This window comes from Blastococcus sp. TF02-8 (genome assembly GCF_003319175.1).
GTDB lineage: Bacteria > Actinomycetota > Actinomycetes > Mycobacteriales > Geodermatophilaceae > Blastococcus.
This window is the reverse complement of record NZ_QOHK01000001.1, coordinates 511,460-569,130: the sequence shown is the minus strand read 5'-3', so window position 1 is coordinate 569,130 and position 57,671 is coordinate 511,460. Positions and strand designations below refer to the sequence as shown.

At 73.1% G+C, this 57,671-nt stretch carries 49 protein-coding genes (1 of these 49 cut by a window edge); 35 read left to right on the top strand and 14 right to left on the bottom strand.

Annotated features, from left to right (window positions below):
• Positions 1 to 1,041, top strand: partial view of a TerC family protein gene (locus tag DQ237_RS02670; RefSeq protein WP_113796808.1) — the 3' portion only. 63 nt of this gene lie to the left of the window's left edge; only the last 1,041 of its 1,104 coding nucleotides appear in the window; the start codon falls outside the window, past its left edge; it ends in the stop codon at positions 1,039 to 1,041.
• Between the two features lie 72 nt (positions 1,042 to 1,113).
• Complete coding sequence (locus tag DQ237_RS02665) at positions 1,114 to 3,081, top strand: S9 family peptidase (RefSeq protein ID WP_113796806.1); 1,968 nt, start codon at positions 1,114 to 1,116, stop codon at positions 3,079 to 3,081.
• Positions 3,082 to 3,130: 49 nt separating this feature from the next.
• Here DQ237_RS02665 and DQ237_RS02660 read toward each other — a convergent pair whose 3' ends face one another.
• Positions 3,131 to 4,675 carry a M28 family metallopeptidase gene (locus DQ237_RS02660; protein WP_205730039.1) on the bottom strand — a complete coding sequence of 515 codons (1,545 nt, stop codon included), beginning with the start codon at positions 4,673 to 4,675 and terminating at the stop codon, positions 3,131 to 3,133.
• Between the two features lie 202 nt (positions 4,676 to 4,877).
• The gene (locus DQ237_RS02655; protein WP_113796804.1) at positions 4,878 to 5,546 is read right to left on the bottom strand and encodes an MBL fold metallo-hydrolase; all 669 of its coding nucleotides are present in this window, start codon (positions 5,544 to 5,546) and stop codon (positions 4,878 to 4,880) included.
• Between the two features lie 64 nt (positions 5,547 to 5,610).
• Between DQ237_RS02655 and DQ237_RS20055 the strand changes: the two genes are divergently transcribed.
• The 14 genes from DQ237_RS20055 to DQ237_RS02590 all read left to right on the top strand — a co-directional run bounded on the left by DQ237_RS20055 (position 5,611) and on the right by DQ237_RS02590 (position 21,795).
• The gene (locus tag DQ237_RS20055; RefSeq protein ID WP_240619348.1) at positions 5,611 to 5,769 is read left to right on the top strand and encodes a hypothetical protein; all 159 of its coding nucleotides are present in this window, start codon (positions 5,611 to 5,613) and stop codon (positions 5,767 to 5,769) included.
• A 23-nt stretch (positions 5,770 to 5,792) separates the two neighbouring features.
• Positions 5,793 to 7,127, top strand: a complete 1,335-nt coding sequence (locus tag DQ237_RS02650) for an amidase (RefSeq protein WP_240619347.1) — start codon at positions 5,793 to 5,795, stop codon at positions 7,125 to 7,127.
• Positions 7,128 to 7,278: 151 nt separating this feature from the next.
• Positions 7,279 to 10,176: an excinuclease ABC subunit UvrA gene (gene uvrA, locus DQ237_RS02645; protein WP_113796800.1), complete on the top strand. Its 2,898-nt coding sequence runs from the start codon at positions 7,279 to 7,281 to the stop codon at positions 10,174 to 10,176.
• Between the two features lie 180 nt (positions 10,177 to 10,356).
• A complete protein-coding gene (locus tag DQ237_RS02640; protein WP_113796799.1) occupies positions 10,357 to 10,662 on the top strand; it encodes a hypothetical protein in 306 nt (101 codons plus the stop codon).
• Positions 10,663 to 10,807: 145 nt separating this feature from the next.
• Positions 10,808 to 12,841 carry an excinuclease ABC subunit UvrC gene (gene uvrC, locus DQ237_RS02635; protein WP_113796797.1) on the top strand — a complete coding sequence of 678 codons (2,034 nt, stop codon included), beginning with the start codon at positions 10,808 to 10,810 and terminating at the stop codon, positions 12,839 to 12,841.
• Positions 12,838 to 13,809: an RNase adapter RapZ gene (gene rapZ / locus DQ237_RS02630; protein WP_240619346.1), complete on the top strand. Its 972-nt coding sequence runs from the start codon at positions 12,838 to 12,840 to the stop codon at positions 13,807 to 13,809. Before uvrC ends, rapZ begins: the two co-directional genes overlap by 4 nt.
• 14 nt (positions 13,810 to 13,823) lie before the next feature.
• Positions 13,824 to 14,777 carry a uridine diphosphate-N-acetylglucosamine-binding protein YvcK gene (yvcK, locus tag DQ237_RS02625; protein ID WP_240619345.1) on the top strand — a complete coding sequence of 318 codons (954 nt, stop codon included), beginning with the start codon at positions 13,824 to 13,826 and terminating at the stop codon, positions 14,775 to 14,777.
• 133 nt (positions 14,778 to 14,910) lie between these two features.
• Complete coding sequence (whiA, locus tag DQ237_RS02620; RefSeq protein ID WP_091930636.1) at positions 14,911 to 15,891, top strand: DNA-binding protein WhiA; 981 nt, start codon at positions 14,911 to 14,913, stop codon at positions 15,889 to 15,891.
• A 256-nt stretch (positions 15,892 to 16,147) separates the two neighbouring features.
• Positions 16,148 to 17,152, top strand: coding sequence for a type I glyceraldehyde-3-phosphate dehydrogenase (gap, locus tag DQ237_RS02615; RefSeq protein WP_113796793.1), 1,005 nt, complete (start codon positions 16,148 to 16,150; stop codon positions 17,150 to 17,152).
• Complete coding sequence (pgk, locus tag DQ237_RS02610) at positions 17,152 to 18,345, top strand: phosphoglycerate kinase (RefSeq protein ID WP_113796791.1); 1,194 nt, start codon at positions 17,152 to 17,154, stop codon at positions 18,343 to 18,345. The genes gap and pgk overlap by 1 nt, the downstream gene beginning before the upstream one ends.
• Positions 18,346 to 18,356: 11 nt before the next feature.
• On the top strand, positions 18,357 to 19,151 hold the full coding sequence (gene tpiA, locus DQ237_RS02605) for a triose-phosphate isomerase (RefSeq protein WP_113796789.1): 795 nt from the start codon (positions 18,357 to 18,359) through the stop codon (positions 19,149 to 19,151).
• Positions 19,152 to 19,201: 50 nt separating this feature from the next.
• Positions 19,202 to 20,977, top strand: coding sequence for an ABC transporter substrate-binding protein (locus tag DQ237_RS02600; RefSeq protein WP_240619344.1), 1,776 nt, complete (start codon positions 19,202 to 19,204; stop codon positions 20,975 to 20,977).
• A 118-nt stretch (positions 20,978 to 21,095) separates the two neighbouring features.
• Positions 21,096 to 21,329, top strand: coding sequence for a preprotein translocase subunit SecG (gene secG / locus DQ237_RS02595; RefSeq protein ID WP_113796785.1), 234 nt, complete (start codon positions 21,096 to 21,098; stop codon positions 21,327 to 21,329).
• Between the two features lie 124 nt (positions 21,330 to 21,453).
• On the top strand, positions 21,454 to 21,795 hold the full coding sequence (locus DQ237_RS02590; protein WP_113796783.1) for an RNA polymerase-binding protein RbpA: 342 nt from the start codon (positions 21,454 to 21,456) through the stop codon (positions 21,793 to 21,795).
• Position 21,796: 1 nt separating this feature from the next.
• Here the strand turns inward: DQ237_RS02590 and pgl are convergent, their stop codons facing one another.
• The 6 genes from pgl to tkt all read right to left on the bottom strand — a co-directional run bounded on the left by pgl (position 21,797) and on the right by tkt (position 30,271).
• Positions 21,797 to 22,612 carry a 6-phosphogluconolactonase gene (pgl, locus tag DQ237_RS02585; RefSeq protein ID WP_113796781.1) on the bottom strand — a complete coding sequence of 272 codons (816 nt, stop codon included), beginning with the start codon at positions 22,610 to 22,612 and terminating at the stop codon, positions 21,797 to 21,799.
• A complete protein-coding gene (locus tag DQ237_RS02580; protein ID WP_113796779.1) occupies positions 22,609 to 23,667 on the bottom strand; it encodes a glucose-6-phosphate dehydrogenase assembly protein OpcA in 1,059 nt (352 codons plus the stop codon). The genes pgl and DQ237_RS02580 overlap by 4 nt, the downstream gene beginning before the upstream one ends.
• Before the next feature lie 25 nt (positions 23,668 to 23,692).
• Positions 23,693 to 25,210, bottom strand: coding sequence for a glucose-6-phosphate dehydrogenase (zwf, locus tag DQ237_RS02575; RefSeq protein WP_113796777.1), 1,518 nt, complete (start codon positions 25,208 to 25,210; stop codon positions 23,693 to 23,695).
• Between the two features lie 109 nt (positions 25,211 to 25,319).
• Positions 25,320 to 26,921: a glucose-6-phosphate isomerase gene (locus DQ237_RS02570; protein WP_113796775.1), complete on the bottom strand. Its 1,602-nt coding sequence runs from the start codon at positions 26,919 to 26,921 to the stop codon at positions 25,320 to 25,322.
• Entirely contained in the window at positions 26,918 to 28,024 is a 1,107-nt protein-coding gene (tal, locus tag DQ237_RS02565; protein ID WP_113796773.1) for a transaldolase, read from the bottom strand. The genes DQ237_RS02570 and tal overlap by 4 nt, the downstream gene beginning before the upstream one ends.
• 33 nt (positions 28,025 to 28,057) lie before the next feature.
• Positions 28,058 to 30,271 (bottom strand): transketolase, encoded by a 2,214-nt coding sequence (gene tkt / locus DQ237_RS02560; protein WP_113797447.1) that lies wholly within the window; start codon positions 30,269 to 30,271, stop codon positions 28,058 to 28,060.
• A 276-nt stretch (positions 30,272 to 30,547) separates the two neighbouring features.
• On the opposite strand from tkt, the gene DQ237_RS02555 reads away from it, so the two are divergent.
• Positions 30,548 to 31,480, top strand: a complete 933-nt coding sequence (locus tag DQ237_RS02555; protein WP_113796771.1) for a heme o synthase — start codon at positions 30,548 to 30,550, stop codon at positions 31,478 to 31,480.
• Positions 31,477 to 31,758, top strand: a complete 282-nt coding sequence (locus tag DQ237_RS02550; protein ID WP_113796769.1) for a hypothetical protein — start codon at positions 31,477 to 31,479, stop codon at positions 31,756 to 31,758. The genes DQ237_RS02555 and DQ237_RS02550 overlap by 4 nt, the downstream gene beginning before the upstream one ends.
• A gap of 7 nt (positions 31,759 to 31,765) precedes the next feature.
• On the opposite strand, the gene DQ237_RS02545 is transcribed toward DQ237_RS02550, so the two are convergent.
• Positions 31,766 to 32,710: a heme A synthase gene (locus tag DQ237_RS02545; RefSeq protein WP_113796767.1), complete on the bottom strand. Its 945-nt coding sequence runs from the start codon at positions 32,708 to 32,710 to the stop codon at positions 31,766 to 31,768.
• A 227-nt stretch (positions 32,711 to 32,937) separates the two neighbouring features.
• On the opposite strand from DQ237_RS02545, the gene DQ237_RS02540 reads away from it, so the two are divergent.
• Genes DQ237_RS02540 through DQ237_RS02505 form a run of 8 tightly spaced genes read left to right on the top strand, consistent with a single transcriptional unit; the run spans position 32,938 to position 39,711 of the window.
• On the top strand, positions 32,938 to 33,675 hold the full coding sequence (locus DQ237_RS02540) for a helix-turn-helix domain-containing protein (protein WP_240619342.1): 738 nt from the start codon (positions 32,938 to 32,940) through the stop codon (positions 33,673 to 33,675).
• Positions 33,672 to 35,114 (top strand): Fe-S cluster assembly protein SufB, encoded by a 1,443-nt coding sequence (sufB, locus tag DQ237_RS02535; RefSeq protein WP_113796763.1) that lies wholly within the window; start codon positions 33,672 to 33,674, stop codon positions 35,112 to 35,114. Before DQ237_RS02540 ends, sufB begins: the two co-directional genes overlap by 4 nt.
• Positions 35,114 to 36,424, top strand: coding sequence for a Fe-S cluster assembly protein SufD (gene sufD / locus DQ237_RS02530; protein WP_113796761.1), 1,311 nt, complete (start codon positions 35,114 to 35,116; stop codon positions 36,422 to 36,424). The genes sufB and sufD overlap by 1 nt, the downstream gene beginning before the upstream one ends.
• A gap of 1 nt (position 36,425) precedes the next feature.
• On the top strand, positions 36,426 to 36,779 hold the full coding sequence (locus DQ237_RS02525) for a non-heme iron oxygenase ferredoxin subunit (protein WP_113796759.1): 354 nt from the start codon (positions 36,426 to 36,428) through the stop codon (positions 36,777 to 36,779).
• Between the two features lie 11 nt (positions 36,780 to 36,790).
• Positions 36,791 to 37,564, top strand: a complete 774-nt coding sequence (gene sufC, locus DQ237_RS02520) for a Fe-S cluster assembly ATPase SufC (protein WP_113796757.1) — start codon at positions 36,791 to 36,793, stop codon at positions 37,562 to 37,564.
• The gene (locus DQ237_RS02515; protein ID WP_113796755.1) at positions 37,561 to 38,871 is read left to right on the top strand and encodes a cysteine desulfurase; all 1,311 of its coding nucleotides are present in this window, start codon (positions 37,561 to 37,563) and stop codon (positions 38,869 to 38,871) included. Before sufC ends, DQ237_RS02515 begins: the two co-directional genes overlap by 4 nt.
• Before the next feature lie 10 nt (positions 38,872 to 38,881).
• Entirely contained in the window at positions 38,882 to 39,334 is a 453-nt protein-coding gene (gene sufU / locus DQ237_RS02510) for a Fe-S cluster assembly sulfur transfer protein SufU (protein WP_113796753.1), read from the top strand.
• A complete protein-coding gene (locus DQ237_RS02505; protein WP_113796751.1) occupies positions 39,331 to 39,711 on the top strand; it encodes a metal-sulfur cluster assembly factor in 381 nt (126 codons plus the stop codon). The genes sufU and DQ237_RS02505 overlap by 4 nt, the downstream gene beginning before the upstream one ends.
• Positions 39,712 to 39,799: 88 nt before the next feature.
• Here the strand turns inward: DQ237_RS02505 and DQ237_RS02500 are convergent, their stop codons facing one another.
• Positions 39,800 to 41,467: an SCO7613 C-terminal domain-containing membrane protein gene (locus DQ237_RS02500; RefSeq protein ID WP_113796749.1), complete on the bottom strand. Its 1,668-nt coding sequence runs from the start codon at positions 41,465 to 41,467 to the stop codon at positions 39,800 to 39,802.
• Between the two features lie 232 nt (positions 41,468 to 41,699).
• Between DQ237_RS02500 and DQ237_RS02495 the strand changes: the two genes are divergently transcribed.
• The 5 genes from DQ237_RS02495 (at position 41,700) to DQ237_RS02475 (ending at position 47,262) form a co-directional block, all read left to right on the top strand.
• The gene (locus DQ237_RS02495; protein WP_113796747.1) at positions 41,700 to 43,301 is read left to right on the top strand and encodes an ABC-F family ATP-binding cassette domain-containing protein; all 1,602 of its coding nucleotides are present in this window, start codon (positions 41,700 to 41,702) and stop codon (positions 43,299 to 43,301) included.
• Positions 43,302 to 43,518: 217 nt separating this feature from the next.
• The gene (locus DQ237_RS02490; RefSeq protein WP_113796745.1) at positions 43,519 to 43,749 is read left to right on the top strand and encodes a helix-turn-helix domain-containing protein; all 231 of its coding nucleotides are present in this window, start codon (positions 43,519 to 43,521) and stop codon (positions 43,747 to 43,749) included.
• Positions 43,742 to 44,575, top strand: a complete 834-nt coding sequence (locus DQ237_RS02485) for an enoyl-CoA hydratase/isomerase family protein (protein WP_240619341.1) — start codon at positions 43,742 to 43,744, stop codon at positions 44,573 to 44,575. Before DQ237_RS02490 ends, DQ237_RS02485 begins: the two co-directional genes overlap by 8 nt.
• 79 nt (positions 44,576 to 44,654) lie before the next feature.
• Complete coding sequence (locus tag DQ237_RS02480) at positions 44,655 to 46,553, top strand: ABC transporter ATP-binding protein (protein ID WP_113796743.1); 1,899 nt, start codon at positions 44,655 to 44,657, stop codon at positions 46,551 to 46,553.
• A gap of 244 nt (positions 46,554 to 46,797) precedes the next feature.
• Positions 46,798 to 47,262, top strand: coding sequence for an SgcJ/EcaC family oxidoreductase (locus DQ237_RS02475; protein ID WP_113796741.1), 465 nt, complete (start codon positions 46,798 to 46,800; stop codon positions 47,260 to 47,262).
• Positions 47,263 to 47,268: 6 nt separating this feature from the next.
• Here the strand turns inward: DQ237_RS02475 and DQ237_RS02470 are convergent, their stop codons facing one another.
• The 4 genes from DQ237_RS02470 to DQ237_RS02455 form a co-directional block, all read right to left on the bottom strand.
• The gene (locus DQ237_RS02470) at positions 47,269 to 48,063 is read right to left on the bottom strand and encodes a DUF881 domain-containing protein (RefSeq protein ID WP_113796739.1); all 795 of its coding nucleotides are present in this window, start codon (positions 48,061 to 48,063) and stop codon (positions 47,269 to 47,271) included.
• A 62-nt stretch (positions 48,064 to 48,125) separates the two neighbouring features.
• Entirely contained in the window at positions 48,126 to 48,833 is a 708-nt protein-coding gene (locus DQ237_RS02465) for a sirohydrochlorin chelatase (RefSeq protein WP_113796737.1), read from the bottom strand.
• The gene (locus tag DQ237_RS02460; protein WP_113796735.1) at positions 48,830 to 49,585 is read right to left on the bottom strand and encodes an SDR family oxidoreductase; all 756 of its coding nucleotides are present in this window, start codon (positions 49,583 to 49,585) and stop codon (positions 48,830 to 48,832) included. The genes DQ237_RS02465 and DQ237_RS02460 overlap by 4 nt, the downstream gene beginning before the upstream one ends.
• Positions 49,586 to 49,597: 12 nt before the next feature.
• Positions 49,598 to 52,438: an aconitate hydratase gene (locus tag DQ237_RS02455; protein WP_113796733.1), complete on the bottom strand. Its 2,841-nt coding sequence runs from the start codon at positions 52,436 to 52,438 to the stop codon at positions 49,598 to 49,600.
• Positions 52,439 to 52,710: 272 nt separating this feature from the next.
• Between DQ237_RS02455 and DQ237_RS02450 the strand changes: the two genes are divergently transcribed.
• From DQ237_RS02450 to DQ237_RS02435, 4 genes are all read left to right on the top strand, one after another.
• Positions 52,711 to 53,706 carry a phosphatase PAP2 family protein gene (locus DQ237_RS02450; RefSeq protein ID WP_113796731.1) on the top strand — a complete coding sequence of 332 codons (996 nt, stop codon included), beginning with the start codon at positions 52,711 to 52,713 and terminating at the stop codon, positions 53,704 to 53,706.
• Entirely contained in the window at positions 53,703 to 54,461 is a 759-nt protein-coding gene (locus DQ237_RS02445; protein ID WP_113796730.1) for an NAD-dependent deacylase, read from the top strand. The genes DQ237_RS02450 and DQ237_RS02445 overlap by 4 nt, the downstream gene beginning before the upstream one ends.
• Positions 54,462 to 54,499: 38 nt before the next feature.
• Positions 54,500 to 56,035 carry an AMP-binding protein gene (locus tag DQ237_RS02440; RefSeq protein ID WP_113796728.1) on the top strand — a complete coding sequence of 512 codons (1,536 nt, stop codon included), beginning with the start codon at positions 54,500 to 54,502 and terminating at the stop codon, positions 56,033 to 56,035.
• Positions 56,036 to 56,162: 127 nt separating this feature from the next.
• Positions 56,163 to 57,500, top strand: a complete 1,338-nt coding sequence (locus tag DQ237_RS02435) for a C40 family peptidase (protein ID WP_113796726.1) — start codon at positions 56,163 to 56,165, stop codon at positions 57,498 to 57,500.
• The last annotated feature ends 171 nt before the right edge of the window (positions 57,501 to 57,671 follow it).

Sequence of the window (57,671 nt, the reverse complement as noted above, 5' to 3'; positions counted from 1 at the left end):
GACCTCGCCATCGTCGCCCGTCGCCCGCACGAGCCCTCCGTCAAGGAGGCCAGCATCTGGGTGAGCTTCTACGTGGCGCTGGCGCTCGTGTTCGGCCTGCTGATGCTGGCCTTCACGAACGGGACGTTCGCGACCGAGTTCTACGCGGGCTGGCTGACCGAGTACTCGCTGTCGGTCGACAACCTCTTCGTCTTCGTGATCATCATGGCCCGCTTCAAGGTGCCCAGGCACCTGCAGCAGGAGGCTCTGATGGTCGGCATCATCATCGCCCTGGTCCTGCGCGGGATCTTCATCCTGGCGGGCGCGGCGATCATCGAGAGCTTCGTCTGGGTCTTCTACCTCTTCGGCGCCTTCCTCGTCTACACCGCGATCAACCTCGTGCGGCACCGCGGCGAGGACGAGGACTACGAGGAGAACGGCTTCATCCGGCGGATGCGCAAGGTCCTGCCCATGAGCCAGGACTTCCACGAGGCGAAGGTCCGGGTCACGGAGAACGGCAAGAAGCTCTGGACGCCGATGGTCATCGTCTTCCTGGCGCTCGGGACGACGGACCTGCTGTTCGCCCTCGACAGCATCCCGGCGATCTTCGGCCTGACCCGCGAGCCCTTCATCGTGTTCACCGCGAACGTCTTCGCGCTGATGGGGCTGCGCCAGCTCTACTTCCTGCTCGGCGGTCTGCTCAAGCGGCTGGTCTACCTGTCGCTGGGGCTCGCCGTGATCCTCGCCTTCATCGGCGTCAAGCTGATCCTCGAGGCGATCCACGAGAACCAGTACCCGTTCATGGGTCACCGGGAGCCGCTGGAGAGCGTTCCGGCGGTGCCGACCTGGCTGTCGCTGACGGTGATCCTCGTGGTCCTCGTCGTGGCGACGGTCGCCAGCCTCCTGAAGACGCGGGGCGAGCTGGCCACCGCGGAGGAGCCGGCCGTCGACCCGACGACGGCGGGCTTGGTCCCCACCGGTGGCCCCGAGGCGGCCGCCGCGGCGGAGTCGCGGATCGCCGGCGACGGTCGGGGCACCGAGCAGGACGGCACGCCCCGCTGACCCGCCGGAGCGGCGTCCGCCGCGCCTCCTGACGGACGGTGCGCGGGCGCCGCTGGGTTAGCGTCGCCGATCATGCGGCCGCACGATCTCGCGCTCCTGCGCGTCCCGGGAACGCCGACCGTCTCGCCGGACGGGCGGATCGCCGTGCTCGCCGTGACCCGGCCCGACCTCGAGGCCGACGACTACCGCAGCCAGTTGTGGGCGGTGCCGACCGACGGGTCCGCGCCGGCGCGACCGATCACCGCAGGGCAGCGCGACACCGACCCCGCGTTCTCCCCGGACGGGCGGTGGATCGCCTACCTGGGGGCCGAGGCGGGGGAGAAGCCGCAGATCATGCTGCTGCCCGCAGCCGGCGGGACGGCGCGGCGACTGACCGACCACCACCTGGGAGCCGGGGCGCCGGTCTGGTCACCGGACTCCCGCCGGCTGGCGTACGTCGCCCGCGTGCCCGAGCACGGCCGGTACGGCACCGTCGAGGGCGTCGACCCGTCCGCGGAGCCACCGCGGCTGATCACCACGCTGCAGTACCGGCTCGACGGCGTCGGGTTCACCCGCGACCGACCGAGCCAGGTGTTCGTCGTCGATCTCCCGCGCGACTTCTCCGACGACACGACCCCGCTGCCCCCGCCGGTCCAGGTGACCGATGGCGCCGGCGACTGCTCCGACGTCGCCTGGCGCCCCGACGGCAGCGAGCTCGCCTTCGTCTCGGCGCTGCACGACCGGGCCGATCGCGACCTGGTGCGCGACGTCCACGCGGTCGCCCCGGACGGCACGGGTCTGCGCCGGCTGACCGACTCCCGCGGGGAGTGCTCGCGTCCGGCCTGGACCCCGGACGGCACGGCCGTCGTCGTCACCGCGGTGCCGGATCTGGGGCCGGACGGCCTGGACTTCGTCGCCCGGCAGGCGGTGCCCTGCCTGGTGCCCGCGGACGGCGGCGCGCTGCAGCCGCTGCTGGACGCCGAGGTGCACCACCGGGGTGACGACACCCCGACGACCGTGCTCGCGGGTGGTGCGGTCCTGGTCGGCGTGCAGCGGCGCGGATCGGTCGAGCTCCTCCGCGTGCCGCTGGACGCGGGCGAGCCGGAGATCCTCGTCGAGGGACCCTTCACCGTGCGGGGCATCGCGGCTGCGGCCGATGTCGTCGTCGCGACCGTGGCACACGACCGGTCGGCCGGGGAACTGGTCGCCCTCACGCAGGCGGGGCGGCGGCTGCTCACGGGGTTCGGCCGCGAACTGGGGAGCACCGGCCGGCTGCACCGGATGGTCGAGCTCACCGCGACAGCGTCCGACGGCCACCCCGTGCACGGGTGGGTCACCACGCCGCCCGGACCCGGGCCGCACCCCGTGCTGCTCACCGTGCACGGCGGGCCCTTCGCCCAGTACGGCTGGAGCCTGTTCGACGAGACGCAGGTGTACGTCTCGGCCGGCTACGCGGTGCTGCAGTGCAACCCGCGCGGGTCGTCGGGCTACGGCGCTGGGCACGGACGGGCGATCCGCGAGGGCTGGGGCGGCCTCGACGCCGACGACGTGCTCGCCTTCCTCGACGCCGCGCTCACCGGCGAGGCCCTGGACGCCGACCGGGTCGGGATCATGGGCGGCTCGTACGGGGGCTACCTGACGGCGCTGCTCATCTCCCGCACCGACCGCTTCGCTGCCGCGGTCGTGGAGCGGGCGCTCACCGACCCGGTCGGGTTCGTCGGCTCGGCCGACATCGGGTGGTACTTCCCGGACCAGTACCTCGGCACGGACCCGGAGCGGCTGGCCGCCCAGAGCCCGATGGCGCACGCTGGTTCGATCACCACACCCACCCTGGTGATCCACTCCGAGCAGGACTGGCGGACGCCGCTGGAGCAGGGGCAGCGCCTGTTCGTCGAGCTGCAGCGCCGCGGCGTCCCCTCCGAGCTGCTGCTGTTCCCGGGGGAGGGGCACGAGCTCTCCCGCTCGGGACGGCCCCGGCACCGGCTGGCGCGGTTCGAGCACCTGCTCCGCTGGTGGTCGCGCTGGCTGCCCACGACGGTGGGCCCGGCCGAGCGGAGCTGAGCATCCCGGGGGTGGGGCGTGCGCCCCACCCCCGGGATGCCCCGGGTCGTCAGGCGCTCTCGCGCCCGCCGCCGTCGGAACCGGCGAACGTGCCCTGCGGGCCGGCCGGGGCCGGCAATGGCGTGGAACCCGGCACCTTCTTGCCCGGCACCCCGTTCACCGACTGGGTGGAGTTCGCGAAGGTGAGCATCGCGTAGGCGATCAGGTCGCTGTTCACGTCGAGCGCGCGCAGGTCGAGGTTGCCGATGTCGTCCCCGGCCTGGTGGTAGTTCGGATCGAAGGACTCCCCGGCGGTGCCACCCCAGATGGCCTGTTGCTCGGCGGTCTTGACCTCCTCGGCTCCGGTGAAGAGCCCACTGGAGGGGATCCCGTTCTCGATGAACGCCTGGTAGTCGCTGCGTCCCGAGAACTCGGTGTCGTCGTAGGGCCGGCCGATCGATGTGTAGTACGACTCGTAGAGGTCCTCGATCGCCGCGGAGCCGGGCGGGACGACCACCGGCGCCTCGAAGGTGGACTGATCGGCGTCGTAGACCATGAAGATGCCGTTCGGCGAACCCACCATGTCGTAGTTCATGTAGAGCGCGATGCGGTCGCGTTCGGCCGGCGTCAACCCGTTGACGTAGTCGGTCGACCCGACGAGACCCTGCTCCTCCCCGGCCCACCAGCCGAAGCGGACGGTGTTCTCCGGCTTGGACTTCGCCATCTGCAGGGCGGTCTCCAGGATCGCCGCCGATCCGGAGCCGTTGTCGTTGATGCCGGGCCCCTCGATGACGCTGTCGAGGTGGGCGCCGGCCATGACCACGTTGTCCCGGTTCTTCCCGGGCAGCTCGGCGATGACGTTGTAGTCGGTGCGCGTCTCGACGACCGTGCGCACGACCGCGGTGGAGCCCGGCCGGGCCAGGGCGGCGCCGTCCGCGAAGCTGGCGCCGACCACGGGGATGCCGTGGGTGACCGGCGTGCCGTCGCTGCGGGTGGACCCGTCGCCGACGAACAGCGGCTCGCGGTCGGGGGTGTTGCCCTGGTTGAAGATGACGACGGCCTCGGCACCCGCTTCCTCGGCGAAGAAGGCCTTGTCGCCGAAGTTGCACCCGCCGCGCTGGATCAGCGCGATGTCGTTCGCGCCGGTGAAGAGCGCCGGGTCGAAGTCGGACGCCTCGCATCCGCTGGTGGAGGCGCGGGTGCCGGTGAGGTTGACGTCGACCGGGACGACCGGTCCGGTGACGGTGCCGGAGCCGCTGCCGCTGAAGACCCCGGTCTCGTACGTGGCCGCCGTGGGCGTGAGCTGGCGGAGCTCCGCGGGGAAGCTGAAGGAGACCGGCACCGGGTCGAGGGTCACGGTGTAGCCGGCCTTCCGCAGCAGCCCGGCGACGTACTCGACGCTGTCGGCGTAGCCGTCCGTGCCGGCGGCGCGGCTGCCCGGGTAGACCGGGTCGTCGCTGTCGTCCGCGATCTGCTGGAAGGCCTGCAGGTGCTTCTGCACGCCCTCGGGCGTCACGCAGCTGAGCAGCTTGTCGTAGGTGTTGTTCGCCTGGTGGGCGCAGGCGTTCCCCGGTGCCGCGATGGCGGCGGTGGGCAGTGCGAGGGCGACCAGCACCCCACCCGTCCCGGCTGCGAGCGCCCGTCGTCCCGAACTCGTCCAGCGATCCCTCATCCGCACCCCTTCGTCGTGCCCGGCGGCCCGTGCCGCCGGTGCCGGGCGGCCCCGGGGACCCGAGCCGCGGTCCCGGAGCACGGGGCGGCGGAGCAGCATTACGAGTACGCGGGGTGCCGCTCACCTTTGCAGGCCCGGCGCGTCCTCACCACCCGCGTTCGCGCCACGCCGGGAGGGCCGGGCGCTCGGCGCCGAGAGTGGTGTCCTTGCCGTGGCCCGGGTAGACCCACGTCTCGTCCGGGAGCACGCCGAACAGCCGCTGCTCGACGTCGTCGATCAGGCTGGCGAACCGCCCCGGGTCCTGCTGGGTGTTGCCGACGCCGCCCGGGAAGAGGCTGTCGCCGGTGAACACGTGGACGCCGGCGCCGTCCGGCCCGCGCCAGACGAGGGCGATGCTCCCCGGCGTGTGGCCGCGCAGGTGGACGACCTCGAGGACCTGCTCACCGACCGCGACGGTGTCCCCGTGCTCGACCGTCCGCTGCACCGGGACGGGCAGGTCGGCGGCGTCGGCGGGGTGGGCGACCGTCGTCGCGCCGGTCGCCTCGACGATGTCGGGCAGCGCACGGTGGTGGTCCCAGTGGCCGTGCGTGGTGACGACCGTGCGCAGGTCCGCGTCGCCGACCAGGGCCCGCAGCGTCCCGGGCTCGGCGGCCGCGTCGACGAGCAGCGCCTGCCCGGTGGCGGTGCAGCGCAGCAGGTAGGCGTTGTTCGCCATCTCGCTGACCGCGACCTTGCTGATGGTCAGGCCGGGCAGCTCGCGGACGTCGGCGGGGCCGCCGACCTCGACGTCGCCCGTGTAGGTCGGGGTGCTCATCCGGACTCCGTTCGGAAAGTGTCGGCGGTCGCCGTTACGGTCCTTCGTATGGACGCTAGCGGAGGTGTCGGTACAGCTCAGGACGGCGCTGCGGCAGGGCACGGCGCTGCGGCAGGGCACGGCGCTGCGGCAGGGCACGGCGCTGCGGCAGGGCACGGCGCTGCGGCAGGGCACGGCGCTGCGGCAGGGCACGGCGCTGCGGGGGCGGGGATCGTCGGGCTGACGGCCACGGAGATCGCCGCGCGGGTGCACGCCGGTGAGCTGACCGCCGTGGAGGTGGTCCGCGCCCATCTCGACCACATCGAGGCGGTGGACGCCCGCATCGGTGCCTTCCGGGTGATCCGGCGCGAGGCGGCGCTGGCCGAGGCGGCGGCGGTCGATGCCAGCCCGGCCCGGTTCGCCCTCCCGCTCGCCGGCGTCCCGATCGCGATCAAGGACAACGTGGCGGTGGCGGGGGAGACCTGCACCGACGGTTCGCCCGCCCGCGACGCCGGCCCCGAGCCGAAGGACCACCCGGTGGTGAAGCGGCTGCGCAAGGCCGGCGCCGTCGTCGTCGGGATCACGCGGGCGCCCGAGCTCTGCCTCTACGCGGCGACCGACGGGCCGGGCACGGTGACCCGCAACCCCTGGGACACCGCCTTGTCGTCCGCCGGCAGCTCGGGCGGGAGCGCGGCCGCCGTCGCGTCCGGGTCGGTGCCCGTCGCGCACGGGAACGACGGCATGGGCTCGCTGCGGCTGCCCGCCGCCGCGTGCGGGCTCGTGACCCTGAAGCCGGGCCGCGGCGTCGTCCCGGGGGGCATCGGCGCCGACGACTGGTCGGGCATGGCGGTCAACGGCGCGCTGGCCACCACCGTGGCCGACCTCGCCGTCACCCACGCGGTGCTGGCGGGGGAGCAGCCCGTCGACCTGCCCGACCCGGGCCGGCCGCTGCGGATCGCGGTCAGCACGCGCTCGCCGATCCCCGGCGTCGGGGCCGACGCCGCCACCCGAGCGACCGTCGACGCCGTCGTCGCCGAGCTGCGCGCCGCCGGTCACACGGTGGTCCGTCGGAACCCGCCGATCACCCCGGGCGCCGCCGCCGGCGCCCTGGTGCGCTGGATGGCCGGGGCCGAGGACGACGCGGAGTTCCTCGGGATCGACCGGGCGGCGCTGCAGCCGCGCAGCCGCACGCACGCCCGCATCGGCCGGGTGGTGCGGCGGCTCGGCCTGGTCCGGCCCCGCGGTCAGGAGCGGTTCCGGGAGCGGATGACCGCCTTCTTCGACGACGTCGACCTGCTGCTCACGCCTGTGACGACCGGCCCGCCGCTGCCCGCGCGGCCCTGGCACGAGCGCGGCTTCCTGGCCAACGTCACGGCCAACGCCCGCTGGGCGCCGTGGACCGCGGCCTGGAACTTCGCCGGCCTTCCGGCGACGGTGCTGCCGGCGGGAACACGGCCGGGCGGACCTCCGGTGCCGGTCCAGTTCGTCGGTCCGCCGGGAGCCGAGGGCCGTCTACTCTGGATGGCCGGAGAGCTGGAGCGGCGGCTGCCGTGGCGCCGGTACGCGCCGGTCTTCGACCCCACCGCCACGACCGCCGGCTGAGCGTGCCCGCCCGGCTCGTCAACCGGGCGAACCTCACACCCCCGGGCGGACGAGCGCCGGCCGCTCCGCCGTTGCACCCGGCGGACCGCGCGCCGGCCGCCCCGGCCGTCCCGCACCACCGCGACATCGACCCACGACCGACAGGGATCACATGGACCGGCTCGTCGTCCGCGGCGCCCGAGAGCACAACCTCAAGGACGTCCACATCGACCTGCCCCGGGACGCGCTCATCGTGTTCACGGGGCTCTCCGGCTCGGGCAAGTCCAGCCTCGCCTTCGACACGATCTTCGCCGAGGGGCAGCGCCGCTACGTCGAGTCGCTGTCGGCCTACGCCCGCCAGTTCCTCGGCCAGATGGACAAGCCCGACGTCGACTTCATCGAGGGTCTCTCGCCCGCGGTGTCGATCGACCAGAAGTCGACCAACCGCAACCCGCGGTCGACCGTCGGCACCATCACCGAGGTCTACGACTACCTGCGCCTGCTCTACGCCCGGGCCGGTCAGCCGCACTGCCCGAACTGCGGCAAGCCGATCTCCCGGCAGACCCCGCAGCAGATCGTCGACCAGGTGCTCGCCATGGAGGAGGGCACCCGCTTCCAGGTGCTCGCCCCGGTCGTGCGCGCGCGCAAGGGCGAGTACGTCGACCTGTTCAGCTCGCTGCAGACCCAGGGCTTCTCGCGGGTCCGCGTCGACGGCACGATCCACTCGCTGACCGAGCCGCCGAAGCTCAAGAAGCAGGAGAAGCACACCATCGAGGTGATCGTCGACCGCCTCACCGTCAAGGAGAGCGCCAAGCGGCGGCTCACCGACTCGGTGGAGACCGCCCTCGGGCTGGCCGGTGGTCTCGTCGTCCTCGACTTCGTCGACCTGCCGGAGGACGACCCGTACCGGGAGCGCACGTACTCCGAGCACCTCGCGTGCGTGGACGACGGGCTGTCCTTCGAGGCGCTCGAACCGCGCTCGTTCTCCTTCAACTCGCCGTTCGGCGCCTGCCCCGAGTGCACCGGCATCGGCACCCGCAAGGAGGTCGACCCCGAGCTCGTCGTCCCCGACCCGACGAAGAGCCTGGCGCAGGGTGCGATCGCCCCCTGGTCCAGCTCGATGAGCAACGAGTACTTCACCCGGCTGCTCACCGGTCTGTCCCAGCAGATCGGGTTCTCGATGAACGACCCGTGGGAGCGGCTGCCCGCCAAGGTGCAGAAGGCGATCCTGCACGGCTCGCCCGACCAGGTGCACGTCCGCTACAAGAACCGCTACGGGCGAGAGCGCAGCTACTACGCGGCCTTCGAGGGTGTCCTGCCGTTCCTCGAGCGGCGGCACGAGGACACCGACAGCGACTACATGAAGGACAAGTACGAGGGCTACATGCGGGACGTCCCGTGCCCCGTCTGCCACGGCACCCGGCTCAAGCCGGAGATCCTCGCGGTCAAGCTCGCCGGGCGGTCCATCGCCGAGGTGACCGGGCTGTCCATCGGCGAGGCGTCGCAGTGGCTGGGCGCGCTGGAGCTGGGCGAGCGCGAGGCGGCGATCGCCGACCGCGTGCTGCGGGAGATCCAGGCGCGGCTGTCCTTCCTCGTCGACGTCGGCCTCGACTACCTCTCGATGGACCGGCCGGCGGCCACGCTCGCCGGTGGCGAGGCCCAGCGCATCCGGCTCGCCACCCAGATCGGCTCAGGCCTTGTCGGCGTCCTCTACGTGCTGGACGAACCATCGATCGGTCTGCACCAGCGCGACAACACCAGGCTGATCGAGACGCTGGTCCGGCTCCGGGACATGGGAAACACCCTCATCGTCGTCGAGCACGACGAGGACACGATCAAGGTCGCCGACTGGGTGGTCGACATCGGCCCCGGCGCCGGCGAGCACGGGGGAGAGGTGGTCGTCAGCGGCACCGTCGACGAGCTCCTGGCCTCCGAGCGCTCGCTGACCGGCGCCTACCTGTCCGGGCGCAAGCAGATCGTCGTCCCGGAGAAGCGCCGCGAGCCCACCCCGGGCCGCGAGCTGGTGGTCAAGGGCGCCCGCGAGAACAACCTGCGGGGGGTCGACGTCACCTTCCCGCTCGGGATGCTGGTCGCCGTCACGGGCGTCTCGGGCTCGGGCAAGTCGAGCCTGGTCAACGACATCCTCTACAGCGTCCTGGCCAACGAGCTCAACCGCGCGCGCCTCGTGCCCGGCCGGCACCGCACGGTCACCGGCCTGGAGCACCTCGACAAGGTCGTGCACGTCGACCAGTCGCCGATCGGCCGCACCCCGCGCTCGAACCCGGCGACCTACACCGGCGTCTGGGACCACGTGCGCAAGCTGTTCGCCCAGACGTCGGAGGCGAAGGTCCGCGGCTACCTGCCCGGCCGGTTCTCCTTCAACGTGAAGGGCGGCCGCTGCGAGGCCTGCTCCGGCGACGGCACGCTGAAGATCGAGATGAACTTCCTGCCCGACGTGTACGTGCCCTGCGAGGTGTGCAAGGGCGCCCGGTTCAACCGGGAGACCCTCGAGGTGCACTACAAGGGCAAGACGGTCGCCGAGGTCCTCGACATGCCGATCGAGGAGGCCGCGGACTTCTTCGAGGCCATCCCGGCCATCGCCCGGTACCTGCGCACCCTCACCGAGGTGGGGTTGGGCTACGTGCGGCTCGGTCAGCCGGCCACCACCCTCTCCGGTGGCGAGGCGCAGCGGGTGAAGCTGGCCAGCGAGCTGCAGAAGCGTTCGAACGGGCGCAGCATCTACGTGCTCGACGAGCCGACCACCGGCCTGCACTTCGAGGACATCCGCAAGCTGCTCCTGGTGCTGCAGGGCCTGGTCGACAAGGGCAACTCGGTGATCGTGATCGAGCACAACCTCGACGTCATCAAGAGCGCCGACTGGCTGATCGACATGGGCCCCGAGGGCGGCTTCCGCGGTGGCACGGTCGTCGCCGAGGGGCCGCCGGAGTTCCTGGCCACCGTGGAGGCCAGCCACACCGGCCGGTACCTGCGGCCGATGCTGGACCCGGACGCCGTCGCCGCCGCTGCGGCGGGCCCGGTGAAGAAGCGGACCCGCAAGAAGGCCAGCTGAGCCTCGCGGCAGCGCCCGCCCCTGCGGTTCGGGGGCGGGCGCCGTCGCATGCTCCGAGCTGCCGATGTCTGGGACGAACCGATCGCATCGGTCCAGGGGTTGAGACCAGGGCCTTCTCGCCGTATCGTGGATGTGACCAACGTCACCGGGCCGCGTGTGCGGCCCTCGAGGGAGGCCGCGATGAGCGCACTCACTCCTGACTGCGACCCGGACATGGCCCACTGCGGCGAACCGTGGAAGGGCAAGGGCTCGCGTGGGTCGGGGATCCTCTCGACCGTCGTCCTGCTCGGCATCTTCGGCGTCTCCCTGGCGTTCGTGACCAAGGACGCCGTGATGGATGCGTTCGACTTCGTGGCCGTGCCCGTCGGCCTGCTGGCCGCCGTCGCACTCGCACGCCGGGTGGCGAGGCTGACCGCGCGGGGCGCGGCGGCCGTCGCCGCCCGCGTGCCGACCGTCACCGTGCGGCGGTCCCAGCCGGTCGGCTGAGCCGCTCGCCAGCACCCTTCCCGGAGCGAGGCCCTCGGGTCTCGCTCCGCGGCATGCCCGGGATCTCCGGCACCCGACTGTGACGCGTGGGACGGACGGGTACGTCCGCTGACGGCGTGTCGGCCCCGCGACCTAGTGTGGAGACATGGCCGATCCGTCCACGTACCGCCCGGCGGTCGGATCCATCCCGGAGAGCCCCGGCGTCTACAAGTTCCGTGACCCGAACGGGCGCGTCATCTACGTCGGCAAGGCCAAGAACCTCCGTCAGCGGCTGAACAGCTACTTCGCCGACGTCGCCGGTCTGCACCCGCGCACCCGCCAGATGGTCACGACGGCCGCCGGCGTCGAGTGGACCGTCGTCGGCACCGAGGTCGAGGCCCTCCAGCTCGAGTACAACTGGATCAAGGAGTTCGATCCCCGGTTCAACGTCCGCTACCGCGACGACAAGAGCTACCCCTCGCTCGCGGTGACGCTGAACGAGGAGTACCCGCGGCTGCAGGTCATGCGCGGGCCCAAGAAGAAGGGCGTGCGGTACTTCGGGCCCTACGCCCACGCCTGGGCCATCCGCGAGACGCTCGACACGCTGACCAGGGTCTTCCCGGCCCGCACCTGCTCCAACGGGGTCTTCAAGCGCGCCGGCCAGATCGGCCGCCCCTGCCTGCTCGGCTACATCGGCAAGTGCGCCGCCCCCTGCGTCGACCGGGTCAGCGCCGAGGAGCACCGCAAGATCGTCGACGACTTCTGCGACTTCATGGCCGGGCGCACCGACTCGATGATCAAGCGGCTCGAGCGCGACATGGGCGAGGCCGCCGAGGCGATGGAGTACGAGAAGGCGGCCCGGCTGCGCGACGACCTCGGCGCGCTCAAGCGGGCGATGGAGAAGCAGGCCGTCGTCCTCGGTGACGGGACGGATGCCGACGTCGTCGCCTTCGCCCAGGACGAGCTCGAGGCCGCGGTGCAGGTCTTCCACGTCCGCGGCGGCCGCGTGCGCGGCCAGCGCGGCTGGATCATCGACAAGGTCGAGGAGGTCACCACCGGCGAGCTCGTCGAGCAGTTCCTGCTCCAGGTGTACGGCGGGGTCGACGAGCAGACGGGGGTAGGCGAGGCGGGGGAGCAGGTGCCCCGCGAGGTGCTCGTGCCCGAGCTCCCCGAGGACGCCGACGTCTACGTCGAGCTGCTGGAGGAGCTGCGCGGCGGCCGGGTGTCGCTCCGCGTGCCGCAGCGCGGGGACAAGCGCAGCCTGCTCGAGACCGTGGAGCGCAACGCCAAGGAGGCCTTCGCCCGGCACCGGGTGAAGCGCTCCAGCGACCTCACCGCCCGCTCCCTGGCGCTGTCGGAGCTGCAGGAGGCCCTCGAGCTGCCCGACGCCCCGCTGCGGATCGAGTGCATCGACATCAGCCACGTGCAGGGCACCAACGTCGTGGCCTCGATGGTGGTGTTCGAGGACGGTCTGGCGAAGAAGTCCGACTACCGCCGGTTCTCCGTCACCAACGGCACCGACGACACCGCGGCGATGGCCGAGGTCGTCCGGCGCCGGTTCGCCCGCCACCTCAAGGAGGAGGCCGACCGGCGCGACGAGCAGGGGGTCGCGGCCGAGGAGGGCCGCCCGCGCCGGTTCGCCTACCCGCCCAACCTGCTCGTCGTCGACGGCGGTGCGCCGCAGGTCGCGGCCGCGGCGCGGTCGCTGGACGAGCTGGGCATCGTCGACGTCGCCGTCTGCGGGCTGGCCAAGCGCATGGAGGAGGTGTGGCTGCCGGGGGAGAGCGACCCGGTGATCCTCCCGCGCACCTCCGAGGCGCTCTACCTGCTCCAGCGGGTGCGCGACGAGGCCCACCGCTTCGCGATCACCTACCACCGGCAGAAGCGGTCGACCAGCATGCTGGTCTCCCTGCTGGACGACGTACCGGGTCTCGGCGAGACCCGGCGGAAGGCGCTGATGAAGGAGTTCGGATCCCTCAAGCGGCTGCGCGCGGCCACGGTCGAGGAACTCATGGCGGTGCCCGGCATCGGCCGGCGGACGGCGGAGGCGGTCCAGGCGGCGATCGCCGATCCGGCCGACGCCGCTGCCGCTGAGACGGCTGCCGCCGAGTCGACCCTCGCGCCGCAGGGTCCCGCACAGCAGGCCGCGCCGCAGAACGGCGCCGGTGCGACCGCCGAGGTCGGGCGGGTGGCCTCGTGAGCGGCACGGAGACGACGGGAGACGTGGTGGAGCAGCGCGGCGACGAGCACCTGGCCGTCGGCCCGCAGAACGGTCTCTCTCCGGCGATGGACCCGGCCTCCACCGAACTCGCGCCGCTCGAGGTCGTGGTGGTCACCGGGCTCTCCGGCGCCGGCAAGAACAGCGCCGGACGGGTGCTGGAGGACCTGGGCTGGTTCGTCGTGGAGAACCTGCCGCCCGCGCTGCTGCTGCCGATGGTGGAGCTCGGCGCGCGTGGCGACGTCCGCCGGTTCGCTGCCGTCGTCGACGTGCGCAGCCGCGCCTTCTCCAGCGACCTGCAGGAGGCGATCCGGGTGATGTCCGAGGCCGGGCACCGGCCCCGGGTCGTCTACGTGCACGCCCGCGACGAGGTCCTGGTCCGGCGCTACGAGTCCAACCGGCGCGAGCACCCGCTGCAGGGCAACGGGACGCTCACCGACGGGATCACCGCGGAGCGGGCACTCCTGCGGGGCATCGCCGGCGAGGCGGACCTGTGGGTCGACACCAGCGACCTCAACGTCCACCAGCTGCGCGCCACGCTGGAGAACGCGTTCGCGCGCGAGGGCCGCACCCCGCCGCTGACGGCCACGGTGATGAGCTTCGGCTTCAAGTACGGGCTCCCGCTGGACGCCGACCTCGTCGTCGACGCGCGGTTCCTGCCCAACCCCCACTGGATCCCCGAGCTGCGGGCGCACACCGGCCGCGACGCCGACGTGCGCGACTACGTCCTGGGTCAGCAGGATGCGCAGCCCTTCCTCGACCGGTACACCGAGGTGCTGCGGCTGCTGCTCCCGGGCTACCGGCGCGAGGGGAAGCGCTACCTCACGCTCGCGGTCGGGTGCACCGGCGGCAAGCACCGCAGCGTCGCCATCGCCGAGGAGTTCGCCCGCCGGCTCAGCGCCGAGGGCATCGCCGCCGTCGCCCGCCACCGCGACCTGGGCCGCGAGTAGTGGGCGGGGAAGCGGTGCCCGGGCGTCCGCCGCGGGTCGTGGCGTTCGGCGGTGGGCACGGTCTCGCGGCGGCGCTGGGAGCCTGGCGGCGGATCACCCCGGAGCTGACGGCGGTCGTCACCGTCGCCGACGACGGTGGCTCCTCCGGCCGGATCCGGCGGGAGATGCCGGTGCTCCCGCCCGGCGACCTGCGGATGGCCCTCACCGCGCTCGCCGGTCAGGACGAGCGCACCCGCCTGGTCGCCGACCTGCTGCAGCACCGGTTGGGTGGCAGCGGCGTGCTGGCCGGCCATCCGGTCGGCAACCTGGTGCTCACCGGCCTGGTGGAGATGCACGGCGGTGACACCGTGCGGGCGCTCGACAGCCTCGCCGACCTGCTCGGCTGTCCCGGGCGCGTGCTGCCGATGGCCGACGTCCCGCTGGACCTGGTGGCCCGGGTGGAGAGCACCGACCCCGACGACCCGGCGCGGACCCGACGGATCCGTGGCCAGGTGGCCATCGCCTCGACGCCCGGCCGGGTGCGGGAGATCTCGCTCTCGCCGGCGGACCCGCCGGTGAACCTCGCCGTCCTGGAGGCGATCGCGGCGGCCGACGTCGTCTCGCTCGGTCCTGGCTCCTGGTACACCTCGGTGCTTCCCCACCTGCTCGTCCCGCAGCTGCGGGCCGCGCTGGAGGCCGCGCGGGCGAAGGTGGTCGTGGTCCTCAACCTGGAGCCGCAACCCGGTGAGACCGACGGTTTCTCGCCGGAGGAGCATCTGACAGTGTTGCGAGCACATCTGGGCGGAGTGGCGTTGCACAGCGTGATCGCGGATGCTGAATCGGTAGTTGACCGGCGTGGTCTGCTGGACGCGGTGCGCGACTGCGGTGCCGAGCTGGTGCTCGCGCCCGTGGCCGAGCCCGACGGGGCGCCCCGGCACGAGCCGGAGCGGCTGTCGGCCGCCCTGGCGTCGGTGGTCGGTCGGCGGTGAACGAGTAGATCGGTTCGACCGGGTAACGAAGGCACGGCCGCCTGGGCGGCACGAGGGGGAAGGGGACGGCGCGCATGACGCTTTCCCGAATGCCCGGGGCAGGACGTCCCGGCGCGACGTGGGGGTGGACGGCATGGCGATGACCGCCATGGTGAAGGACGAGCTCTCCCGGGTGGAGTGCACGAAGACCTCCGAGCGCAAGGCCGAGGTGACCGCGCTGCTGCGGTTCTCCGGCGGCCTGCACATCGTCGGTGGCCGCGTGGTCATCGAGGCGGAGCTGGACACCGGGTCCGTGGCCCGCCGGCTTCGCCGCGACATCAGCGAGGTCTACGGCTACACGAGCGGCGTCAGCGTGCTCGCGGGCGGCAACATCCGCCGCGGCGTGCGCTACCTGGTCCGCATCGCGAAGCACGGGGAGGGTCTGGCGCGGCAGACCGGACTGGTCGACCAGCGCGGGCGCCCCGTCCGGGGCCTGCCCCCGGCGGTCGTCTCCGGCAGCATCAACGACGCCGAGGCCGCCTGGCGCGGCGCGTTCCTGGCGCACGGCTCGCTCACCGAGCCCGGTCGGTCCTCCTCGCTCGAGGTCACCTGCCCCGGCCCCGAGGCCGCCATGGCCCTGGTCGGTGCCGCCCGGCGCCTCGGGATCGCCGCCAAGGCCCGCGAGGTGCGCGGAGCCGACCGGGTCGTCGTCCGCGACGGGGACGCGATCAGCGCGTTGCTGACCCGCATGGGCGCGCACGACGCGGTGCTGGCCTGGGAGGAGCGGCGGATGCGCCGCGAGGTCCGGGCCACGGCGAACCGGCTGGCCAACTTCGACGACGCCAACCTGCGCCGGTCGGCGCGGGCCGCCGTCGCCGCCAGCGCGCGGGTCGAGCGGGCGCTGGAGATCCTCGGCGAGGATGCGCCCGAGCACCTGCTGGTCGCCGGTCGGCTGCGGCTGGAGTTCGGTCAGGCCTCGCTGGAGGAGCTGGGCCAGCGCGCCGACCCACCGATGACCAAGGACGCCGTCGCGGGCCGGATACGGCGTCTCCTGGCGATGGCCGACAAGCGGGCGAAGGACCTCGGCATCCCGGACACGGAGTCCGTCGTCACCGACGACATGCTCGCCCAGTAGGAGGACCCCTCGCCCCGAGGGGGCCGGGCCGGCGCGGCACCGCGCCGACGTCCTCCCTCACCGTTCCGGGTCCTCCCTCGCCGTCGACCGCGGGGGAGGACCCGGAACGATCAGGTCACCTGATCATCATGTCGTCGCTCGATCGGGCGTGCGGGAGCCGTCGGATCACGCGCCCGCTAGGGTTCGGAGCCGGAGCGAGGCCGCGACTCGCGGCCCCCGAGTGCCACAGCTTTCGACGCGACAGTGGAGGTCTGCAGTGACGGTCCGGGTAGGCATCAACGGATTCGGCCGGATCGGCCGCAACTTCTGGCGGGCCGCGGCGGCCAGCGGCCAGGACATCGAGATCGTGGCGGTCAACGACCTGACCAGCAACGAGGCCCTGGCCCACCTGCTCAAGTACGACAGCATCCTCGGCCGCCTCGGTCAGGACGTCGTGGCCAACGGCGACGGCATCACCATCGGCGGCACCCAGATGAAGGTGCTGTCCGAGCGCGACCCGGCGAACCTGCCGTGGGCCGACCTGGGCGTCGACGTCGTCGTCGAGTCCACCGGCTTCTTCACCAAGGCCGCCGACGCGCGCAAGCACGTCGACGCCGGTGGCGCCAAGAAGGTCATCATCTCCGCGCCCGCGACCGACGACGACATCACCATCGTCATGGGCGTCAACGACGACCTGTACGACGGCTCGCAGACCGTCATCAGCAACGCGTCCTGCACCACCAACTGCCTGGCCCCGCTGGCCAAGGTCCTCAACGACGCGTTCGGCATCGAGCGGGGTCTCATGACCACGATCCACGCCTACACCGCCGACCAGAACCTGCAGGACGGTCCGCACAAGGACCTCCGCCGTGCCCGCGGTGCCGCGCTCAACATGGTGCCGACCTCCACCGGCGCCGCCAAGGCCATCGGCCTGGTCCTGCCCGAGCTCAAGGGCAAGCTCGACGGCTACGCGATCCGCGTCCCGGTCCCGACCGGCTCGGCCACCGACCTGACGGTGCAGCTGAAGAACGAGGCCACGGCCGACGACATCGACGCCGCCTACCGCGAGGCCGCCGCCGGGCCGCTCGGCAAGTACCTGACCTACACCAGCGACGAGATCGTCTCCTCGGACATCGTCACCGACCCGTCGTCCTGCATCTATGACGCGAAGCTGACCAAGGTGTTCGGCCCGATGGCCAAGGTCCTCGGCTGGTACGACAACGAGTGGGGCTACTCCAACCGGCTCGTGGACCTCACCGCGCTGGTGGGCTCGAAGCTCTGATGCGCTCCCTCGACGACCTGCTCGCCGAGGGCGTCTCGGGTCGGCGCGTGTTGCTGCGCGCCGACCTGAACGTCCCGCTGGACAAGAGCACCCGCGAGATCACCGACGACGGCCGCATCCGCGCCAGCCTGCCCACCCTGCAGGCGCTGCGCGAGGCCGGGGCCCGCGTGATCGTCTCCGCTCACCTCGGCCGCCCGAAGGGCACGCCGGACCCGCAGTTCTCCCTCGCGCCGGTCGCCGCGCGCCTGGGCGAGCTGCTCGGTGTCGACGTCCCGCTGGCCGCCGACACCGCCGGGGACGACGCGCGCGCGAAGGCCGCGGCGCTGCGCGACGGCGACGTCCTCCTGCTGGAGAACGTCCGCTTCGAGGCCGCCGAGACGTCGAAGGACGACGCGGAGCGCGGCGAGCTCGCCGACCGGTTCGCCGCGCTGGCCGACGTCTACGTGGACGACGCGTTCGGCGCCGTGCACCGCAAGCACGCCTCGGTGTTCGACGTCGCCCAGCGCCTGCCGCACTACGCCGGCCGGCTGGTGGCCCGTGAGCTCGAGGTCCTGACCCGGCTGACGACCGACCCGGAGCGCCCCTACGTGGTGGTGCTCGGTGGTTCCAAGGTCAGCGACAAGCTCGCGGTCATCGAGGCACTGCTGCCCAAGGTCGACCGGCTGCTCGTCGGCGGCGGCATGTGCTTCACCTTCCTCGCCGCCCAGGGGCACGGGGTCGGGACGTCGCTGCTCGAGGCAGACCAGGTCGACACCTGCCGCCGGCTGCTCGCCGAGGCCGGGGGCCGCATCGTGCTCCCGGTCGACGTGGTCTGCTCTCCGCAGTTCAGCGCCGACGCCGGCTCCACGACGGTCGACGCCGACGCGATCCCCGAGGACCAGATGGGTCTGGACGTGGGCCCGCGCACGGTCGAGCTCTTCGCCGGTGAGCTGGCCGGCGCCCGCACCGTCTTCTGGAACGGCCCGATGGGCGTGTTCGAGATGGCCCCGTTCCAGGCCGGCACCCGCGGTGTTGCGGAGGCGGTCGCCAGGGTCGGTGGGCTGTCGGTCGTCGGTGGGGGCGACTCCGCCGCGGCCGTCCGCGTGCTCGGGCTCGACGAGGACTCCTACGGCCACATCAGCACCGGCGGCGGTGCGTCGCTGGAGTACCTCGAGGGCCGGGAGCTCCCGGGCCTCGCGGTGCTCGCGGACTGAACGGGGACACCATGGCAACCACCGCCGCACGCCGGCCGCTCATCGCCGGCAACTGGAAGATGAACCTGAACCACCTGGAGGCCATCGGCCTGCTGCAGAAGGTGGTGTTCAGCCTCAAGGACAAGGAGATGGAGACGGCGGAGGTCGTCGTCCTCCCTCCGTTCACCGCGCTGCGCAGCGTCCAGACGCTGGTCGCCGGCGACAAGCTGGCGGTCGGCTACGGGGCGCAGGACCTCGCGGTCCAGGACTCCGGCGCCTACACCGGTGACGTCAGCGGCAGCATGCTCGCCGCGCTCGCCTGCACCTACGTCACCGTCGGCCACTCCGAGCGTCGCGCCCTGCACGCCGAGGACGACGCCGTCGTCGCCGCCAAGGTCCGGGCCGCCCTGCGGCACGGGCTGGTGCCGATCCTGTGCGTGGGGGAGGGGCTCGACGTCCGCAAGGCCGGGACGCACGTCCCGCACTGCACCGCGCAGCTCGACGCCGCGCTCGAGGGTCTGAGCGCCGAGCAGGTGGGGGCGAGCCTGGTGATCGCCTACGAGCCGGTCTGGGCCATCGGCACCGGTGAGGTCGCCTCCGCCGAGGATGCGCAGGAGGTGTGCGGTGCCCTGCGGGCGCGGCTCGCCGAGCGATTCGGACCGGAGACGGCCGCCGCCGTCCGTATCCTCTACGGAGGGTCGGTGAAGGCCGCGAACACGGCCGGGATCCTGGCCGGGGCGGACATCGACGGCGCGCTCGTCGGCGGTGCCAGCCTGGACGCCGACGAGTTCGCACAGATCTGTCGGATCGCCGCCGGCGGTAGCTGAACCCTGCTGCCCGCCGCCGGCCGGACACGGGTGGGGGCGGGCAGCAGGTGGTGCAGCAGACGCTGGAACGACTGGCCGACCGGTTGCCCGACTGGGCCCGGGGCTGGTCCCGCCGGCGGCTCCTCGCGTCCGCAGCCGTCGTGCTGCTCGTGCTGGTGCTCGCCGTCAGCTGCCTCGGTGGCGCGGGCGGGCGGGCCGACGTCCCCGTCCTCTCCGACGGCGCTGACGTCGGCGTGCAGGGCGTGCGGTCCCCGTCCGACAGCAGCGGTGGCACCCTCCGGATCGTCGCCCCGCAGATCGACAGCCTCGATCCCCAGCGCTCCTACCTGCCGGGCGTCTGGAACCTCATGCGGCTGTACACCCGCACCCTGGTCACGTACTCGGCCGAGCCCGGGGCGACCGACGAGCTCGTCCCCGACCTCGCGACGGACCTCGGGCAGGTCTCCCCGGACGGGCTGACCTGGACCTTCACGCTGCGCGAGGGCACCCGGTTCGAGAACGGCCGCCCGATCACCAGCCAGGACGTCAAGTACGGCATCCAGCGGTCGTTCGCCTCCGACGTCGTCGTCGGTGGCCCCACCTATGTCGTGGACCTGCTCGACGACCCGGCCAACCCCTACCCCGGCCCGTACTCGCGGGAGGAGGACGACCCGGACCTGACGTCGGTCGAGACGCCCGACGACCGGACGATCGTCTTCCACCTGCGGTCCCCCCAGCCGGACCTGCCCTACGTCCTCGCCCTTCCGTCCAGCAGCCCTGTTCCGGCCGAGCTGGACACCGCCGGTCAGTACGGCCTGGACCCGGTGTCCTCGGGCCCCTACGCCATCACCTCCGTCGACGCCGAGACCGGCATCCTGCTGGAGCGCAACCCGCAGTGGGACCGGGCCACCGACGACGTCCGCACCGCGTTGCCGGATTCGGTGGTGGTGCGCACCGGTTTGTCGGGCGTGGAGCGCGACCAGGCCCTGCTGGCCGGATCGGCCGACATCGACATCTCCGGCACCGGCGTGCAGGTGGCCACCACCGCCCGCCTGTCGGAGGACGACGACGACCCGCTGCGCGGCCGCATCGACGACGTGACCACCGGCTCGGTACGGGTCCTGGCGCTGCCCACCGACGTGGCGCCCATGGACAACCCGAACTGCCGGACGGCCGTCGCGGCGGCGATCGACCGGGCAGGGGTGCAGGGCGCGCTCGGGGGAGCGGTGGACGCGGTGCGCAGTTCCCAGCTCTGGCCACGCGGCCTCGGCGGCGGGCCGAAGCACAGCGACGCGGGCCCGGACCAGAAGGCTGCTCGTGCCGCGCTCGGGAAGTGCGGGCTGCCGGACGGTTTCAGCACCGTCCTGGCCGTCCCGGACGCGCCGAGCAGCCTCCAGGTGGCGCAGGAGATCTCCGACCAGCTGGGCGAGGTCGGCATCGACGTGGAGATCCGCCCGCTGGACCCGGTCTCCTTCTACGCGACCGAGGTCGGCAATCCCGACACCGTGGCCCGCAACGGGTACGGCATCGTGCTGGCCACGCGGAACGCGGACTTCCCGACGCCCGGCTCCTTCCTCGTGCCGCTGGTCGACGGTCGCAGCGTGCGCCTGGTCGGCAACACGAACTACGCGCGGCTGAACGATCCCGGTGTCAACCAGCTGGTCGACGAGGCGCGCGCCGGCAACGGTGGTTCCTGGGCGGCGGTGGCCGAGGCGGTCCGCAGGACGGCGGCGTACGTGCCCCTGGCCGAGGCGCGGATCCAGCTGCTCGCCGGCCAGCGGCTGCACAACGGCGTCGTCATGCGCCCCTACGCCAGCTACGACGTCGCGACCGCCGGCGTCCGCTGACCCCGCCGGGGCCGCACGCCCCACCGCCCGCACCTCGCCAGGACCCGAGGGGGCGTCGGCTAGGCTCGATGCGAGAGCTGGCGTCCGTCGCCGGTCGTCGAGCCTTCCGGAGAGGTCCATGGAGCTGCTGCTGAACGTGGTGCTGGTGATCACCAGCCTGCTCCTGATCGTGCTCATCCTGCTGCACCGCGGCAAGGGTGGCGGTCTGTCGTCGATGTTCGGCGGCGCCGCTTCGTCGTCGCTGGCCGGGTCCTCGGTCGTGGAGAAGAACCTGAACCGGATCACCGTGGGCACCGCGGTGATCTGGAGCGTCTGCATCGTCGGGATCGGGATCCTGCTGAACGTCTCCTGACGCCGCCGAGCGGTCGGCGCAGCCGGGACGAAAACGTGACCGAAACCATGCCCGGAAGGCCCTAGACTTCGGCCCGCGGCGGCCTCGTGCCGCCGCGACCCGGAGCGACGATCAGGGGGCACACGTGGCTGGTGGCAACGCGATCCGGGGTTCCCGGGTCGGTGCGGGTCCGATGGGGGAGGCCGAGCGGGGCGAGTCCGCGCCCCGGCGGCGGATCCCCTTCTGGTGCGCGAACGGGCACGAGACGCGGGTGGTGCTGGCCAGCGAGGCCGACGTCCCGGAGTTCTGGGACTGCCCGCGGTGCGGTCTCCCGGCCGGGCAGGACCGCGACGACCCGCCTCCGGCGCCGCGGATCGAGCCGTACAAGACCCACCTCGCCTACGTCCGCGAACGGCGCAGCGACGCCGACGGCGACGCCCTGCTCGAGGAGGCGCTGCAGCGCCTGCGCGTGCGCCGCGGCGGCTGAGTCAGCCCGCGGCGCGCGGCAGCTCGCCGGCCGCGGCCGCGTCGAGCAGCCACCGGGTGGCCCGGGTGCCCTGCACCCCGGCCGCCGGGATCTCCTCCGCGGGGGCGCCGGCCAGCGCACGGGCGACGGCCGGCGCCTTCTCCGCACCGGACACCACCAGCCAGACCTCCTCGGCGGCGTTGATCGCCGCGAAGCCGAGGCTGACCCGCGTCGGCGGGGGTTTGGGGCAGTCGCGCACCGCCAGCACCGGCCGGTCGTCGCGCACCGCGGGGGAGTCCGGGAAGATCGACGCGACGTGACCCTCGGGGCCCATCCCCAGCAGGAGGACGTCGAAGCGCGGCAGGTCGCGGCCCGCGGCTGCGTACTCCCGCAGCTCGGCCAGGTAGTCCTCGGCGGCCTCCTCCGGGGTTGCCAGGTCGCCGCCGGAGGCGGCCATGGCGTGCACCCGGAAACCCGGGAGGTCGAGCCGGTCCAGCAGCGCCGCCCGGGCGTGCCGCTCGTTGCGGTCGTCGGAGTCCGCGGGCACGAAGCGCTCGTCGCCCCACCAGAAGTCGACCTGCTGCCAGTCGACGACCTCGCGCACGGGCTCGGCCACGAGGCCGGCGACGTGCTCGAGGACGGCGGCTCCCATGCCTCCACCGGTGAGCACGACCGACGCGCTGCCGTGCACGGCCTGGGCCGCGGCGAGCCGGGCGACCAGTGCCTCGGCGACCGCGCGCGCCAGCCGGTCGGCGTCGGGCTCGATGACGACCTGCGGTGTCGGACGGTCCCCGTCGGGCAGCTCTGCGGAGCTCCGGTCACCGGGGGAGAGGCTCACGAGGTCACCGCGTCGGCGGAGGTGGCCCGGCCACCGGAGCGGCGCCGTGGCGGTGCGCCCTCCGGGGCGGCGGGATCGAACCAGACGTGCTCGCGGACCGGGGCGCGGTCGGAGAGCCCGTGCAGCCCGGTGGCCGCCTCCAGTGCCTCGCTGTAGGGCTCGTCGGGGTCGAGTCGCCGGAGCTCCTCGCTGAGGAGGTCGCCCAGGGAGCGCTCGGGCAGCGCCAGGGTGGAGTCCGGCCGGTACGGCTGGGAGATGACCGCGCCGCCGCGGTGATCGGCGCGGACCTCCAGCTGCTCGTCCTGGTCCAGGCGCAGCCCGACCGCCTCCACGCCGCTGGGACCGGGGTTGCGGGAGCCCTCGACGACGTCGGCGGCGCAGCCGCAGCGGGAGGAGATCCAGCCCGCGAGGAGCTGGGCGGTGGCGTTGGCCGGGTCACCCTCGATCCGGCCGCCCTGGACCCGGACGGCGTCGCTGCGGCGGCCGGACACCGAGTCGAGCGTGGAGGCGAGGACCGCGCGCCAGGCGGTGCTCCGGGTCCAGGCGAGGTCGGAGTCGCCGGGGGCGTAGTCCTCGGCGCGCCGACGGAGCGTGGCGGTCGGGTCCTCGGTGAGCGAGCTGTCGGTGATCCGCCGGTCGGCGAGCGCGCCGAGGGCGTCGGTGGCGATCCGCTCGGGCGGGACGCCGTGCCACCAGGTCACCACCGGGGCGTCGGCGGCGAGGAGGGGGAGCACGACCGACTCGGCGTGCAGCGCGAGCCGCCCGTACATCCGCATGACGACGGCCTCGCCCGGGCCGAGCCGGCCACCGATCTGCACCTCGGCGTCGAGGCGGGGCACCGGGGCGTCGATCTGCCGCCGGACGACGATGAGCACGCGGCACGGGTGCATCTCCGCCGCGTGGGTCGCGGCCTCCTCGGCCTCGGCCACCCGGCTCTCGTCGGCCACGACGACCAGGGTCAGGGCGACTCCGGAGAGCACCGCCCCACCGGTGCGCCGCTGCGCGGCCAGCTCCTTGACGACGGCCGACCCGGTCGTGTCCCAGAGGGTGGTCATGGGGTCTCCTCCCGGTGGTGCCCGTTCACGGTCGCCGCCACCGGCGGCCCTCGGCGGCGAGCATCTCGTCGGCGGCCCGCGGCCCCCACTCGCCGGCGCGGTACGGGTACGGCGTGGTGCCCTGCCAGAACTCCTCGAGCGGGTCGATCACCGCCCAGGAGGCCTCGACCTCGGCGTTGCGGGGGAACAGGGTCGCGTCGCCGAGGAGCACGTCGAGCAGCAGCCGCTCGTAGGCCTCGGGGCTGGACTCGGTGAACTGCTCGCCGTAGAGGAAGTCCATCGACACGTCGCGGACCTCCATGACGCTGCCCGGCACCTTCGACCCGAACTTGAGGGTGACACCTTCGTCGGGCTGCACCCGGACGACGAGCTGGTTGTTGCCCAGCTCCTCGGTGTCGGTGTCCTCGAAGGGCAGGTGCGGCGCCCGCTTGAAGACCAGGGCGATCTCGGTGACCCGTCGGGGCAGGCGCTTGCCGGTGCGCAGGTAGAACGGCACCCCGGCCCAGCGGCGGGTCTCCACCCCGAGCCGGACGGCCGCGAAGGTCTCCGTCGTCGACTCCGGGTCGACGCCCTCCTCCTGGCGGTAGCCGCAGGCGCGCTGACCGGCCAGCCAACCTTGCTCGTACTGGCCCCGCACGGCGAAGGTCTGCAGGTCCTCCGGCAGCGAGATGGCGCGCAGCACCTTGAGCTTCTCGGTGCGGATCTCCTCCGCCGAGAACTTGACCGGCTCCTCCATGGCGGTGAGCGCCAGCAGCTGCAGCAGGTGGTTCTGCAGCACGTCGCGCGCCGCGCCGGTCTTCTCGTAGAACCCGGCCCGCCCGCCGATCCCGACGTCCTCGGCCATGGTGATCTGCACCGAGTCGACGTTGTGCCCGTTCCAGATCGGCTCGAACAGGGTGTTGGCGAACCGCAGCGCCATCAGGTTCTGGACGGTCTCCTTGCCCAGGTAGTGGTCGATGCGGAAGACGTCGTCGGCGGTGAACACCGAGTCGACCAGGGCGTTGAGCTCGCGGCTGGACTCCAGGTCGGTGCCGAACGGCTTCTCGACGACGACGCGGCGCCAGCGGTCGGGGGTGCTGTCGGCCATCCCGGTGCGCTGCATCTGCTTCAGCACCACGGGGAACATCGCTGGCGGGATGGACAGGTAGAAGGCCGCGTTGCCGCCGATGCCGTGGCTGCCCTCCAGCTCGGCGAGGTGCTCGGCGAGCTCGTCGAAGGCGTTGTCGTCGTCGAAGCTGCCCTGGACGAAGCGGACGGTGCCGGCGAGCCGCTCCCACACCTCCTCCCGCCACGGCGTGCGGGCGTTCTGCCGGGCGGCGTCGCGGGCCAGCTCGGCGAACTCGGTGTCACCCCAGTCGCGGCGGGCGAAGCCCAGCAGCGCGAAGTTGGTCGGGAGCAGGCCGCGGTTGGCGAGGTCGTAGACGGCCGGGAGCAGCTTCTTGCGCGCCAGGTCACCGGTGATGCCGAAGACGACGAGCGCGCACGGCTCGGGCACCCGGGGGAGCCGCCGGTCCCGCGGATCGCGCAGCGGGTTGGGGATCATCTTCCGTCCTCGTGGTCGGAGTGTCCCGCCGTCCGGCCCTGGAGGGTCGGCGACGGGGTGGTCCCGGTGCGGCGCGGACGGCGTGCTCGGGTCCGCGCCGCACCGACGCTCAGCCCAGCGCGGCGAGCAGCTGGCCGATTCCCGCTGCCCGGTCGGTCAGGTGCAGGTGCAGCAGCGGGCGCTCCCGGTCGGCCAGCGCCTTGCGGTCGCCGGCTGCCTGGGCCGCCTGCAGGGTGCCGAAGGTGTAGGGCTGGTCGGGGACCGGCAGATCCTCGGCCACGGCTCCGGTCAGCTGGAGGAAGGCGCCGACCTGCGGACCGCCCTTGTGGTACTGGCCGGTCGAGTGCAGGAAGCGCGGGCCCCAGCCGAAGGTGACCGAGCGGTCGGTGCGCCGGGCGAGCGCCGCGCGCACGTCCGCGACCGAGGCGTCCTGCAGCCGGTCCAGGTAGGCCATGACCGCGAGGTAGCCGTGGGGCGGGACCGCCCCGAGCAGGGCGTCGAGGGCCAGTCGCAGTCCGTCGGCCGACGAGAGGTCCACGCCGTCGAGCAGACCGGCGCTCCCGTGGATCTGCACGGCTCCGACGGTGGCCGTCGGCTCCTCCGCGGGGAGACCGGCGGCGAGGATGGCCTTGGTGTTCTCCTTGCTCTCGGTCACGTTCGGCTGGTCGAACGGGTTGATCCCGAGCACCCGCCCCGCGACCGCCGTGGCGTACTCCCAGGCGAGGAACTGCGCGCCGAGCGGACCGGTGACCCCCACCGAGGGCCCGGGCTGCGGAGCGGCGTCGCCGACGATGCCGAGCAGCACGTCGGGCGCGGTCGCGCCGGGCGCGTCGGCCGACTCCAGGACGACCGGCAGGATGCCCCGGCCCTGCTTGCCGGTGGACTCGGCGATCAGCTGCTCGGCCCAGTCGCCGAAGCCCTGGATGGCGGTGCCGGGGGCATCGGCGAGGGCGATCTTGTCGCGGCCGGCCTCGAAGGCGGCGCCGAGCGCGATGCCCAGCTCCATGGCGGCGTTGTCCGGCCGCGTGAGCCCTTCCGCGAGCTGCTCGGCGTCGTCGATCAGCGCGCCGACGTCCGCGCCGGCGAGCGCCGAGGGCACCAGCCCGAACGCGGACAGGGCGCTGTAGCGGCCACCGACCGTGGGGTCGGCGAGGAAGACCGCCCGCGCGCCCATGGCGGCGGCGGTCTCCGACAGCGGCGAACCGGGATCGGTGACGACGACGAAGCGCGCCCCGATCTGGCCCTCGTCCATCCCCTCCGCGGCGAACGCGGCGACGAAGGCGCGACGCTGGCTCTCCGTCTCCACCGTGCCGCCGGACTTGGAGCTGACCACCACGACGGTCCGTCGCAGGTCGGTCATGGCCGCCGCCACCTGGCCCGGGTCGGTGGTGTCCAGCACCACGAGGGGCACCCCCGCCGTCCGGCAGATGACCTCGGGAGCCAGCGACGAGCCGCCCATCCCGCACAGGACGACGCGGTCGATGCCCTCGCGCTCCAGTTCGGCCCGCAGGTCGGCCAACTGGGAGACCAGCGAGCGCGACGAGGCGGGGAGGTCCAGCCAGCCCAGCCGGATCGCTGCCTCGCTCTCGGCCTCCGGGCCCCACAGCGTCGCGTCCTTCCGCGCCAGCCGGGTGGCGACGTCGTCCTGGGCGAGCTGCGACCGGAGCGGCTCGGGAACCTCCAGGCCGGTGGAGCTGAACTCCAGCGTCACGCCTTGTCCTCCAGCTCGGTGCGCACGGAGTCGGTGAGCTCGTCCCAGGAGTCGACGAACTTCTGCACGCCCTCCTCCTCGAGCAGCCGGAAGACGTCGTCCAGGTCCACCCCGGCGTCGCGGACGGCCTGCATGACCGCCGCGGCGTCGTCGTAGGACTTCTGCACCGCCGTGCCGGGGGTGCCGTGGTCGGCGTAGGCCATGAGCGTCTTCTCCGGCATCGTGTTCACGGTGCCGGGCGCGATCAGCTCGCTGATGTAGAGGGTGTCGGAGTACTCCGGGTTCTTGACCCCGGTCGAGGCCCACAGCGGCCGCTGCCGCCGAGCACCCTTGGCCTCCAGCGGCTGCCAGCGCTCGGAGGTGAACACCTCCTCGTAGGCCTGGTAGGCCAGCTGGGCGTTGGCGACGCCGGCCTTGCCCTTGAGGGACGGGTCGGCACCGGCCTTGTCGAGGCGCTTGTCGATCTCGGAGTCCACGCGGGAGACGAAGAACGACGCCACCGACTCCAGCGTGCTCAGGTCCGCCTCCGGGTCGTCGGCCAGCCGCTGCTCGAGACCCGAGAGGTAGGCGTCCATGACGGCGCGGTACCGCTCCAGGCTGAAGATCAGGGTGACGTTGACGCTGATCCCGCGGGCGATCGACGTCGTGATGGCCGGGAGGCCCGCCTCGGTCGCCGGGATCTTGATGTAGAGGTTCGGCCGGTCGACGAGCCACCACAGGTGCGCGGCCTCGGCGGCGGTGGCGTCGGTGTCGTGCGCGAGGCCGGGAGCCACCTCCAGGGAGACCCGGCCGTCGCCGGGCTGCCGGTCGGCGAGCGGCCGCAGGAGGTCGCAGGCGTCGCGGACGTCGGCGGCGGTGATGGTGCGCAGGGCCTCCTCGACGCTCACCTCGCGCACCGCGAGGGCGTGCAGCTGGTCGTCGTAGGAGTCCGACCCGCTGATGGCCGCGGCGAAGATCGTCGGGTTCGTCGTGACCCCGACGACCGAGTGCTCGTCGACCAGTGACTGGAGGTTCCCGCTGCGGATCCGGTCGCGGGACAGGTCGTCGAGCCAGACGGCGACGCCTGCGCGGGACAGCTCGGCGAGGTTCTCGTTCTGTGCCATGTCATATGCCCTTCGGGCTCGGGTGGTGCAGGTTCAGCGGTCGCCGGTGGGGGAGTAGAGGCCGCCGGTCGCGGCCACCGGGCCGGCGGGGACGGCGGCGCCGGAGCGGGCGGCCTCGAGGCTCTCGCGGGCGGCGTTCACCACCGCCTCGTCGGTGAGGCCGAACTCCTCGTACAGGACGGTGTAGGCCGCGCTGGCGCCGTAGTGGGTGAGGCCCACGATGCGGCCGGCGTCGCCGACGAACTCGCGCCAGCCCATCGGCACGCCCGCCTCCACGCTCACGCGGGCGCGGACCGACGGGGGGAGCACCTCGTCCTTGTAGCCCTGGTCCTGCTCGGCGAACCACTCCACGCAGGGCACCGAGACGACGCGGGTGGGCACGCCGTCGGCCTCGAGGCGCTCGCGGGCGGCGACGGCGATCTGCACCTCGGAGCCGGTGCCGAGCAGGATCACCTCGGGCGTGCCGGTGGAGGCGTCGGCGAGCACGTAGGCACCGCGCGCCGTCCCCTCTGCCGAGCCGAAGGACGACCGGTCGAACACCGGCAGGTTCTGCCGGGAGAGCAGCAGACCGGCCGGGCGGTCGTTGTTCTCGAGGACGGTCCGCCAGGCGACGGCGACCTCGTTGGCGTCCGCCGGGCGGACGACGTCGAGACCGGGGATGGCCCGGAGCGCGGCGAAGTGCTCGATCGGCTGGTGGGTGGGGCCGTCCTCGCCGAGGCCGATGGAGTCGTGCGTCCACACGTAGGTCACCGGCAGCTGCATGAGCGCGGCCAGGCGGACGGCTCCGCGCATGTAGTCGGAGAAGGTGAGGAACGTGCCGCCGTACACACGGGTGCCGCCGTGCAGCGCGATGCCGTTCATGATCGCGCCCATGGCGTGCTCGCGGACGCCGAAGTGGAGGGTGCGGCCGTAGGGGCCACCGCTCCACATCTTGGTCTGGCGCTCGGCCGGCAGGAACGAGGGCTCGCCCTTGACGGCGGTGTTGTTGCTCTCCGCCAGGTCCGCCGATCCACCCCACAGCTCCGGCAGGGCCGGGTAGAGGGCGGCGAGCACCTCGCCGGAGGCCTTGCGGGTCGCGACGCCCTTGGGGTCGGCGTCCCAGCTGGGCAGCTTCTCCTGCCAGCCCTCGGGGAGCGTGCGGGTGCTCATCCGCTCCAGGAGCGCGGCGCCCTCGGGGTTGGCCTGCTGCCAGGCGGCGAACTCCTCGTCCCACTGCGCGCGCAGCTCGCGGCCGCGGTCGACCACCGAGCGGGCGTGGGCCAGCACGTCGTCGTCGACCTGGAAGGTGCGTCCGGGGTCGAACCCGAGGATCTCCTTGGTCGCCCGGACCTCGTCGTCGCCCAGGGCGGAGCCGTGGGAGGCGCCGGTGTTCTGCTTGTTCGGCGCGGGCCACGCGATGACGGTCCGCAGCACGATGATCGAGGGCCGGCTCGTCTCCGCCTTGGCCGCGGCGAACGCGGCGTCGATCGAGGCGAGGTCCTCGCCGTCGTCGACGTGCTGGACGTGCCAGCCGTAGGCCTCGTAGCGCTTGCCGACGTCCTCGGTGAAGGCGACGGTCGTGTCGTCCTCGATGGAGATCTCGTTGTCGTCGTAGACGAGGACCAGGTTGCCGAGCTTCTGCGTGCCGGCCAGCGACGAGGCCTCGCCGCTGACGCCCTCCTCGAGGTCACCGTCGGAGGCGAAGCACCAGATGGTGTGGTCGAACAGGCTCTCGCCCTCGGGGGCGTCGGGGTCGAGCATGCCGCGCTCGCGGCGGGCGGCCATGGCCATGCCGACGGCGTTGCCGACGCCCTGGCCCAGGGGGCCGGTCGTCGTCTCCACGCCGGGGGTGTGGTTGACCTCCGGGTGGCCGGGGGTCTTGGACCCCCAGGTGCGCAGCGCCTGCAGGTCCGCCAGCTCCAGGCCGTAGCCGGAGAGGAACAGCTGGACGTACAGCGTCAGGCTGGAGTGGCCCATCGAGAGGATGAACCGGTCGCGGCCGGTCCACTGCGGGTCGCTCGGGTCGTGCGTGAGCCACTTGTGGAAGAGCAGGTAGGCGGTCGGCGCCATGCTCATCGCGGTGCCGGGGTGGCCGTTGCCGACCTTCTGGACCGCGTCCATGGCCAGGACCCGCGCGGTGTCGATGGCGCGGCGGTCGAGGTCACCGAAGTCCGCGGGCAGGGTGGGCCGCGGCTGCGACGGGTTGCCGGTGGGCGCGTCGGTCGCGGCCTCGGCCGGGGCTTCCGCCTCGGTGCTGCGCGTGTCCATCTGGTCGGTGTCTCCCTCGAGGTAGGCCTGACGATGCACCCGGACGGGCGGTCGGCCGCCGGCGGACGTGCCGGCGGGACGCGACGGGTGTCGCCGTCGTCGCCCCTACCCGCTCCACGCGCGGCATCAACGTGATCAACCCTAGTCATCCGAGGTCACGCCGTGCGGCTGGCTCGAACCGGGGCGGGGCTACCATGGGCCGCGTTCCTCCCCCCCGGTTCGAAGGGATCCCGTGGTGCCCTGCTGCCCGCGCGCGACCGCGCACGAGGGCACCCGGTGACGGCGCTGTCCGAGCGCACCGCCGCCCCCGCTCCCCGTCTCGCCACCCGCCTCCGGGCGCGGGTCGGCGCCTACGTCGGGCTGACCAAGCCGCGGATCATCGAGCTGCTGCTCATCACGACCGTGCCGGCGATGATGGTCGCCGACCGCGGCTGGCCGTCGCTCGCGCTGCTGTTCTGGACGCTGGTCGGTGGCACGCTCGCCGCCGGGGCGGCGAACGTCTTCAACTGCTACTTCGACCGCGACATCGACCGGCTGATGCAGCGCACCCAGAAGCGCCCGCTGGTCACCGGCGAGGTCACCCCGCGGGCGGCGCTGGTGTTCGGGTTCGCCCTGACGGTGAGCTCGATCGTCCTGCTCCTGGTGACGACGACGCCCCTGGCCGCCGCGCTCTCGGCGGCGGCGATCTTCTACTACGCCGTCCTCTACACGATGGTGTTCAAGCGGCACACCCGCCGCAGCACCGAGTGGGGCGGGGTGCCGGGTGCGGCGCCGGTGCTCATCGGCTGGGCCGCGGTCACCGGTTCCCTCGACTGGCCGGCCCTGGTGATCTTCGGGATCGTCTTCTGCTGGCAGATGCCGCACTTCTGGGCGCTCGCGCTGCGGTTCAAGGACGACTACGCGCGCGCCGACGTCCCGATGCTCCCCGTGGTGACGACCGCGCTGTCGGTCGGCCGGCAGTCGGTCGCCTGGGCCTGGGCGACCGCCGCCGTGTCGCTGCTGCTGTGGCCGGTGGCCGCCGGCTACGGCATCGGGCTGGGGTACGCGATCCCGGCCGCGCTGCTCAGCGGGTGGTTCGTCGTGGAGTCGCACCGGCTCCTGGCCCGGATCAAGCGCGGCGGGGACTTCAAGCCGATGACGCTGTTCCACGTCTCGATCTCGTACCTGTCACTGCTCTCGGTCGCGATCATCGTCGACGCCATCGTGTGAGCAGGCAGGACCTCGCCAACGCCCGGATGGGGCAGCTGGTCGGCGCCGACCGCCGCACCTACTCGATGACCGGCGTCGCGCTGGACCGGGCCGGGGTCGAGGCGCTGATCGAGTCCGGTTGCCCCGTGGTCACCTACCTGCCGGGTGGGCGGCTGCTCTGGCACGACGAGGACGACGCCTGGCCGGCGTGGGCGGACGCCCGCACCGAGCGATTCAGCGCTGGTCGCTGGGAGGCCGCCGACGGGTCACCGCTGGTCGTCCTCGTCCTGCGCGCCTGACGGTCGATCAGCGGGTGGCGGCGGCCTGCGGAGCGCGGGCGTCCAGCGGGAGGTCCGAGGCGGGGCCGTTCACGGACCACACCAGTCGGGCGGCGAACGCCGTGATCAGCACCGCGCCGGCCATGTGCAGCAGAACCAGCGCGATCGGCAGGTCGGTGAAGTACTGGACGTACCCCACCACGCCCTGCGCGAGCTCGACGACCAGCAGGTCGCGGGCCGCCCGGCGCACGCGGCCGGGGGAGTCGGTCGCGTGGAGCGCCACCAGCAGCGCGACGGTCAGGCCGATCAGCAGGAAGACGACGTCGGCGTGCAGCTGGCTGATCAGCTCGGTGTCGATCCCGATCCGGTCGCCGGTCGGGACCTTGGCGTCGTCGACGTCCCCGCTGTGCGGCCCGCTGCCGGTGACGACCGTGCCGACCACCAGCACCGCCGCGGTGACGGCGGCGATGCCCCACGTCAGCAGCTCGAAGGGCCGGCGGACCAGGACGTGACCGACCCCGGGCTCCCGCGAGCGCAGCCAGAGGGTGGTGGCGAGCGCGACGAGGACCGCGGAGACGAGGAAGTGCGCGGCCACCGTCCACGGGTTCAGCCCGGTGAGCACGGTGACGCCACCGAGGAGCGCCTGGGCCGGGATGCCCAGGAAGGTCAGGACGGCGAGGGGGCGGAGGTCGCGGCGCGGCGAGCGCCAGACCGCCACCACCGTCGCGACGGCGACCGCGGCGAGCACGAAGGTGAGCAGCCGGTTGCCGAACTCGATGACGCCGTGGCCGGCCAGCTCGGGCGTCGCCACGAAGCTGTCGCTGGTGCAGCGCGGCCACGTCGGGCAGCCCAGCCCGGAGCCGGTGAGCCGCACCGCGCCGCCGGTGACGACGATCAGCCCGTTGGCGATCGCGTTGGCCAGGGCCAGCCCGGAGATCACGCGGGCGGAGAACGACGCGGGCAGCAGCGGCACGGTCCGATGCTAGGCCGCAGCGGCCGGAGGTCCCGTCCCGACCGGGCCGGGGAGAGGGGCGTCACGCCGCAGCGGTGAGGCTGATCACGACGGCGTCCGCACGGCCCACTTCTTAGGTTGGCCTTGCTTGCGCGGTCCTCGATTTAGGACACACTCGTGTTGTGGAATCCCTCGCGGCGCAGCTCAGGCCGTCGGCATCTGCCGACGACGGGCGTACCCGCGACCGCGTGAGCGGCCTGCTGCTCGAGCACGGACCCCAGACGGCCGCCGAGCTGGCCGCGCGTCTCGGGATCTCGCCCGCCGCGGTCCGCCGGCACCTCGACGCCCTGGTCGCCACCGGCCGGGTCGAGGAGCGGCAGGTGCGCGACGCCCAGCGTGGCCGTGGCCGTCCCGCCCGCAGCTTCCACCTCACCGACGCCGGCCGGTCGACCTTCCCGCACGCCTACGACGACCTGGCGCTCACCGCGCTGCGCTACGTGGCCGGCGTGGGTGGCCCCGACGCGGTCCGGGCCGTCGCGGAGCAGCAGCTCGCCGGCCTGGAGCGGCGCGCATCCGACGCCGTCGAGCGAGCGGTGAACGCGCACCCGGGGGAGCCGGTGGACCGGGCCCAGGCGCTCGCCGCCGCGCTCACCGCCGAGGGCTACGCTGCCTCGGCCTCCGCGATCTCCAGCGGGGGGCAGCTCTGCCAGCACCACTGCCCGGTGGCGCACGTGGCGGCCGAGTTCCCCCAGCTGTGCGAAGCCGAGACGGCGGTGATCGGCCGGCTCGTGGGCACGCACGTGCAGCGGCTGGCGACGATCGCCCACGGTGACGGGATCTGCACCACACACATCCCAGGACCCCTGCGGACGGGGAACAGATCGGCCCCCGCACGCCCTGTACGAGGTGAGCGAGCAGCGCCCGCGAGCGCGCCCACCAGCACCAGCACCACCCCCACGAACGACCGGGAGAGGACGCCCGCATGACCAGCACGCAGCAGCCGGCCACGGCCACGCAGCTGACGCAGGACGAGCAGATCGAGCAGCTCGGCCGCTACGAGTACGGGTGGGCCGACGCCGACGTCGCCGGTGCCTCCGCGCGCCGCGGCCTGGGCGAGGACGTCGTCCGCGACATCTCGGCGCGCAAGAGCGAGCCCGAGTGGATGCTCGACCGCCGTCTCAAGGCACTGAAGCTCTTCGACCGCAAGCCCATGCCCGACTGGGGCTCGGACCTGTCGGGGATCGACTTCCAGAACATCAAGTACTTCGTGCGCTCCACCGAGAAGCAGGCCACCTCGTGGGAGGAGCTGCCGGAGGACATCAAGAACACCTACGACAAGCTGGGCATCCCGGAGGCGGAGAAGCAGCGGCTGGTCGCGGGTGTCGCCGCTCAGTACGAGTCCGAGGTCGTCTACCACCAGATCCGTGAGGACCTCGAGGAGCAGGGCGTCATCTTCCTCGACACCGATACGGCCCTGAAGGAGCACCCGGACCTGTTCCGCGAGTACTTCGGTTCGGTCATCCCGTCCGGCGACAACAAGTTCGCCGCGCTGAACACCGCCGTGTGGTCGGGTGGCTCGTTCATCTACGTGCCGCCGGGCGTGCACGTCGAGATCCCGCTGCAGGCCTACTTCCGGATCAACACCGAGAACATGGGCCAGTTCGAGCGGACGCTGATCATCGTCGACGAGGGCGCCTACGTGCACTACGTCGAGGGCTGCACCGCGCCGATCTACAAGTCGGACTCGCTGCACTCCGCGGTCGTCGAGATCATCGTCAAGAAGAACGCGCGCTGCCGGTACACGACCATCCAGAACTGGTCGAACAACGTCTACAACCTGGTCACCAAGCGGGCCGTGGCCCACGAGGGCGCGACCATGGAGTGGGTCGACGGCAACCTCGGCTCCAAGGTGACGATGAAGTACCCGGCGGTCTGGATGACCGGCGAGCACGCCAAGGGCGAGGTCCTCTCCATCGCCTTCGCGGGCGAGGGCCAGCACCAGGACGCCGGCGCCAAGATGGTGCACGCCGCGCCGCACACCTCCTCGACCATCGTGTCGAAGTCGGTGGCCCGGGGTGGTGGCCGCACCTCCTACCGCGGCCTGGTCCAGGTCGACGAGGGCGCCTACGGCTCCAAGTCGACCGTGAAGTGCGACGCGCTCCTGGTCGACACCATCAGCCGCTCGGACACCTACCCCTACGTCGACGTCCGCGAGGACGACGTCGCCATGGGTCACGAGGCCACCGTCTCCCGCGTCAGCGAGGACCAGCTCTTCTACCTGATGAGCCGCGGTCTGACCGAGGACGAGGCCATGGCGATGGTGGTGCGCGGGTTCGTCGAGCCCATCGCCCGTGAGCTGCCCATGGAGTACGCCCTCGAGCTCAACCGGCTCATCGAGCTGCAGATGGAAGGTGCCGTCGGCTGATGACCGACCAGAACACCACGGGTCTCACGACCGAGTCCGCCGTCCTCGCCGGAGAGCTCTTCGGCGAGGGGGTCGGGACCCAGGCGGGCCCGCCGACCACCCCGGCCGACTCGACCGCGGTCGCCCCCGGCGCGCACTCGCACGGCGGCACCCCGACCGGCTCGCCGGCCGAGCGCTTCACCTCCACCGACCCGGACGCCTTCGGCGTCCCCACCGGTCGCGAGGAGACCTGGCGCTTCACGCCGATGAAGCGGATCAAGCCGCTGCTCGACGGCGCCGCCTCGGACGCGCGCGTCACCTGGACGACCGACCTCCCCGAGGGCGTCGAGCTGACCCGGGTCGACGCGGGTGACCCGCTGGTCAAGGGCCTGCCCGAGCCGGTCGACCGGCTCGCCGCGCTGACCCGGCAGAACAGCGACGGCGCCGACGTCGTGCGCGTGGCGAAGGAGGCCCAGCTGGACCGCCCGGTCACCCTGGGCCTGGCCGGTACCGGCGGCGACTCCGCCGGTGAGATGCCGGTCGTCTGGGGCCAGCTCGTCGTCGAGGTCGGCGCGTTCGCGAAGGCGACCGTCGTCCTGGACCACAGCGGGCTCGCGAAGTACTCCGGCGGCGTCACCGTGCTCGTCGGCGACGGCGCGCAGGTCACGCTCGTGTCCGTGCAGGAGTGGGCCCCGGGCGCGGTGCACGGCGGCCAGTACGACGCCGTCGTCGGCCGGGACGCGACCTTCAAGCAGGTGGTGGTCACCCTCGGCGGCGACCTGGTGCGGCTGGTCAGCAACGTGCAGTACGCCGGCCCCGGCGGCAGCGCCGAGCTTTTCGGCGTCTACTTCTCCGACGAGACGCAGCACCAGGAGCACCGGCTCTGGGTCGACCACGCCGTTCCGAACTGCACCAGCAACGTGCTCTACAAGGGCGCGCTGCAGGGCGAGGGGGCCCGCACGGTCTGGATCGGCGACGTCCGCATCCGCCCGGCGGCCACCGGCACCGAGACCTACGAGCTCAACCGGAACCTGGTGCTCACCGACGGCGCCCGCGCCGACTCGGTGCCGAACCTGGAGATCGAGACCGGCGAGATCGTCGGCGCCGGCCACGCCAGCGCCACCGGCCGGTTCGACGACGAGCAGCTGTTCTACCTCTGCTCGCGCGGCATCGACGCCGAGACCGCTCGCCGTCTGGTCGTGCGCGGCTTCTTCGCCGACGTCGTCCAGCACATCGGCGTGGACGCGCTGCAGGACCGGCTGATGGCCACCATCGACGCCCGCCTCGGCGCGCTCCCCGCGCTGGACGAGCAGCCGGTCGAGGTCGCCTGACATGGCGTTCGAGCGGGTCTGCGCGCTCTCCCAGGTCCCCGAGAACGGGGCCCTGCGGGTGGAGCTCGCCGACGTCGACGTCGCCGTCGTCCGCTACGAGGGCGAGGTCTATGCGATCCAGGACCTCTGCTCGCACGCCGAGGTCCCGCTGTCCGAGGGCGACGTCGAGACCTTCGACGGCGCCCCCACCATCGAGTGCTGGCTGCACGGGTCGTGCTTCGACCTGCGCACCGGTGAGCCCACCAACCTGCCGGCCACCGAGCCGGTCGACGTCTACCCCGTGCGCGTGGAAGGGGAGGACGTGCTCGTCGACACCGAGAGCGACGGCCGCCTCCCGATCGCGTCCGGCAGCTGAAGGAGAAGAAGTTGTCCGTTCTGGAGATCCGCGACCTGCACGTCTCGGTCGGTGAGGGGGACGACGCCAAGGAGATCCTCCGCGGCGTGGACCTGACCGTCCGCTCGGGCGAGACGCACGCGATCATGGGCCCCAACGGGTCGGGCAAGTCGACCCTGGCCTACTCGATCGCCGGCCACCCGAAGTACACGATCACCGGTGGGACCGTCACGCTCGACGGCGAGGACGTCCTCGAGATGAGCGTCGACGAGCGGGCCCGCGCCGGCCTGTTCCTCGCCATGCAGTACCCCGTCGAGGTGCCGGGGGTGAGCGTCTCCAACTTCCTGCGGACCGCCGCCACCGCCATCAAGGGCGAGGCCCCGAAGCTGCGCACCTGGGTCAAGGACGTCAAGAGCGAGATGGAACTGCTCGAGATGAACCCGGCCTTCGCCGAGCGCAACGTCAACGAGGGCTTCTCCGGTGGTGAGAAGAAGCGCCACGAGATCCTGCAGATGCGGCTGCTCAAGCCGGGCATCGCGATCCTCGACGAGACCGACTCCGGCCTCGACGTCGATGCGCTCCGGATCGTCTCCGAGGGCGTCAACCGCTCCCGCGAGGAGGGCCAGGTCGGCGTTCTGCTGATCACGCACTACACGCGGATCCTGCGCTACATCAAGCCGGACTTCGTGCACGTCTTCGTCAACGGCAAGGTCGTCGAGGAGGGCGGCCCGGAGCTGGCGGAGAAGCTGGAGAACGAGGGCTACGCCGCGTACGTGAAGGGTTCGCAGGAGGTCGCTTCCGCATGACCGCGACCGCCTCGCGTCCCGGCACGGGGGCGCAGACCCCGCTTCCCCTGGACGTCGAGGCGATCCGGGCGGACTTCCCGATCCTGAGCCGCACGGTCCGGGACGGGAAGCGGCTGGTCTACCTCGACTCCGGAGCCACCTCGCAGAAGCCGCGCCAGGTGCTCGACGCCGAGCGCTGGTTCTACGAGAACGTCAACGCCGCACCGCACCGGGGAGCCCACCAGCTCGCCGAGGAGGCCACCGGCGCCTACGAGGACGCCCGCGCGAAGATCGGGGCGTTCATCGGGGCGCCGGAGACCGAGATCGTCTTCACCCGGAACACCACCGAGGCGATCAACCTGGTGGCCTACGCGCTGTCCAACGCCGCCACGGCCAAGGAGCCGGAGTTCCGCACCTACGCCGTCGGCCAGGGTGACGAGATCGTGGTCACCGAGATGGAGCACCACGCCAACCTGCTGCCCTGGCAGCAGCTGTGCGAGCGCACCGGCGCCACCCTGCGCTGGCTCGGGCTGACCGACGACGGCCGGCTGGACCTCTCGGACCTCGACACGGTGGTCAACGAGCGGACCAAGCTCGTCTCGGTCACCCAGCAGTCGAACATCCTGGGCACGATCAACCCGATCGCCCCGATCGTGGAGCGGGCGCACGAGGTCGGGGCACTGGTGATGGTCGACGGCGCCCAGTCGGTGCCGCACCAGCCGGTCGACGTCCAGGCCCTGGGGGCGGACTTCCTGGTGTTCTCCGGGCACAAGATGCTCGGGCCCACCGGCGTCGGCGTGCTCTGGGGCCGGTACGAGGTCCTCGACAAGCTGCCGCCGTTCCTCACCGGTGGCTCGATGATCGAGGTCGTGCGCATGGAGGCCTCCACCTTCATGCCGCCGCCGCAGCGCTTCGAGGCCGGCGTGCCGATGACCGCGCAGGTGGTGGGGCTCGGCGCCGCGGTCGACTACCTCCAGGCCCTCGGCATGGAGAACGTGCTGGCCCACGAGGAGGCGCTCACCGCCTACGCGCTGGAGGAGCTCGCCGAGATCCCCGGCGTCACCGTGATCGGCCCGGCCGACACCGTGGCCCGCGGGGGCGCGATCTCCTTCACCGTCGAGGGCATCCACCCGCACGACGTCGGCCAGGTGCTCGACGACCTCGGCATCGCCGTGCGCGTGGGGCACCACTGCGCCTGGCCGGTGGTGCGGCGCTACGGCGTGCCGGCCACCACCCGGGCAACGTTCTACGTGCACACCGGCTACGACGACATCGACGCGCTGGCCGACGGAATTCGGGCGGCCCAGAAGTTCTTCGGAACGGTGTGAGGCGCATCTGATGCAGCTGGAGTCGATGTACCAGGAGATCATCCTGGACCACTACAAGAACCCGCACGGGCGAGGTCTGCGCGACCCGTTCGACGCCGAGGTGCACCACGTCAACCCGACCTGCGGTGACGAGGTGACCCTCCGGGTGAAGGTCGACGGCGACACGATCGCCGACGTCTCCTACGAGGGCATGGGCTGCTCGATCAGCCAGGCCTCGGTCTCGGCCATGTACGACCTGGTGGTCGGCAAGTCGGTGGCCGAAGCGCTGGAGACCGGCGAGCACTTCATGACCCTGATGCAGGCGAAGGGCGATCCGGCCGTCGCCGAGAAGCTCGAGGACGAGCTGGAGGACGCCGTCGCGTTCGCCGGCGTCTCGAAGTACCCGGCGCGGATCAAGTGCGCGCTGATGAGCTGGATGGCGTTGAAGGACGCCTCCGCACGGGCCTGGGGAGGGACCGCATGACCGAGAACCAGACCACCACCGACGAGACCCCCGCCGCGCTGCCGCCGTACAAGTCGGCGCTGCTCGAGGACGTCGAGGAGGCCATGCGCGACGTCGTCGACCCGGAGCTCGGCGTCAACGTCGTCGACCTGGGCCTGGTCTACGGCATCGACGTCGACGAGTCCAACGTGGCGATCCTCGACATGACGCTCACCTCGGCGGCCTGCCCGCTGACCGACGTCATCGAGGACCAGACGCGTCAGGCCCTGACCGGCGGCCCCGGCCCCGGCCTGGTGGACGACATCCGGATCAACTGGGTCTGGATGCCGCCGTGGGGCCCGGACAAGATCACCGACGACGGCCGCGAGCAGCTCCGCGCGCTGGGCTTCCGCGTCTGACGCGAGCCCAGCTGATCGATGTGCGGAAGGGGCGCACTCCCGAGAGGGGAGTGCGCCCCTTCCGCACACCGCCGGGACGGGCCGGGCGCTAGCGCAGCTCGGTGAGGCGGGCGGCGAAGCCGGCGACGGGTCGGCGCTCGCGCAGCATGCCGATGGTGAGCAGGGTGCAGCCCACGACCAGCGCCGTCGCCACGGGCCAGGGCAGCGCCCGCACGGCCAGGCCCAGAGCGAGCACCAGCGCGGTGCCGGCGCCCACCATCAGCGGTGCCCGCACCCCGAAACGGCCACCGGCCACCGTCGCCGCCCCCGCCAGCGCGAGCACCACCACCCCGCGGAGCGCATCCGACGTCGCCACGGCGAGCGCTGTCGACGGCGCCGCCGCCATCACCAGCCCCGGACCCCACGTCGGCCAGGACGCGTCGCGCACCAGGCCGCGGCCCGCGGCGAGCAGGAGCCCGACCGCCGCGGGCAGGCTGTAGGCCTCGACCACCCCGAGCTCGGCCAGCGCGGCGGCGAGCCAGCCGGCCAGCACCAGCTGGGCCGCGCCGACCCGCCAGGCCGCCGTGGCGTCGAGGTCGTCGTCGGCGGACGTGCCGGGACGGCCGGTCCACCAGGCCCACGTCACCGTGGCGACGCCGTGCACCGCCAGGTGTGCGGCCACGAGTCCGCGGTCCCCGTGCAGGACCAGCAGCACGACGGCGGTGGCGGCGACGGCTGCGGCAGCCACCGCGGTCGCTCGGCGGGAGTCGCGGTCGAGGATGGCAGCGGTGAGCAGGGCCAGCACGTAGAGCCCCGAGAGCAGCGCGGCGACCACGGTGGGGGAGGCCCACCCGTCGGGGAGGCCGAGCAATGTCGCGCCGGCGAGGCAGCCGACCGCGGTCGGGGCGGCCACCGGGCGGTCGTCGGGACGCAGGGCCGCCACCCACACGGTGGGCACGGCGGTGAGCAGGAGCAGCAGGGCGATCTCCGACCAGTGCCGGCCGTCCACGAGGCGGGCGATCGACAGGACCGCGAGCAGCACCCCGCCGGTGAGGGCCACCGGGAGGAACATGCCGCGGGGCCAGCCGGTCAGCTCGGCCGCGGCCACGGCCGCGACGAGCACACCGACGAACCCGGCCACCGCCACGGCGACCGGCCCGCCGGCCGAGCACGCGCCGGTGACGGCCACCGCGGTGACCGCGCCCGCCACCACAGGAACCAACCGGGGCGGTCCGAGGAGCACGTCGAGGGACCGGCGGAGGCGGGCCAGCAGCAACCCGGCCCCGGCCGAGGTGACCAGGACGGCGGCCAGCCAGCGCTCGGCGCCGGGGGTCGTCCACGCCTCGACCGAGCCGGCGAGCACCCCGGCCGCCCACCACGGTGCCGTCGTCGCCATGGTCAGCCGCGCGACGAGCGGCCGGCCCCAGAGAGCGATGCCCAGCCCGACCAGGGAGACGCCCAGGTAGAGCTCGGTGCGCAGCACCTCCGGCACGGCGTCCAGCGAGCGCAGCACGGCCACCTGCCCGGCCGCCCATGCGGCCAGCGGCCAGGCCGCGGGCGTGCGGGAGACGCGGTGGAGGGCGAGGAACACCCCCGCGAGACCGATGGGCAGCAGCGGATCCCCCGTCGCCGGGGCGCCCCCGATGTCGCTCCCGGCGAGTCCCAGGCCGGCGGCGGTCGCGGCCAGCGTCTCCGCGGAGCTGCGCAGCTCCATGCGGTCGGCACGCACGGAGACGGCGGCGGCGACCGCGGCCAGCGCCAGCACGGCGGTGCGCACCAGGGGCCCCGCCGTAGGCCGAGGCCAGGGTCGCGCCGGCGCTGACCAGCAGGACCGCGCCGACGGCGAGCAGGACCTGCGGCGGGCGGGCGTGGTAGGGGAACGGCGGCACCGGCGCTGCCCGGGTCTCCTGCGCCGCCGAGGTCACGACGGGACCGTGCCCGCCGCGATGCCGCCCGAATCACCGGATCGACGGTCGGAAGATGGCGCCGGAGCGCCTATCCTGGGACCAGTGATCACGACGACCGGCCTGGAGCTGCGCGCCGGCGCTCGCATCCTCATCAGCGAGGCCAACCTCCGCGTCCAGCCCGGCGACCGGATCGGGCTCGTCGGCCGCAACGGTGCCGGCAAGACGACCACCCTCACGACGCTTGCCGGTGAGCGGCTGCCGCACGCCGGCAAGGTCGAGGTCTCCGGAGAGATCGGCTACCTCCCGCAGGACCCGCGCAGCGGCGATCTCGACATCACCGCCAGCGACCGCGTCCTCTCCGGCCGCGGCCTCGACGTGCTGCGCAACCAGCTGGTCAAGGCGCAGATCGCGATGGCCGAGCCGGCCGACGACGACGAGCGGGACAAGGCGGTCCGCCGGTACGGGCGGCTTGAGGACCAGTTCGCCGCCCTCGGCGGTTATGCCGCGGAGAGCGACGCCGCCCGCATCTGCACCAACCTCGGCCTGCCCGACCGCGTCCTCGCCCAGCCGCTGCGCACCCTCTCCGGAGGCCAGCGCCGCCGCGTGGAGCTCGCCCGCATCCTCTTCTCCGACGCCGAGACGCTGCTGCTCGACGAGCCCACCAACCACCTCGACGGCGACTCGATCACCTGGCTGAAGGGGTTCCTCTCCAGCCACCGGGGCGGCCTCATCGTCATCAGCCACGACGTCGAGCTGCTCGACGCCGTCGTCAACAAGGTGTGGCACCTCGACGCCAACCGGGCCACCGTCGACGTCTACAGCCTCGGCTGGAAGCCCTACCTCGCCCAGCGGGAGACCGACGAGCGCCGTCGCAAGCAGGAGCGGGCCAACGCCGAGCGGAAGATCGACACCCTCACCGCCCAGGCCGACAAGATGCGCGCCAAGGCGACCAAGGCCAAGGCCGCGAAGAGCATGGACAAGCGCGCCGAGCGGCTCGCGGCGGGCCTGGCCGAGGTGCGGGTGCAGGACAAAGTCGCCAAGCTGCGCTTCCCGACCCCCGTCGCCTGCGGCAAGACGCCGCTGACGGCCGAGGGGCTCAGCAAGAGCTACGGCTCGCTGGAGATCTTCACCGACGTCGACCTGGCCGTCGACCGCGGTGCGCGGGTCGTCGTGCTCGGCCTCAACGGCGCCGGGAAGACGACGCTGCTGCGGATGCTGGCCGGGACCGAGGCGCCCGACACCGGCGAGGTGAAGGCGGGCCACGGGCTGCGCATCGGCTACTACGCGCAGGAGCACGAGACCCTGGACATGGACCGGTCGCTGCTGGAGAACATGCGCTCCGCGGCCCCGGACAGCACCGACACCGAGCTGCGGCGGATCCTGGGCGCCTTCCTGTTCTCCGGGGAGACGGTCGACCAGCGGACCGGCACCCTCTCCGGTGGTGAGCGGACCCGGCTCGCGATGGCGACGCTGGTCATCTCCGGCGCGAACGTGCTGCTGCTCGACGAGCCGACCAACAACCTGGACCCGGCCAGCCGCGAGCAGGTGCTCGAGGCGCTGCGCACCTACTCCGGCGCCATCGTGCTGGTCACCCACGACGAGGGCGCCGTCCGCGCCCTGGACCCCGACAAGGTGATCTTGCTGCCCGACGGCACCGAGGACGCCTGGAGCGAGGACCTGGCCGACCTGGTCGAGCTCGCCTGATCCGGGAACGGCGCGGCCCCAGGGGCGCCGGCGCGGGTCGACCCGGGCCACGGCGCCCCGAACCGGGCGGTTCCCGATTCTGCTCGTTCACGTGGCCGACGCCCCGGCGTTGGGTGATCATGGAGCAGCGGGAGCCGTGGTCACCCGGACGGCGGCACCAGGGCGACAGCCCCCGACGGCGCAGCGGCGCCGGCGGCGGCTGACACGGAGGGGAGCCATGGCCGACGCGAGCACTGCGGACCTGGGCAAGGGCAAGCGGATCACCGGTGGGGACCGGTCGACGCTGGCCGAGGACCTGCGCAAGCGGTACGACGAGGGCGAGAGCATCCGGTCGCTCGCGGAGTCGACCAAGCGTTCCTACGGTTTCGTGCACCGGCTCCTGTCGGAGTCCGGGGCCTCGCTGCGCAGCCGCGGTGGGGCCAACCGGAATAGTAAGAAGAGTGAGTGATCCTTCGAACGAGCCACTGAACAGCGCACCGGGCACCTCCGGGGAGGGCGCGCCTTCCCTCGCCGAGGCCGGCTGGGTCCGGACGCACCGTGACGGCGCCGTCCTCACCGTCACCCTGGACCGCCCCGACCAGCTGAACGCGCAGCTGCCGGCCACCTGGGCGGCGCTCGCGGAGGTCGGTGCCTCCCTCGACGACGACGTCCGCGTCGTCGTCGTGAGGGGGGAGGGCCGCGCGTTCTCCGCCGGGCTGGACCGCAGCATGTTCGACACGTCGTCCACCAGCGGTGGCGGCCTCGGCGAGCTGGTGTCGATGCCCGTGGAGGAGGCGCAGGAGCGGATACGGGCCTACCAGTCGGGCTTCCGGTGGCTCCGGTCCCCGGGCATCGTCTCGGTGGCCGCGGTGCAGGGGCACGCGATCGGCGCGGGCGCCCAGCTGGCCCTGGCCTGCGATCTCCGGGTGTTCGCCGACGACGCGCAGCTCCGGCTGCCGGAGGTCACGCTCGGCCTGGTGCCCGACCTCACCGGCACCAGCACGCTGGTGGAGCTCGTCGGGTACTCGCGCGCGCTCGAGATGTGCCTGACCGGGCGCGCGGTGGGGGCCGGCGAGGCGCAGGCGATCGGTCTGGCCACGCTGGTGGTGCCCGGCGCGGAGCTCGACTCCGCAGTCGGCGACCTGGTGCAGGCGCTGCTCGCCCCGCCGGTCGGTGCCAGCCGGGCGACCGCCGCGCTGGTCCGGTCCGCGGTGCGCAACGACTTCCCGACCCAGGACGCCGCCGAGCGCGCCGCCCAGGTGCAGCGACTGCACGATCTCGTCAGCGGTCGCTGAGAGGCTTCCCGGAACAAGGGCGGTCGCGCCCCGGTTGCCAGCAGCGGCCGGGGCGCGACCCGGGGAGCAAGGAGGTGTGATGGACGTGAGCTCATCCATGACCTCCATGGCCGCGATGCGTTCCTTCCGGCGGGACCCGTCGGTGACGTCGCGACAGCTGCCGAAGGGCACCGTGCGCCGGATCCTGGGCATCGCCCGGCCCTACCGGCGGGAGCTGACCTTCTTCCTGCTGCTGGTGGTCGGCTCGTCGGTGATCGGCGTGGTCACCCCGCTGCTGGCCGGTGACATCATCAACCGGATCGCCCGGCTCGAGGGCACCGCGGGCGGGATCGTCCGCATCGCGCTCGTGATCGCCGGCCTCGCCGTCGTCGACGCCGGGATCTCGCTGGGCACCCGCTGGTTCTCCGCCCGCATCGGCGAGGGCGTGATCTACGACCTCCGCAGCAAGGTGTTCGAGCACGTGCAGCGCATGCCGGTCGCGTTCTTCACCCGCACCCAGACCGGGGCGCTGGTCAGCCGGCTGAACAACGACGTCGTCGGTGCGCAGCAGGCCTTCACCTCCACGCTGTCCGGCGTCGTCTCCAACGCGATCGGCCTCGTGCTGACCGCCGGCGTGATGCTGACCCTCTCCTGGCAGATCACCCTGCTCTCGCTGGTGCTCGTGCCGCTGTTCGTGCTGCCCGCCCGCCGCATCGGCCGCCGGCTGCAGGAGATCACCCGGGAGTCCTACGCCCTCAACGCGTCGATGAACGCGACGATGACCGAGCGGTTCAACGTCGCCGGTGCCCTGCTGGTGAAGCTCTTCGGCCGGCCGTCGGCGGAGGCGGAGTCCTTCCGCGGCCGGGCTGCCCGGGTGCGCGACATCGGCGTCCTGTCGGCCATGTACGGCCGCACCTTCTTCACCGCCCTCACCCTGGTCGCCGCCCTGGCCACCGCCCTCGTCTACGGCCTCGGCGGGTATCTCGCCTTCGACGGCTCGCTGAGCCCCGGTGACGTCGTCGCGCTCGCGCTGCTGCTCTCGCGCCTCTACGGCCCGCTCACCGCGCTGTCGAACATCCGGGTCGACGTGATGAGCGCGATGGTCAGCTTCGACCGGGTCTTCGAGGTGCTCGACCTGCCGCCGATGATCCGCGAGGTGCCCGACGCCGTGCCGGTGCCGGCCGACGACCGGTCCATCGAGTTCGACTCGGTGTCGTTCAGCTACCCGGTGGCGGCCGACGTCTCGTTGCCGTCACTGGAAGAGGTGTCGCTGCCCGAGCACGGCGGCCCCGTCGACGTCCTGCACGACGTCTCCTTCCGGGTGGAGCCCGGTCGGCTGGTCGCCCTCGTCGGCCACTCGGGCGCCGGGAAGTCGACCATCGCCCACCTCGTGCCGCGGCTCTACGACGCCACGTCGGGCACGGTCCGCGTCGGGGGCGTCGACGTCCGCACGGCGACGCTGGCCTCGCTGCGCGACGCGATCGGGGTCGTGAGCCAGGACGCCCACCTGTTCCACGACACCATCCGGGCGAACCTGCGCTACGCCCGTCCGGAGGCCACCGACGAGCAGGTGTGGGAGGCCCTGGACGGCGCCCACATCGGCGACCTGATCCGGGCGCTGCCCGAAGGGCTGGACACCGTCGTGGGCGACCGCGGCTACCGGCTCTCCGGCGGGGAGAAGCAGCGGCTGGCGATCGCCCGGGTGCTGCTCAAGGCCCCGGGGATCGTGATCCTCGACGAGGCGACCGCGCACCTGGACAGCGAGTCCGAGGCCGCCGTCCAGCGCGCACTGGACACGGCGCTGGCCGGCCGCACCTCGCTGGTGATCGCCCACCGGCTCTCCACCATCCGCAGCGCCGACCAGATCCTGGTCGTCGACGGGGGGCGGATCGTGGAGTCCGGCACGCACGACGAGCTGCTGGCACGCGACGGCCGGTACGCCGACCTCTACCGCACCCAGTTCGCCGAGGGGGACCGCGGCCGCGCGGTCGTCGCCTGAGCGGTCGGTTCGCACCGCTGTGCGCATGCCTGCACACGCTGCGTCGCGGGCACCCGGTGGGGCCGCGAAACCGCTGTTCCCGCGGCGCGTCGTACCGGCGAGCGTCGAACGGTCGGTCGCCACCGGGCACTAGCGTCACTCCTGTCCCAGGCGGCCGCTGCCGGGACACGTGGCCGGGCTGGCGCGGTCACGAGAGAACCATCGCACCGTCGGGACGACCGGCGAACGCCAGCGAGGAGGAGACGTGACCGCAGCCCACCCGCAGGACACCCTGATCCGCTCGCTCTACGCGGACTTCGTCGACGGCTGGAACCGGCGCAGCGGCGCGGCGGTGGCGGCGGGGTTCGCCGACGACGGGGACATCATCGGTTTCGACGGCAGCCACCACCGCGGCCGGCTGTCGATCGCGGCCGACCTGCGGCAGGTGTTCGCCGGACACGAGACGCCGGCCTACGTCGCCGTCGTCCGCTCGGTGCGGCCGGTGGCCGAGGGCGTCGCGGTCCTGATCGCCCACGCGGGCATGATCCCGCCCGGCGGCAGCGACCTGGACCCCGAGCTCAACGCCGTGCACACCATGGTGGCGGTGGACGAGGGCCGCGGCCGCTGGCGCATCTCGCTGTTCCAGGCCACCCCGGCCGCCTGGCACCAGCACCCGGAGGCGCGCGAGGCGCTCACCGAGGAGCTGCGGGGGCTGCTCATCCCGCAGTGACGCCGGTCAGTCGACGAGCGCGTCCACGGAGACCGTCTGGGCCCGGGTGACCCGGGCGGTCCCTCCGGCTCGCCGCACGTCGTCCACGACGCCGCCGGCCACGTTCAGCGCGACCTCCATGGCGGCCGTCGGGCCGATGACGTGGATCTCGTAGGGCGCCTCGAGCAGGGTGCCGTCGATGCGCAGGGAGCCGGGGGAGCCGGTCACCGCGCTGGAGACGACCACCCGCACGTCGTCGACCTGGATGGCCTCCGCGCCGGCGCCGCGCAGCTCCTGGATCGCATCGAGCAGCACCGCGGCGGGCACGGTGCCGTCGTCGTCCTGCACCGAGATCCGGAGGCCCGGGCCCCGCGCGGGCAGCGTGCCGTTGAGTACCCCGATGGCCTCGGCGCGCGCCTGCGCCTCCGCGACGGCCGTGTCGGACTGCTCCTGGCCGTTGGTGAGGTCGTCCAGCGTCTGGCGGGTGTCGGCGATCTGTCGGCGCAGCACCTCCTCGCGGTCGTCGATCTCGTCGAGGATGAGGACCAGGTCCTCCTCGCGCTGACCGGCCACCGGGTTGTCCGGTTCGTCGGTGCTGCGGATCTGCACGGTCAGCGCGAACCCGAGCACCAGCGCGAGCACGGTGCTGGCGGCGATCGACGTCGGCCGGTTCCAGGCGGATCGTGGCCGTGGACCTGACGTCGAGGTCGAGGGTTCCTCGGGAGTGGCGGGGGCGTCGTCCCCGCCGGACGAGACGGGCCGCGGCTCGCCGTCGCCCGGAGGCGGGGGCGGAGTTCCGTCGCTCGTCGGCTCGCCGTCCATCGCGGTCCAGCCTAGGCGCTCGCGCCGGGGTGGTGCCGCTGCCGTCGGGCCGCGTCGCAGGCTCAGCTGCGTGCCGGTACCGCGGCGTCGTAGCGGTCGAGCAGCACGGCGGCGATCCGCTCGTCGGGCAGCAGCGGTGCGGTGACCACGTCGGCGCCCGCGCCGGCCAGCTTGTCGTGGAAGTGGCCCGGCGCCAGGAGGTAGGAGGCGACGACGACCCGCTGCGCGCCGGCGGTGCGGGCGGCGGCCACGGCGTCCGGGACGGGTGGCTTCGCGGCCGAGCCGTACCCGGTGGTGACCGGCCCGGCCCAGCTCTCCTGCAGGAGGGCGGCAGTGTTCTCGACGTCGGCGACCGACCGCGGGTCGCTGGACCCGGCGGCGGCCAGGACCACGGCGGTCGACCGGTCGCGAGGGTCGGCACCCGCCTGCACCAGCCGGTCCAGCAGCACGGCGGCGAGACGCGGGTCCGGCCCCAGCGGTCGGGCGGCGACGGTGCCGGGAGCGGCGGCGACGGCGTTCGCGATGTCCACGTGCACGTGGTAGCCGCCCGAGAGCAGCAACGGCACCACCACGGCGGGCTGCCCGGACGCCGACAGCTCCGCGACGACGTCGACGACGGTCGGCGGCTGCACGTCGACGAACGCTGCGGTCGTGACGAGACCGGGACGCAGCCGGCGCGCGCCCAGGGCGAGCTCGGCGACGAGCCGGCGGCCGGTCGGGCTGCGGGTGCCGTGCGCGCAGGCGACCAGGACCGGCTCGGCGACCCTCACGGTGAGCGCAGGCGGCCGCCGTCGACGGCGACGACCGTGCCGGTGACGTACGAGGCGGCGGGGGAGAGGAGGAATGCGGCCACCCGGCCGAACTCCTCGGGCCGGCCCACCCGCCCCAGCGGGATGGCCGCCTCGGTGCGGGCGCGCGCCGCCGCCGGGTCACCGGAGGCGGCCTCGATCTCGGCGATCCGGCCGGTGGCGATGGTGCCCGGCATCAGGCCGAAGACGCGGATCCCGCGAGGGCCGAGCTCGTCGGCCAGCCCCTTCGCGGTCATCGCCAGCCCGGGCCGCAGGCCGTTGGAGACGGCCAGCCCGTCGAGGGGCTGGCGGACGGAGGTGGAGAGGACGAACCCGATGGCCGCCCCCTCGGCGAGGTGCGGGACCAGGGCCCGGACCAGCCGGAGCGGGCCGAGCAGCACGCTCTCGACGCCGGCCCGCCAGGCGTCCTCCGGGGTGTCGAGGGCCGAGCCGGGCGCGGGGCCGCCGACGGAGACGAGCACGCCGTCGACCGTGCCGAGCCGGTCCAGCGCGGCCGCCACCACCTCGTCTGCGGCTGCGGCGTCGGACAGGTCTGCCGGGACGCCGGACGCCGCCGTCCCCAGGGTGGAGACGGCGGCGTCCACGGAGTCGGCTGACCGGGAGCTGATCAGCACCCGGGCGCCGTCATCGACGAGGGCCCGGGCGGTCGCGAACCCCAGCCCCCGGCTCGCGCCGGTGAGCAGGAATCCGCGACCGCCCAGCCCCAGGTCCATGCGGTGCGGAGGTCAGCCCGCGTTGCGCAGCGAGCGCAGCACGTACTGCATGATCCCGCCGTTGCGGTAGTAGTTCGCCTCACCGGGGGTGTCGATCCGGACCCGGGCCTCGAAGGTGATCGGAGCACTCGACTCCGACTTCGCCTCGACCTTCACCGTGCGCGGGACGTCGCCGTCGTTGAGCGCGGTGATGCCGGTGATCGAGAACTCCTCGTCGCCGGTCAGGCCCAGCGACTCGCGGTTCTGGCCCTCGGGGAACTGCAGCGGCAGGACGCCCATGCCGATGAGGTTCGAGCGGTGGATGCGCTCGTAGCTCTCGGCGATGACGGCCTTGACGCCCAGCAGCGCGGTGCCCTTGGCCGCCCAGTCACGCGAGGAGCCGGAGCCGTACTCCTTGCCGGCCAGCACGACCAGCGGGATGCCGGCGTCGATGTACTCGCGCGAGGCGTCGTAGATCGTCGTCGTCTCCCCGGTCAGGTGGTTCTTGGTGACGCCACCCTCGGTGCCCGGGACCAGCTGGTTGCGCAGCCGGATGTTGGCGAAGGTGCCGCGGATCATGACCTCGTGGTTCCCGCGGCGGGAGCCGTAGGAGTTGAAGTCGCGACGGTCCACGCCGTGCTCGCGGAGGTACGTGCCCGCGGGGCTGTCGGCCTTGATCGAGCCGGCCGGCGAGATGTGGTCGGTGGTGACCGAGTCACCGAGCACCGCGAGGGTGCGGGCGCCGGTGATGTCTTGGACCGGGGCCGGGGTCTCCGGCATCCCCTCGAAGTACGGGGGCTTCCGGACGTAGGTGCTCTCGGCGTCCCAGTCGAAGGTGTCACCGGTGGGCGTGGGCAGGTTCTGCCACTGCTCGGTGCCGGCGAAGACGTCCTCGTAGCTGCGGCCGAACTGCTCCGCCGAGACCGCCTCGTCGATGACCCGCTGGACCTCCTGCGGCGAGGGCCAGATGTCGGCGAGGAACACGTCCTGGCCGTCCTTGCCCTGACCCAGCGGCTCGCTGGTGATGTCGATGTCCATCGACCCGGCGAGCGCGTAGGCGATGACCAGCGGGGGCGACGCGAGGTAGTTCATCTTCACGTCGGGGTTGATGCGGCCCTCGAAGTTCCGGTTGCCCGAGAGCACCGAGACGACGGCGAGGTCGGCCTCGTTCACCGCGGCCGACACCGGCTCCGGCAGCGGGCCGGAGTTGCCGATGCAGGTCGTGCAGCCGTAGCCGACGAGGAAGAAGCCGAGCTTCTCCAGGTACGGGGTCAGGCCCGACTTCTCGTAGTAGTCGGTGACGACCTTGGAACCCGGCGCCAGCGTGGTCTTCACCCACGGCTTGGTCGACAGGCCCGCCTCGACGGCCTTCTTGGCCAGCAGAGCGGCCCCGATCATGACCTGCGGGTTCGAGGTGTTGGTGCAGGAGGTGATCGCGGCGATGACCACGTGGCCGTTGTCCACGTAGGTCTCGGTGCCGTCCTCCAGGACCACCTTGGTGGGCTGGGAGGGGCGGTCCGGCACGCGGTCGGGGACGACGGTGTGCGGCTTGCCGGCCTCGCCGTTGCCCTGGGCGAAGGGGCTGGCCGGGTCGGACGCCGGGAAGCTCTCCTCCGACGCCTCGTCGACCTCGGACTCGGCCTCGGCGGCCTGGTCCTCGTCGCCGCTCACGCCGTGCGAGGCGTAGGTCGGGAGCACCTCGCGGAAGGCGGCCTTGGCGTCGGAGAGGGCGACGCGGTCCTGCGGGCGCTTCGGGCCGGCGATCGAGGGGACGACCGTCGACAGGTCGAGCTCGAGCAGCTCGGAGAACGCCGGCTCGCGGGACGGGTCGTGCCAGAGGCCCTGCTCCTTGGCGTAGGCCTCGACCAGCGCCACCTGCTCGGCCGAGCGGCCGGTGAGCTTCAGGTAGGTGATGGTCTCCTCGTCGATGGGGAACATCGCCGCGGTCGAGCCGAACTCCGGGCTCATGTTGCCGATCGTGGCGCGGTTGGCCAGCGGCACCGCGGAGACGCCCTCGCCGTAGAACTCGACGAACTTCCCGACCACGCCGTGCTGGCGCAGCATCTCGGTGATCGTGAGGACCAGGTCGGTGGCGGTGGAGCCCTCCGGCAGCTGGCCGGTGAGCTTGAAGCCCACGACGCGCGGGATCAGCATGGAGACCGGCTGGCCGAGCATCGCGGCCTCGGCCTCGATGCCGCCGACGCCCCAGCCCAGCACGCCCAGGCCGTTGACCATGGTGGTGTGGGAGTCGGTGCCCACGCAGGTGTCCGGGTAGGCGACGACCCGGTCACCCTCCTTGCGCGGGAAGATCACGCGGGCCAGGTGCTCGATGTTGACCTGGTGGACGATGCCCATGCCCGGGGGGACGACCTTGAAGTCGTCGAACGCGCCCTGGCCCCACCGGAGGAACTGGTAGCGCTCGCCGTTGCGCTGGTACTCGATCTCGACGTTGCGCTCGAAGGAGTCCGGCGTGCCGAAGACGTCGGCGATGACCGAGTGGTCGATGACCAGCTCGGCCGGCGCGAGCGGGTTGATCTTGTTCGGGTCGCCGCCGATCTCCGACATCGCCTCGCGCATGGTGGCGAGGTCGACGATGCACGGGACGCCGGTGAAGTCCTGCATGACCACGCGGGCCGGGGTGAACTGGATCTCCTGGTCGGGCTCGGCCGACGGGTCCCAGTTCGCCAGCGCCCGGATGTGGTCGGCGGTGATGTCCGCGCCGTCCTCGGTGCGCAGGAGGTTCTCCAGGAGAACCTTCAGGCTGAAGGGCAGCTTCTCGGAGCCCTCCACCGCGTCGAGCCGGTAGATGTCGTACTCGGTGCCGTCGACGGAGAGCGTCGACCGTGCTCCGAAGGTGTCCTTGCTGGCTGCCACTTCTCTGCGCCTACCCCTCGCTGGTTCGTCGCGCTGGTTTACCACCCCCGATCATCCCAGCTCAGCGGCGGAGATGACCGGTCAGGCGACCCTTCCCTCACCCGGTGACCTGCATCACGTCGGACGAAACCCGGTGCGGGCCGCCGAATCGACGTTCCGGGGGCGTCCCACCCGCTCACGACGGCCCCTCCTGTCACTCGCGCGGCGGAATCCGCGGCGTGCCGCGGTCGAGCGCCCCACGGTCGCCGTGGGCGCCGTTACCGTCCCGCGCCATGACCGCGGTCGAGTTGCCGGCGCCCGTCCTGGCCCCCGTGTCCTCCGGCGTCGAGCCGGCCGGCGCACGGCGGCGTCGCGCCGCGGTGGTCGCCGCCGCGCTGTGGACCGGGCTCGCGGTGGCCTTCGCGGTCACCTGTGCCGTGCGGGGGTTGCCGACCGACCGCGTCGTCCTGCTCGGGTGGGTCCTGGCCGGGCTCGGCGTGCACGCGGCGAGCCAGGGACCGCGGCGGCTGGCCGGGCTGCTCGTGGACTGGCTGCCGCTGGTCGGGGTGCTGCTCGCCTATGACGCCAGCCGCGGGCTGGCCGACGGGCTGGGCATGCCGGTGCACGTCGAGGAGCTCGCCTCCGCCGACCTCTGGCTGGGTGGGGGAGTGCTGCCCACCGTGTGGTTGCAGGACCACCTGCAGGCCGACTGGTGGCGGGCGCTCGCGACGCTGGTCTACAGCAGCCACTTCGTCGTGACGCCGGTCGTCCTCGGCGTGCTGTGGGTGCGGGACCGGCAGCGCTGGGCCCCCTGCGCCCGCCTGGTCGTCGCGCTCTCCGTGGCCGGGCTGGTGACCTACGTGCTGTACCCGGCGGCGCCGCCGTGGCTGGCCGCCCGCGACGGCGTCATCGAGCCCGTCGAGCGGATCAGCGGCTCCGGCTGGGAGGTCCTGGGGCTGCCGCGGGCCGGCGTCCTCCTGCACCACGGCCAGGGCCAGGTGAACCTGGTGGCGGCGATGCCGTCGCTGCACACCGCCTTCGCCGTGCTGATGTGCGCGGTCCTCCTGCCGCTCGCGCGTCGGCAGTGGCAGCGCGTGGCCCTGGTCGCCTACGCCGTGCTCATGCCGGTCGTCCTGGTCTGGGGCGGCGAGCACTACGTCGTCGACACGCTGCTCGGTGCCGCCTACGCCGTCACCGTCTTCCTCGCGATGCCGTCGCTGGAGCGCGCCGGCCGGACGGTGCTGCACCGGGCGCGCGGCGCCGCGCCCGCCCTACCGTGGCGGGCGTGACCGGCGCCGTCCCCGACCCCCTGCCCGACTGGCTGACCTCGGCCACCCGCATCACGGTGCTCACCGGCGCCGGCATCTCCACCGACAGCGGCATCCCCGACTACCGCGGGCCCAAGGGTGTCTGGACCCGTGACCCGGACGCCGAGAAGCTGGTGACGCTCTCCTACTACCTGGCCGACCCGGACGTCCGCCGCCGGTCGTGGCTGATGCGGCGCGACCTCCGGGACGCCCACCCCCGGCCCAACGCCGGGCACGCCGCGCTGGTGGAGCTGGAGCGGCAGGGCCGGCTGCGGGCGCTTGTCACCCAGAACATCGACGGGCTGCACCAGGCCGCCGGCTCCGACCCCGAGCGGGTGCTCGAGGTCCACGGCACCGTTCACCAGGTCGTCTGCACCGCCTGCGGCGACCGGACGCCGATGAGCGCGGCGCTGGACCGGGTCGCGGCAGGGGAGCACGACCCGGCGTGCCGCGTCTGCGGCGGCATCCTCAAGTCGGCCACGGTGTACTTCGGCGAGATGCTGGAGGAGCGGGTCATCGGGGCCGCGGCCGACGCGGCGGCCGACTGCGACGTCCTGCTCGCCGTCGGCACCTCGCTGACCGTCCACCCTGCGGCGGGGCTGGTCGACCTCGCCGCCCGGTCGGGGGCGCGGGTCGTCGTCGTCAACGCCGAGCCCACGCCCTACGACGACGTCGCCGACCTGGTCGTCCGCGAGCCGATCGGCGCCGCCCTGCCGAAGCTGGTCGCACGCGGATAGCGTGACGGGGACCACGTCCCCAGCACCCGGGAGCCGGCATGCGCGTACCCCTCACCACCCGTGACTTCCTGGACCGTGCCGAGCTCGTCTACGGCGACCGGGTCGGTGTCGTCGACGAGCCGGTGCAGCCCGCCCCGTCGCTGGGCGAGGTCTCCTACCGGGAGGTGGCCCGCCGCGGCCGGGCCCTGCAGGCAGGCCTCGACGCCCTGGGCATCGCCGAGGGGGAGCGGGTCGCGATCGTCAGCCACAACTCCGCCCGGCTGCTCGAGCTGCTCCTCGCGGTGCCGTCGTCCGGGCGGGTCGCGGTGCCGATCAACTTCCGGCTGCAGCCCGAGGAGGTCGAGTACATCGTCGGGCACTCCGGTGCCCGCGTGCTGCTGGTCGACCCGGAGCTCGAGACGGCGCTCAAGGGCGTGCAGGCCGAGCACCGGTTCGGCACGGGGGAGGAGTACGAGCAGCTGCTCCGGTTCGACACCGAGCCGCGCCCGTGGACCGAGCCCGACGAGGACGCCACCGCCACCATCAACTACACCAGCGGCACGACGGCGCGGCCCAAGGGCGTGCAGATGACCCACCGCAACATCTGGGTCAACGCCGTCACCTTCGGCATGCACATGCAGATCAGCGACCGCGACGTCTACATGCACACGCTGCCGATGTTCCACTGCAACGGCTGGGGGCTGCCCTACGCGATGGCCGGCGTCGGTGCCCGGCAGGTGGTCATCCGCAAGATCGACGGCGCGGAGATCCTGCGCCGCGTCGAGCAGCACGGCGTCACGATGATGGCCGGCGCGCCGGCGGTCTGGAACGCCGTGCTCGACGCCGCCGCCGAGTGGGACGGCGAGGTCCCCGGGCGCGACCGCGTGCGGCTGGTCGTCGCCGGGGCACCGCCGCCCTCGCGCACCATCGCCCGCATCGAGGCCGAGCTCGGCTGGGAGTTCAACCAGATCTACGGCCTCACCGAGACCGCGCCGCTGCTCACCATCAACCGCGGCCGCGAGGAGTACGACCAGCTGGACGCCGAGGAGCGCGCCAAGCGGCTCTCACGCGCCGGCGTCCCGTCGCTGGGCACCCGCCTGCAGGTCAGCGACACCGGCGAGGTGCTCGCCCGCAGCAACACCGTGCTCGCCGGCTACTGGGAGAACCCCGACGCCTCGGCCGAGGCGCTGGAGGACGACTGGTTCCACACCGGGGACGGCGGGTCGATCGACGACGCCGGCTACCTGACCATCTCCGACCGCAAGAAGGACGTGATCATCACCGGCGGCGAGAACGTCTCCTCGATCGAGGTCGAGGACGTCGTGTTCAGCCACCCGGCCGTCGCCGAGGTCGCGGTCATCGGCATCCCGGACGACAAGTGGGGCGAGCTGGTGACGGCGATCGTCGTCCTGGCCGAGGGGGAGCAGGCGAGCGAGGCGGACATCATCGCCCACTGCAAGGCGCGGATGGCCGGCTACAAGGCGCCCAAGCGGGTCGAGTTCCGCGACCAGCTGGCCCGCACGGCGACGGGCAAGATCCAGAAGTTCAAGCTCCGCCAGGACTTCTGGGGCAGCTCCGAGCGCCAGGTCAACTGACGCCCGTCACCCTCTCGTGTCTTCTCACCCCTCGGGGTGAGAAAGGTTCACCGGGCCCGCTCAGCGGTCCGATGGCTCCTGTGGGACGCCCGTCCGGGCGCCCCGGAGTCGTCGGGAAGAGGCAGTCGTGGGCAGCGGAACGCGGAACAGCACGGCGGGGACCGGCAGTGCCCCGTCCGGCGCGGTCGAGCGCACCGGAGGTCGGACGGCCCTGCGGGTAGCAGGGACGGTCCTGGCGACGGCGTTCGTCGTCGGGTTCACGCCCGCCGTCGCCGACGCCGCACCCAAGCGCCCCAGCGACAGCCAGATCGCCCAGGCCAAGGCGCAGGCCGACGCCGTCGCCGACCGGATGGGCGAGCTCTCCGGCCGGCTGGCCGCCGCGCAGGCGCAGGCGGAGTCCGCGCGCGCCGAGGCGGCCCTGGCCCTCGACGAGTACCAGGCCACGCAGGAGCAGTTCGAGGCGGCGCGGGTGAAGGCCGAGGCCGCGGCCGCCGCTGCCGCCCAGGCGGAGGCCGAGCTGGCCGTCGCCCGCGACGAGGTCGTCGCCTTCGCGCGCCGCAGCTACATGCAGGGCAGCACCCTGCCCGGCGCCGCCGCGCTGATCACCTCCGGCGACCCGGGCCAGCTGATCGAGCGGGCCGCGCTGCTGGAGGCCGCCGGCACGCACCGCACCGACGTGCTCGGCGTGGTCACCGTCGCCGAGGCCCAGGCGCAGCAGGCCGAGACCGTGGCGCAGGTCGCGCTCGTCCAGGCCGACCAGCTTCAGGCCGAGGCCGCCGCGACCCTCGACATCGCCCGGACCGCCGAGATCTCCGCCCGCGCGCAGGAGGCCTCCGTCGCCACCGAGCGCGCCCAGGTCGAGGTCGAGCTGCAGGCCGCCCAGCAGGAGCTCAGCACCCTCGTCGGCGCCCGTGCCGCTGCCGACCGCGCGGCCGCCGTCCGCGCCGTCGCGACCCCGGCGCCCGCCCCGGCCCCGGCCCCCGCTCCCGCCCCGGCGCCGCGTACCGGTGGCACCGCCCCGGTCAGCCCGCCGTCGAGCGCCGGTGACGGCGACGCGTCGCAGGCCCAGCGGGCGATCGACGCCGCCATGGCCTACCTCGGCACCCCCTACGCCTGGGGTGGCGGTGGCACCCGCGGCCCCGGCCCCGGCCAGGACCCGGACGAGGGCATCGTCGGCTTCGACTGCAGCGGGCTGACCCAGTACGCCTACGCCCGCGCCGGCATCTCGATCCCGCGCAACAGCCGCGCGCAGTACGCGTCGCTGCCCAAGGTCTCCAGCGACGACCTGCAGCCGGGCGACCTGGTCTTCTGGGGCACCGACTCGGACAACCCCGCGTCGATCACCCACGTGGCCATCTACCTGGGTGGCAACCGGGTGGTGCAGGCCCCGCAGAGCGGCGACGTCGTCAAGGTCTCGTCGATGTGGTGGCGCGGCTACGTCGGCGCCGTGCGCCCGACCGCCTGAGCGACCCGACCCTCCGGACGGAAAAGCCCCGCCGGTGCCGAGGGCACGGGCGGGGCGGAGATGAGGCGTCGGGCAGCCACGGGGGGAGCTGCCCGACGCACCCGAAAGGCTAGCAGCCCGGACGCTCCCCGGGCAGGGGTCCTGCGCGCCGGCCGTGGACGATTCCGTCCG

Coding starts and splice junctions, on each gene's coding strand:
- DQ237_RS02665 (WP_113796806.1), top strand. CDS start 1,114: ATGCGGCCGCACGATCTCGCGCTCCTGCGCGTCCCGGGAACGCCGACC.
- DQ237_RS02655 (WP_113796804.1), bottom strand. CDS start 5,546: ATGAGCACCCCGACCTACACGGGCGACGTCGAGGTCGGCGGCCCCGCC.
- uvrA (WP_113796800.1), top strand. CDS start 7,279: ATGGACCGGCTCGTCGTCCGCGGCGCCCGAGAGCACAACCTCAAGGAC.
- DQ237_RS02640 (WP_113796799.1), top strand. CDS start 10,357: ATGAGCGCACTCACTCCTGACTGCGACCCGGACATGGCCCACTGCGGC.
- uvrC (WP_113796797.1), top strand. CDS start 10,808: ATGGCCGATCCGTCCACGTACCGCCCGGCGGTCGGATCCATCCCGGAG.
- whiA (WP_091930636.1), top strand. CDS start 14,911: ATGGCGATGACCGCCATGGTGAAGGACGAGCTCTCCCGGGTGGAGTGC.
- pgk (WP_113796791.1), top strand. CDS start 17,152: ATGCGCTCCCTCGACGACCTGCTCGCCGAGGGCGTCTCGGGTCGGCGC.
- tpiA (WP_113796789.1), top strand. CDS start 18,357: ATGGCAACCACCGCCGCACGCCGGCCGCTCATCGCCGGCAACTGGAAG.
- secG (WP_113796785.1), top strand. CDS start 21,096: ATGGAGCTGCTGCTGAACGTGGTGCTGGTGATCACCAGCCTGCTCCTG.
- DQ237_RS02580 (WP_113796779.1), bottom strand. CDS start 23,667: ATGACCACCCTCTGGGACACGACCGGGTCGGCCGTCGTCAAGGAGCTG.
- zwf (WP_113796777.1), bottom strand. CDS start 25,210: ATGATCCCCAACCCGCTGCGCGATCCGCGGGACCGGCGGCTCCCCCGG.
- tal (WP_113796773.1), bottom strand. CDS start 28,024: ATGGCACAGAACGAGAACCTCGCCGAGCTGTCCCGCGCAGGCGTCGCC.
- tkt (WP_113797447.1), bottom strand. CDS start 30,271: ATGGACACGCGCAGCACCGAGGCGGAAGCCCCGGCCGAGGCCGCGACC.
- sufB (WP_113796763.1), top strand. CDS start 33,672: ATGACCAGCACGCAGCAGCCGGCCACGGCCACGCAGCTGACGCAGGAC.
- sufD (WP_113796761.1), top strand. CDS start 35,114: ATGACCGACCAGAACACCACGGGTCTCACGACCGAGTCCGCCGTCCTC.
- DQ237_RS02525 (WP_113796759.1), top strand. CDS start 36,426: ATGGCGTTCGAGCGGGTCTGCGCGCTCTCCCAGGTCCCCGAGAACGGG.
- DQ237_RS02515 (WP_113796755.1), top strand. CDS start 37,561: ATGACCGCGACCGCCTCGCGTCCCGGCACGGGGGCGCAGACCCCGCTT.
- sufU (WP_113796753.1), top strand. CDS start 38,882: ATGCAGCTGGAGTCGATGTACCAGGAGATCATCCTGGACCACTACAAG.
- DQ237_RS02505 (WP_113796751.1), top strand. CDS start 39,331: ATGACCGAGAACCAGACCACCACCGACGAGACCCCCGCCGCGCTGCCG.
- DQ237_RS02490 (WP_113796745.1), top strand. CDS start 43,519: ATGGCCGACGCGAGCACTGCGGACCTGGGCAAGGGCAAGCGGATCACC.
- DQ237_RS02480 (WP_113796743.1), top strand. CDS start 44,655: ATGGACGTGAGCTCATCCATGACCTCCATGGCCGCGATGCGTTCCTTC.
- DQ237_RS02470 (WP_113796739.1), bottom strand. CDS start 48,063: ATGGACGGCGAGCCGACGAGCGACGGAACTCCGCCCCCGCCTCCGGGC.
- DQ237_RS02460 (WP_113796735.1), bottom strand. CDS start 49,585: ATGGACCTGGGGCTGGGCGGTCGCGGATTCCTGCTCACCGGCGCGAGC.
- DQ237_RS02450 (WP_113796731.1), top strand. CDS start 52,711: ATGACCGCGGTCGAGTTGCCGGCGCCCGTCCTGGCCCCCGTGTCCTCC.
- DQ237_RS02440 (WP_113796728.1), top strand. CDS start 54,500: ATGCGCGTACCCCTCACCACCCGTGACTTCCTGGACCGTGCCGAGCTC.